Origin of the sequence: Streptomyces sp. NRRL S-340 (genome assembly GCF_000720185.1) — a bacterium.
Taxonomy (GTDB): domain Bacteria; phylum Actinomycetota; class Actinomycetes; order Streptomycetales; family Streptomycetaceae; genus Streptomyces.
Genome location: NZ_JOIY01000021.1, coordinates 1 through 57,044, shown reverse-complemented (window position 1 = coordinate 57,044; position 57,044 = coordinate 1). Strand labels below are relative to the sequence as shown.

Annotated in this window: 53 protein-coding genes and 1 pseudogene (1 of these 54 running past the window's edge); 28 read left to right on the top strand and 26 right to left on the bottom strand. The window is 70.4% G+C overall.

Translation table 11 applies throughout. The annotated features are described in order from the left end of the window. The 11 genes from IG64_RS18150 to IG64_RS18100 all read right to left on the bottom strand — a co-directional run. Positions 1–97 carry the start of an aminoglycoside phosphotransferase gene (locus IG64_RS18150; RefSeq protein WP_037857409.1) on the bottom strand. Its footprint begins 740 nt before the window's first position, so 97 of the gene's 837 nt are visible here — the first part of the coding sequence; it begins with the start codon at positions 95–97; its stop codon lies off the left edge, out of view. Further along, positions 94–750 carry a histidine phosphatase family protein gene (locus IG64_RS18145; RefSeq protein ID WP_037857407.1) on the bottom strand — a complete coding sequence of 219 codons (657 nt, stop codon included), beginning with the start codon at positions 748–750 and terminating at the stop codon, positions 94–96. The genes IG64_RS18150 and IG64_RS18145 overlap by 4 nt, the downstream gene beginning before the upstream one ends. Continuing rightward, a complete protein-coding gene (locus IG64_RS18140; protein WP_037857406.1) occupies positions 747–1,508 on the bottom strand; it encodes a phosphotransferase in 762 nt (253 codons plus the stop codon). The genes IG64_RS18145 and IG64_RS18140 overlap by 4 nt, the downstream gene beginning before the upstream one ends. Then, the gene (locus tag IG64_RS18135) at positions 1,505–2,350 is read right to left on the bottom strand and encodes a class I SAM-dependent methyltransferase (protein ID WP_037857404.1); all 846 of its coding nucleotides are present in this window, start codon (positions 2,348–2,350) and stop codon (positions 1,505–1,507) included. Before IG64_RS18135 ends, IG64_RS18140 begins: the two co-directional genes overlap by 4 nt. Before the next feature lie 31 nt (positions 2,351–2,381). Then, positions 2,382–2,894, bottom strand: a complete 513-nt coding sequence (locus IG64_RS18130) for a topology modulation protein (RefSeq protein WP_037857403.1) — start codon at positions 2,892–2,894, stop codon at positions 2,382–2,384. A 96-nt stretch (positions 2,895–2,990) separates the two neighbouring features. Next, positions 2,991–4,043, bottom strand: coding sequence for a glycosyltransferase family protein (locus IG64_RS18125; RefSeq protein ID WP_037857402.1), 1,053 nt, complete (start codon positions 4,041–4,043; stop codon positions 2,991–2,993). Then, complete coding sequence (locus IG64_RS18120; RefSeq protein ID WP_037857507.1) at positions 4,040–5,758, bottom strand: carbamoyltransferase; 1,719 nt, start codon at positions 5,756–5,758, stop codon at positions 4,040–4,042. The genes IG64_RS18125 and IG64_RS18120 overlap by 4 nt, the downstream gene beginning before the upstream one ends. A gap of 8 nt (positions 5,759–5,766) precedes the next feature. Next, positions 5,767–6,723: a thymidylate synthase gene (locus IG64_RS18115; protein WP_037857401.1), complete on the bottom strand. Its 957-nt coding sequence runs from the start codon at positions 6,721–6,723 to the stop codon at positions 5,767–5,769. Next, a complete protein-coding gene (locus IG64_RS18110) occupies positions 6,720–8,573 on the bottom strand; it encodes a hypothetical protein (protein WP_037857398.1) in 1,854 nt (617 codons plus the stop codon). Before IG64_RS18110 ends, IG64_RS18115 begins: the two co-directional genes overlap by 4 nt. Further along, positions 8,570–9,199, bottom strand: a complete 630-nt coding sequence (locus IG64_RS18105) for an HAD family hydrolase (RefSeq protein WP_234438539.1) — start codon at positions 9,197–9,199, stop codon at positions 8,570–8,572. The genes IG64_RS18110 and IG64_RS18105 overlap by 4 nt, the downstream gene beginning before the upstream one ends. Positions 9,200–9,276: 77 nt before the next feature. Beyond that, positions 9,277–9,789, bottom strand: a complete 513-nt coding sequence (locus tag IG64_RS18100; protein WP_051813026.1) for an ATP-binding protein — start codon at positions 9,787–9,789, stop codon at positions 9,277–9,279. 343 nt (positions 9,790–10,132) lie between these two features. Between IG64_RS18100 and IG64_RS18090 the strand changes: the two genes are divergently transcribed. Beyond that, complete coding sequence (locus tag IG64_RS18090; RefSeq protein WP_037857393.1) at positions 10,133–11,521, top strand: hypothetical protein; 1,389 nt, start codon at positions 10,133–10,135, stop codon at positions 11,519–11,521. 75 nt (positions 11,522–11,596) lie between these two features. Continuing rightward, the gene (locus IG64_RS18085; protein ID WP_037857391.1) at positions 11,597–12,082 is read left to right on the top strand and encodes a TrmO family methyltransferase domain-containing protein; all 486 of its coding nucleotides are present in this window, start codon (positions 11,597–11,599) and stop codon (positions 12,080–12,082) included. Between the two features lie 101 nt (positions 12,083–12,183). Here the strand turns inward: IG64_RS18085 and IG64_RS18080 are convergent, their stop codons facing one another. Then, entirely contained in the window at positions 12,184–12,579 is a 396-nt protein-coding gene (locus tag IG64_RS18080; RefSeq protein WP_051813025.1) for a hypothetical protein, read from the bottom strand. Positions 12,580–12,727: 148 nt separating this feature from the next. On the opposite strand from IG64_RS18080, the gene IG64_RS18075 reads away from it, so the two are divergent. From IG64_RS18075 to IG64_RS18050, 7 genes are all read left to right on the top strand, one after another. After that, positions 12,728–13,834, top strand: coding sequence for a helix-turn-helix domain-containing protein (locus tag IG64_RS18075; protein WP_037857389.1), 1,107 nt, complete (start codon positions 12,728–12,730; stop codon positions 13,832–13,834). A gap of 16 nt (positions 13,835–13,850) precedes the next feature. Then, positions 13,851–14,519: a YdcF family protein gene (locus tag IG64_RS18070; protein ID WP_037857387.1), complete on the top strand. Its 669-nt coding sequence runs from the start codon at positions 13,851–13,853 to the stop codon at positions 14,517–14,519. Beyond that, on the top strand, positions 14,461–15,249 hold the full coding sequence (locus tag IG64_RS18065; protein WP_107474287.1) for a WbqC family protein: 789 nt from the start codon (positions 14,461–14,463) through the stop codon (positions 15,247–15,249). Before IG64_RS18070 ends, IG64_RS18065 begins: the two co-directional genes overlap by 59 nt. Before the next feature lie 728 nt (positions 15,250–15,977). Beyond that, a complete protein-coding gene (locus IG64_RS38910) occupies positions 15,978–16,184 on the top strand; it encodes a helix-turn-helix domain-containing protein (protein ID WP_078884069.1) in 207 nt (68 codons plus the stop codon). 168 nt (positions 16,185–16,352) lie between these two features. After that, complete coding sequence (locus IG64_RS18060) at positions 16,353–17,339, top strand: tyrosine-type recombinase/integrase (protein ID WP_234438538.1); 987 nt, start codon at positions 16,353–16,355, stop codon at positions 17,337–17,339. A 187-nt stretch (positions 17,340–17,526) separates the two neighbouring features. Next, complete coding sequence (locus IG64_RS18055) at positions 17,527–18,243, top strand: DUF4839 domain-containing protein (RefSeq protein WP_037857500.1); 717 nt, start codon at positions 17,527–17,529, stop codon at positions 18,241–18,243. Positions 18,244–18,369: 126 nt separating this feature from the next. Continuing rightward, the gene (locus tag IG64_RS18050) at positions 18,370–18,978 is read left to right on the top strand and encodes a hypothetical protein (protein WP_199811614.1); all 609 of its coding nucleotides are present in this window, start codon (positions 18,370–18,372) and stop codon (positions 18,976–18,978) included. Between the two features lie 66 nt (positions 18,979–19,044). Here the strand turns inward: IG64_RS18050 and IG64_RS18045 are convergent, their stop codons facing one another. Continuing rightward, positions 19,045–20,169, bottom strand: a complete 1,125-nt coding sequence (locus tag IG64_RS18045) for a DUF4062 domain-containing protein (protein ID WP_037857379.1) — start codon at positions 20,167–20,169, stop codon at positions 19,045–19,047. 78 nt (positions 20,170–20,247) lie between these two features. Here IG64_RS18045 and IG64_RS18040 point away from each other — a divergent pair, with 78 nt between their 5' ends. From IG64_RS18040 to IG64_RS18030, 3 genes are all read left to right on the top strand, one after another. After that, the gene (locus IG64_RS18040; protein WP_037857376.1) at positions 20,248–20,700 is read left to right on the top strand and encodes a hypothetical protein; all 453 of its coding nucleotides are present in this window, start codon (positions 20,248–20,250) and stop codon (positions 20,698–20,700) included. Positions 20,701–20,992: 292 nt separating this feature from the next. Continuing rightward, complete coding sequence (locus tag IG64_RS18035) at positions 20,993–21,523, top strand: hypothetical protein (RefSeq protein ID WP_037857375.1); 531 nt, start codon at positions 20,993–20,995, stop codon at positions 21,521–21,523. After that, on the top strand, positions 21,520–22,974 hold the full coding sequence (locus IG64_RS18030) for a hypothetical protein (RefSeq protein WP_037857373.1): 1,455 nt from the start codon (positions 21,520–21,522) through the stop codon (positions 22,972–22,974). Before IG64_RS18035 ends, IG64_RS18030 begins: the two co-directional genes overlap by 4 nt. 776 nt (positions 22,975–23,750) lie before the next feature. Here IG64_RS18030 and IG64_RS18025 read toward each other — a convergent pair. Next, a complete protein-coding gene (locus IG64_RS18025) occupies positions 23,751–24,443 on the bottom strand; it encodes an SDR family oxidoreductase (protein WP_037857370.1) in 693 nt (230 codons plus the stop codon). Positions 24,444–24,558: 115 nt separating this feature from the next. Between IG64_RS18025 and IG64_RS18020 the strand changes: the two genes are divergently transcribed. Continuing rightward, entirely contained in the window at positions 24,559–25,119 is a 561-nt protein-coding gene (locus IG64_RS18020; RefSeq protein ID WP_037857369.1) for a TetR/AcrR family transcriptional regulator, read from the top strand. Positions 25,120–25,564: 445 nt separating this feature from the next. Here the strand turns inward: IG64_RS18020 and IG64_RS18010 are convergent, their stop codons facing one another. Further along, on the bottom strand, positions 25,565–26,902 hold the full coding sequence (locus IG64_RS18010) for a cellulase family glycosylhydrolase (RefSeq protein ID WP_037857365.1): 1,338 nt from the start codon (positions 26,900–26,902) through the stop codon (positions 25,565–25,567). Positions 26,903–28,177: 1,275 nt separating this feature from the next. On the opposite strand from IG64_RS18010, the gene IG64_RS18005 reads away from it, so the two are divergent. The 5 genes from IG64_RS18005 to IG64_RS17985 all read left to right on the top strand — a co-directional run bounded on the left by IG64_RS18005 (position 28,178) and on the right by IG64_RS17985 (position 32,644). After that, positions 28,178–29,143 carry a hypothetical protein gene (locus IG64_RS18005; protein ID WP_037857361.1) on the top strand — a complete coding sequence of 322 codons (966 nt, stop codon included), beginning with the start codon at positions 28,178–28,180 and terminating at the stop codon, positions 29,141–29,143. Then, a complete protein-coding gene (locus tag IG64_RS18000) occupies positions 29,143–29,652 on the top strand; it encodes a MaoC family dehydratase (RefSeq protein ID WP_037857359.1) in 510 nt (169 codons plus the stop codon). Before IG64_RS18005 ends, IG64_RS18000 begins: the two co-directional genes overlap by 1 nt. 31 nt (positions 29,653–29,683) lie before the next feature. Next, a complete protein-coding gene (locus tag IG64_RS17995) occupies positions 29,684–30,346 on the top strand; it encodes a DUF4232 domain-containing protein (RefSeq protein WP_037857357.1) in 663 nt (220 codons plus the stop codon). Positions 30,347–30,460: 114 nt separating this feature from the next. Continuing rightward, positions 30,461–31,078 (top strand): hypothetical protein, encoded by a 618-nt coding sequence (locus tag IG64_RS41185; protein ID WP_158771588.1) that lies wholly within the window; start codon positions 30,461–30,463, stop codon positions 31,076–31,078. 693 nt (positions 31,079–31,771) lie between these two features. Continuing rightward, positions 31,772–32,644: a helix-turn-helix domain-containing protein gene (locus IG64_RS17985; RefSeq protein WP_051813023.1), complete on the top strand. Its 873-nt coding sequence runs from the start codon at positions 31,772–31,774 to the stop codon at positions 32,642–32,644. A gap of 61 nt (positions 32,645–32,705) precedes the next feature. On the opposite strand, the gene IG64_RS41180 is transcribed toward IG64_RS17985, so the two are convergent. Beyond that, entirely contained in the window at positions 32,706–33,686 is a 981-nt protein-coding gene (locus tag IG64_RS41180) for a helix-turn-helix domain-containing protein (RefSeq protein ID WP_158771586.1), read from the bottom strand. 342 nt (positions 33,687–34,028) lie between these two features. Here IG64_RS41180 and IG64_RS17975 point away from each other — a divergent pair, with 342 nt between their 5' ends. Then, entirely contained in the window at positions 34,029–35,006 is a 978-nt protein-coding gene (locus IG64_RS17975) for an alpha/beta hydrolase (protein WP_037857352.1), read from the top strand. Between the two features lie 48 nt (positions 35,007–35,054). Here IG64_RS17975 and IG64_RS17970 read toward each other — a convergent pair whose 3' ends face one another. The 5 genes from IG64_RS17970 to IG64_RS17950 form a co-directional block, all read right to left on the bottom strand. Next, a complete protein-coding gene (locus tag IG64_RS17970; RefSeq protein ID WP_078884068.1) occupies positions 35,055–35,429 on the bottom strand; it encodes an SsgA family sporulation/cell division regulator in 375 nt (124 codons plus the stop codon). Positions 35,430–36,112: 683 nt separating this feature from the next. Continuing rightward, positions 36,113–37,744, bottom strand: a complete 1,632-nt coding sequence (locus IG64_RS17965; protein ID WP_037857348.1) for an ATP-binding cassette domain-containing protein — start codon at positions 37,742–37,744, stop codon at positions 36,113–36,115. After that, positions 37,741–39,456 carry an ABC transporter ATP-binding protein/permease gene (locus tag IG64_RS17960; protein ID WP_037857345.1) on the bottom strand — a complete coding sequence of 572 codons (1,716 nt, stop codon included), beginning with the start codon at positions 39,454–39,456 and terminating at the stop codon, positions 37,741–37,743. The genes IG64_RS17965 and IG64_RS17960 overlap by 4 nt, the downstream gene beginning before the upstream one ends. After that, positions 39,453–40,715 carry a cytochrome d ubiquinol oxidase subunit II gene (locus IG64_RS17955; protein ID WP_037857344.1) on the bottom strand — a complete coding sequence of 421 codons (1,263 nt, stop codon included), beginning with the start codon at positions 40,713–40,715 and terminating at the stop codon, positions 39,453–39,455. The genes IG64_RS17960 and IG64_RS17955 overlap by 4 nt, the downstream gene beginning before the upstream one ends. Then, positions 40,708–42,075, bottom strand: coding sequence for a cytochrome ubiquinol oxidase subunit I (locus tag IG64_RS17950; protein WP_037857342.1), 1,368 nt, complete (start codon positions 42,073–42,075; stop codon positions 40,708–40,710). Before IG64_RS17950 ends, IG64_RS17955 begins: the two co-directional genes overlap by 8 nt. Positions 42,076–42,321: 246 nt before the next feature. Here IG64_RS17950 and IG64_RS17945 point away from each other — a divergent pair, with 246 nt between their 5' ends. The 8 genes from IG64_RS17945 (at position 42,322) to IG64_RS17910 (ending at position 52,074) form a co-directional block, all read left to right on the top strand. Beyond that, positions 42,322–43,407, top strand: coding sequence for an LLM class flavin-dependent oxidoreductase (locus IG64_RS17945; RefSeq protein ID WP_037857337.1), 1,086 nt, complete (start codon positions 42,322–42,324; stop codon positions 43,405–43,407). Beyond that, positions 43,404–44,021, top strand: a complete 618-nt coding sequence (locus IG64_RS17940; RefSeq protein ID WP_037857335.1) for an FMN reductase — start codon at positions 43,404–43,406, stop codon at positions 44,019–44,021. Before IG64_RS17945 ends, IG64_RS17940 begins: the two co-directional genes overlap by 4 nt. Positions 44,022–44,140: 119 nt before the next feature. Then, a complete protein-coding gene (locus tag IG64_RS17935; RefSeq protein ID WP_051813019.1) occupies positions 44,141–45,166 on the top strand; it encodes a helix-turn-helix domain-containing protein in 1,026 nt (341 codons plus the stop codon). Positions 45,167–45,357: 191 nt separating this feature from the next. Continuing rightward, on the top strand, positions 45,358–48,102 hold the full coding sequence (locus IG64_RS17930; protein WP_037857333.1) for an ATP-binding protein: 2,745 nt from the start codon (positions 45,358–45,360) through the stop codon (positions 48,100–48,102). A gap of 107 nt (positions 48,103–48,209) precedes the next feature. Beyond that, positions 48,210–48,971 carry an alpha/beta hydrolase gene (locus IG64_RS17925; RefSeq protein WP_234438537.1) on the top strand — a complete coding sequence of 254 codons (762 nt, stop codon included), beginning with the start codon at positions 48,210–48,212 and terminating at the stop codon, positions 48,969–48,971. Between the two features lie 117 nt (positions 48,972–49,088). Then, complete coding sequence (locus tag IG64_RS17920; protein ID WP_037857332.1) at positions 49,089–50,339, top strand: sugar ABC transporter substrate-binding protein; 1,251 nt, start codon at positions 49,089–49,091, stop codon at positions 50,337–50,339. After that, positions 50,336–51,247 carry a carbohydrate ABC transporter permease gene (locus tag IG64_RS17915; RefSeq protein WP_037857331.1) on the top strand — a complete coding sequence of 304 codons (912 nt, stop codon included), beginning with the start codon at positions 50,336–50,338 and terminating at the stop codon, positions 51,245–51,247. Before IG64_RS17920 ends, IG64_RS17915 begins: the two co-directional genes overlap by 4 nt. After that, positions 51,244–52,074 (top strand): carbohydrate ABC transporter permease, encoded by an 831-nt coding sequence (locus IG64_RS17910; protein ID WP_037857329.1) that lies wholly within the window; start codon positions 51,244–51,246, stop codon positions 52,072–52,074. The genes IG64_RS17915 and IG64_RS17910 overlap by 4 nt, the downstream gene beginning before the upstream one ends. Here the strand turns inward: IG64_RS17910 and IG64_RS17905 are convergent. The 5 genes from IG64_RS17905 to IG64_RS17885 all read right to left on the bottom strand — a co-directional run bounded on the left by IG64_RS17905 (position 52,067) and on the right by IG64_RS17885 (position 56,471). Beyond that, positions 52,067–52,414 carry a GNAT family N-acetyltransferase gene (locus tag IG64_RS17905; RefSeq protein ID WP_037857328.1) on the bottom strand — a complete coding sequence of 116 codons (348 nt, stop codon included), beginning with the start codon at positions 52,412–52,414 and terminating at the stop codon, positions 52,067–52,069. The two genes, IG64_RS17910 and IG64_RS17905, sit on opposite strands and share 8 nt — an antisense overlap. Positions 52,415–52,532: 118 nt before the next feature. Then, entirely contained in the window at positions 52,533–53,270 is a 738-nt protein-coding gene (locus IG64_RS17900) for a YoaK family protein (RefSeq protein WP_037857327.1), read from the bottom strand. Further along, positions 53,251–53,775: a DoxX family protein gene (locus IG64_RS17895; RefSeq protein WP_037857490.1), complete on the bottom strand. Its 525-nt coding sequence runs from the start codon at positions 53,773–53,775 to the stop codon at positions 53,251–53,253. The genes IG64_RS17900 and IG64_RS17895 overlap by 20 nt, the downstream gene beginning before the upstream one ends. A 37-nt stretch (positions 53,776–53,812) precedes the next feature. Then, complete coding sequence (locus tag IG64_RS17890) at positions 53,813–54,475, bottom strand: hydrolase (RefSeq protein WP_037857326.1); 663 nt, start codon at positions 54,473–54,475, stop codon at positions 53,813–53,815. A gap of 103 nt (positions 54,476–54,578) precedes the next feature. Continuing rightward, positions 54,579–56,471, bottom strand: coding sequence for an amidohydrolase (locus IG64_RS17885; RefSeq protein WP_037857323.1), 1,893 nt, complete (start codon positions 56,469–56,471; stop codon positions 54,579–54,581). A gap of 363 nt (positions 56,472–56,834) precedes the next feature. Between IG64_RS17885 and IG64_RS17880 the strand changes: the two are divergent. Beyond that, positions 56,835–57,044: pseudogene (locus tag IG64_RS17880) on the top strand (esterase); the annotation flags it as partial.

Genomic DNA, 57,044 nt, shown 5'->3' with positions numbered 1-57,044 from the left:
GGACTCGGGACGGGAGAGTCGGATCGTGCACGATGCGGACCGCTCCGAGCGCGCCGCGTGCCAGGCTCAGGCGCGGATCATCGGACAGCGTGATCACGCGACAGCCTCCTGCGCTAACGCGGCCAGGTGCTCGGTGTCGTTGTGGCGGTCGAGCATCCACCGTCTCTGCCCAAGCCGGTTGAGGTGGTGTTGCCACCGGGTGATGGACCCGTGAGAGACCGTGAATCCGGCCGGAGATCCGAGCGGGATTCCCAGGAGCAGGGTGTGGGCGACGATCACGGTCTCGCCGTGCGCGGCGAACAGGATGCGCTCACCCTCGTGATGGTCGATGAGCTCCTGTAGGAGGCGGCCGGCCCGCTCCAGATAGCCGTTCCACGTCTCGGATCCAGCAGCCCAGGGCCTGTCCGGGTGGGCGTGCGGCCCACCGTCGGCAGCAGTTTTCACCTCAGCCCAGGGTCTGCCGTCGGCGGCACCGTGGAGCGGACCGTCGAGGCGGTCGTCGGTGGACATGGGGAGGCTGAGGGCCTGGCTGATGATCTCGCCGGTCTGGCGCAGGCGGAGGCGCGGGCCGGCGTACAGCGCTCCGAACGGCTTGTCGCGGTGCTCGGCGGCGAGGCGGAGCGCGACCCGTTCGGTCTGGGCATACCCGCGGTTGGTCAGCCCGGTGCAGGTGCGCGGGCCGCCGACCAGGCCGTCGACGTTGCACTGGGCTTCGCCATGGCGGACGAAGACGAGTTCTGTGGTGATCATGCGGATCCTTGGGGGCAGGGTCGGGGCGACCAGCGGTAGCGGTAGCCGTTGCGCCCGGCGTAAGGAGCGGTCAGCACGGCGTGCAGCGCGAGGAAGTCGTCGAGCCGCTCGCGATCCGTGATGCCAAGCCGGGGGTCGTGGCGTACGGCGGCCTCGTTGTAGGCGCGCAGCGCCGAGTCAATGGTTGGAGCCGGCAAAGGCCCGTACGTCAGGACCAGCGTCGCGATCAGCTTCGCCAGGTCGTAACCCATCGGCGCCAGCGTCAGATCGTCGGTGTCGACCGTGTAGATCTCGCCGGCCTCGGTGATGATGAAGTTTCGCGGGTTGCTGTCCTTATAGAAGGCGGTCGGCCCCTCGGCGGTCTTCTCCAGCAGCGTCAGCAATGCGTGCAAGGCCGCGCGGTCCGGCAGGTACCCGTGTTCCAGCCTTCTTCGCAGGGCAGCCTGCCGGGGACCGATGTAGTCGCCGAACGCGATGCCGTCACGGAAACGGTGGGGCCGGTTGAGCGCGGCCGGCCGGAGATCGGTGGTCCACGCGGCCCCGTGGGCGTCGCCCAGCAAACCAGCCAGGGCCGGCAGGTCCTCGGTCCGGGCAGGACGGCCGTCGATCCGCTCGTATGTCAGGCTCGTCGGCCCCACCACCGTCAGCGCCGGCAGCCGCAACGGCGGTGCATGCTCGGCGAGCCAGGCGTGATGCCGGGCTGCCGAGGCCACCCGGCCCGGGGTCTCGTAGTGCTTGGTGAACTGGCGAACGCTCACAACCGTTCTCCCCCTGACTGGGCCACTACGAAGGTGACGAGGGACTTGGTGGTGAGGGGCCGGTCCGGCAGGAACTCATGCAGTGTTGCCGCGAGCGCGCCCGGACTGCCGTAAAGGCCCGGGGCGAGGTCGTACTTCGGGTTGGTGGCCAGGTACTCCGCCACGTGATCGTGGCCGTCGAAGGTGAACCTGTGTTCCTCGTGCTCCACAGCGAGTACGTCGAGTGACGCGGCGGCCAGGTCGGCGAGGTTGCCGCTGTGCGCCGAGATGTACAGGCTCTCGTGTTGCTCGGCCCGCGGGTCGAGGCCAGCGGCAGCGACCAGCTGGTCCATCTCCCAGTAGCTATCGAGCCCCTTCGTGACGAGCACGGCCAGCCCTCCCGGAGCCAGCACCCGCTTCATCTCCGCGACCACCGTCTGTGGCTGCAGTGAGTGGTAAAGGCAGAAGGCTGCGACGGCAACGTCGAATGACTGGGCAGGCAGCGGCAGCTGGTGAAAGTTGCCCAGGAGGAAGCTAACTGGGACGTCGGGGAGCCGTTGAGCGCGGTGTAGGGCCTGTTCGATCAGGGCAGGAGCCGCGTCGAGACCGAGTACGCGCTGCGGCCGGAGTTGCTGGGCCAGGGCCAGACTGCTCGTACCGCGACCACAGCCGACGTCCAAGACCAAGCCGAGCTTGTCTGCCTGCTGGTGGTGAGCGCGCACCAGGCGCACGATCGTGTCTGGTACCGGGCGTCCGGAGGTTTTCGCCCGCATCAGGGCATTGGACCGGCCGGCCAGCCGAGAGGCGTGCCCGTACAGTTCCGCTTGCCGCGCGGGGTCCAGGAAGGGGTTGGCGCCACTCATGCCGCACCCTCCCCTCGGAGGCGCGGAGCGCTCAGCGGTGCTCTGCGGCGACCTTGCGCAGCCAGCGGTGCGTCTGTCGCCGGTTGCGCAGCAGCACCACGTCGGCACGGCCCGAGGCGAATTCCTCGATCTTGGCCATGACGCGCGGGCGCATCTTGCGGCGGTACGTCGCCACGTACTTGATCACGCCCCAGTGAATGCGGTTGTGCACCCCGTTGCCCTTGTGCCCTGCCCCGTGCCGGATCTGGCGGGAGAAGATCCCGTACAGCGCGGCCACGGTCGAGACGTCCATGAGGACCACCGTGTCGCAGGCTTCGAGCCGGATCTGCAAGGTGGAGTTGTAGTTCCCGTCGATCACCCACTTCGGCTGCGCCACCAGGTCCCGCTGCAGGGCGGCGAATTTTTCCATGGGCAGCGCGTTCCACGCGTCGTCGTAGAACGCGGCGTCCAGGTGCGTGACCGGGGCGTCGAGGATCCTGCCCAGCTCGCGTGCCAGGTAGGACTTGCCGCTGCCTCCGCAGCCGACGATGGCGACCTTCTTCATGGTGCTCCAGAGTAGACGCGCTCGGGTGCCCGGTCGGACCGGCCGGTCGGACACGTTCGGATGATCCAGGTGCCATGGCCTGGGAAGGCAGCTCCATCACGCCGCACCCCATTCCACATCTACGGGGCAGGCGGCCATGTCCAGGACGGCTTCCAGCGCGTCCACCTGCCGACTCAGGCGGAAGAGGTCCAAGCGGTCCAGGCAGGCCGCGATCAGGTCCGCGTGCTGCTGGGTGCCGGCGATCCGCTGGAGGTGGGCGAGCCGCTCGATCACCTCGCTGCCCGAGCTGACGATCAGATCCTTGGGCACGAAGCGGTCCGCGTGCAGGATGTCGGCAGGAGTGAGCGGCAGGCAGCCGGCGAGGACGGCCTCGAAGATCCGCTGCGTCATCTGCCCGACGACGGCGTACCGCTCCGGCAGCATCAGCACGGTTGCCAGAGACCTGCCGTACACGGCGTGGACCGCCTCGAAGGGGAGCCTCCCGAGGAACCGGACGTGCCGCCAGCGATCTGTCTTGGTCCACTTGCCCCCGACAAGGTGATCGAAGCGGGTGGCGGCCGGCGCGAAGAAGCGGTCGAAATGCTCGTCGCGGTCGTACTGGTTCCCGACGTACCCGAGGGCGAGGTCCCGGGGCTTCTTGGCGAGCATGATCGGATCCGCCTCGTCGAGGAGACGGTCGTCGACAGGGAATAGCAGGCGGTGGGCGCCCGGCGTCGGCTCTAGAGCGGCCTCACACACAGTGGTCTTGCGGATGCGCCGCCACACGCTGTCCGGCCGGAGCTGGCGGTCCTTATCCCAGATCACGGTTGGAGTTCCGAGCCGAACCGTGTACCAGGTGACTAGCTGTGTCTGGCGGTGCAGGTCGCAGGTGTGCCCCTCGGTGCCGCACGGGGTGGTGTTGCGCCCGTCGATCGCCCAGCGCCACTCCAGGAAGAGGACGTCGACGTCCGGGGTGCCGTTGTGGAAGGCGTAGGCGTTGCCGAGGTTGTCGCCGGCCTCGATCAGGTCGCGGTCGGCCTGCAGGAAGACGATCTCGTGGCCGCGGCCGAGGAGGGCGTCGATCAGGGGACGTCGGTGGCTGCGGCCCCCGTCCGGGGTGTCAGTGATCCCGTTGCCGAGGAAACCCCAGAAGCTGTATCCGATCTTCACTTAGTGATCCACCTGCCTTCCAGCAGCAGGGCGTCCAGTCCGGAGTTGGCCAGGCAGTCCAGGGCCATCTCCGGCGTCCCGCAGATCGGCTTGCCCTTGACGTTGAGGGAGGTGTTGATCAGCACCGGCACCCCGGTTCGGCGGGCGAAGGCGCTCAGCGCGTCGTGCATGAACGCGTTCTGCGACCGGGTGACGGTCTGGAGGCGGGAGGTGCCGTTGGCGTGCACGATGGCCGGCACGCGCTCGCGCGCCTCGTCGGTCACGCCGGACGCCATCGACATGTACGGCGCCTCTTGGCCGAGAGTGAAGAACTCCGCGGCGCGTTCGGCCAGGACCATGGGGGCGAATGGGCGGAACGGCTCCCGGAACTTCACGGTGGCGTTCAGACGCTCGACGACCCCGGGCTCCAATGGAGAGGCGAGGATCGAGCGATTCCCAAGGGCACGAGGGCCGGCTTCGACTCGTCCCTGGAACAGCCCGACGATCATGCCGTGGGCAAGCTGGTCGGCGAGGAACTCGGCGGACTCCACGCCCAGCGTCTTCTGCTGGAGCCCGGGCCACGGCGTGAGGTCAAGGGTCTTGCGCTGGTACGACGGGCCGAGATAGCAGGCCCGGGCGACGCCGGACACAGGCCGCCGGCTGCGGCTGCCGGTGTGCACGGCGATGGCGGCCCCGATCGCGGTGCCGGCGTCGCCCGGGGCGGGCGGTACGAAGACTTCGTCGAAAATTCCGGCCTCGATGATCCGCCCGACGCTCACGCAGTTCGTGGCGACTCCACCGCCGACACAGAGGCGACGCGATCCGGTGATCGTCCGCGCCCGGTGGGCCAGATGCAGCATCACCTGCTCGGTGCGCTCTTGAAGTGCGGCGGCCATATCCCGGTGGACGTCTTCGATCGGCTCGCTCGGGTGGCGCTCGGGGCACGTCTCGGCGATGAAGCGGCGAGAGGTCCTCGGGTAGCCCGAGGTCAGCACGCGCGGCGGGAAGTAGGCGGGGTCGACCGAGAAGCCCGTGGGTGTGGTTCGCACGGCCCGGGCAAAAAGGTGGCGGAACCGCTCCGGATCGCCGAGGGCGGCGAGCGCCATCACGGTGCCCTCCTCGTCACCACGGCGCCACCCGAGGTGCTCGGTGACCGCGCCGTACACGTAGCCCAGGGAGGCAGGGTCGTTGATCGCCTCCAGGGTGCGCGTGGAGGGGTGGAGCGCGTTGTGTCCACGGGCGATGGTGGTGGTCTGCCGCTCGCCGAGGCTGTCCACGATGAGCACGGCGGACTCGTTCCACCCTGAGGCGGCGAAGGCCGTCAGCTGGTGGGCCCGGTGGTGCAGCACGGGGAAGACACAGGAGGAGGGGAACCGCTGGCCGAGGGCGCGGGTGCGCAGCTGGGTCCGCAGCGCCACCTTGGCGAAGCCGCGCGCCCTCGGCAGCGCCCGGTCGCGCGTCGTCGGTGACAGTGCGAGGCGCAGTGCCGCTGGCGACTCGGCAAGGTAGTGGGCGGGCCGGAAGTTGTAGGCGACGGCGTCGACGTCGGCTGCGGTGAGCCCGGCCTCGCTCAGCAGCCACTCGACGGCGTGGCGGGGGTAGTCCTTGGTGTGCTTGTGCTGAGAGAGGCGCTCCTCCTCCACGAAGCCGAACATCTCCCCGTCTACCAGCAGGGCAGCGGAGGAGTCGTGCGTGAAGGAACACAGCCCGAGGATGACCGAGGGCGCGCGGTCCATGGTGGCCATCACCGCGTCCCCGCCGTCTCGCGCGCGGTCGAGGCACTGGCACGGCGGTTCAGCTCGCCGTACCAGGCGATGAGCGCCTCGCCCAGCGGTCCGTCGATCTTGTCGGCGACCCGCCACGCCTGCTCACGCGCGCCGTCCTTCCACAGGCGGTAGCTGCGCAGTGTCTCAGCCATCGTGTCCCAGCCCGGGTGGCCGGTCACGTCCCGGGCCTCGACCTGGGCGAGCAGATCGTCGAAACCCCGCCACGGTGTGGTGAGGTCCGGCATGCCCGCGCTCGCGGTCACCGCGGTCAGCTCTTCGGCCTGGTCGAGATGGTTCTCGTAGATGTGCAGTGAACCCACGTGGTGGTGGAACTCGCCCAGCTCGGCGCCGAGCCAGCCCGCGACCAGCTCGTGCAGCACGGTGTAGAAGAACAGGTCGTACGGCATGCCGATCCACACGTCCTGACCACGCATCGTCGTCGACATGTGCAGGCGGCCGGCGCGCAGATGGAAGCCGAAGCCCAGCGTGCAGGGCACGTCCTTGTGCCCGGCGGCGTCTTGGGCCGGGTCGTAGAGCTGGATCAGGGCCCGGCGGGAGTCGGGGTCCTCCTTGAGGATCTCGACGACACGGCTCAGCTGATCCACGTTCCCGGCCCACTTCCGCATCCGCGGCCCGTACGCGCCCCGCAGGACACCGTCGTCGGCGTACTGCCGCAGGCGCGCGTTGTAATCGAAAATCCACGGGGCGTCCGAGCCGGAGAGGTGCCACACAGTCTCCGCCACGGCGAATGCGGGGTTGATGACGCGTGCCGGCGGTGCGTACAGCAGGCGGGCCCGCGGCTGGGTCAGCCGCATGTGGACGTCTAGCACCTCACGGGTCGCCACGCCACGAGGGCTGACCCTCTCGCCGCTCTTGGCCAGGGCGACAGCGCCGACGAAGAGTTCGGCGACGCTGTCGGCGGTCAGGTGTGTCATCGGGCAGGTACTCCTTCGCCCTGCGGCAGTCCGGAATCGGCGCTGCGGGCCTCGTGGTTGATGTGGAGGGAGTGCATGACAGGGCCGCCCGAGCGGCGGGTGATGAGGCATGCGACTTGGGCGGCGCTGTCGCCGCGCCACCGGCACACCGCGTCCGTCGCCGCCCGGTCGGCAGGCGGGCGCGGACCGCGCAGTGCGAGGAGGGCGTCGGCGATTTCATTGGCGGTACTGCATCGCCGTGCAAGGCCGTGGTCGGAGAGTCCGAGCGTGCGCTCGCCGGGCGAACCGAATTCGAGCACCGGAACGCCCACCAGCGCGGCCTCGATGCCGCACGTCGAATAGGCGCTCGCCAGAGCGTCGGCACCGGCGAGGCAGCCGCGAGCGCCGACCCGGGGATCGGCCACGGCCACCAGGGGCCGACCGTCCCGTTCGAGCAAGGGGGCGAAGACGTCGATGCTCTGTGCCGGATGCGGCGCGATGACGAGGCCCCAGTCGCTGCCGGCCTGCCACAGACCGTCCAGCAGCAGGTCGGCCTGGGCCTTGAGCCGGTCAGGACCGAAGGGCTGGCAGGCCCACACCGCGATACGGGCAGGACTGCGACGCGGGCCGGGGGCCAGCAGATTTTCCAGGTAGCGCCGCTGGGTATCGCGGCCGAGGCCAGCGAGTACATCGAAGCGGGGCTGGCCCAGGACATGGACTTTGGCGTCAGGGTGGCGCACCCACTCCTTCGCGAGGGGGAGATCCCGCTCACCCATGACCACGATGTCGCGGCTGTGCAGCGCGGGCCATGCGACCGACTCAGCCGTCCAGGCCCCGTGCTGGACGTGCACCGTATTCACCCCATGGCGCTCTGCCACATGTACGGCCAGCGCACCCAGCGGGCTGGTGTCGTTGCTGACCAGGACGGTATGCGGCCGTGCGGCGGCGAGAACGTCGTCCAACCATGTCTCCGCCAGGACCACGGATCGCCAAGACGGCTGGGTGCACCCGCCGCTCGTCTCCAACAGAACGGATACGAGGCGGAGCACTCGCGCCAGTTGAACCTCGTGCTCGTCGACTCGAACGACGTGGCCGTCATCCTGCGGCTTCAGCCCGTCCACGGCGCCGGAGAGGTCGAAGAGACTGGGCGGAGGCGAGCACAGGTTCACCCCCGCGACCCCCGAAGCCGGGCACCGCTCCGCCGGGTCGGTCGCCAAGTCCACCACGAGGCTGGGGCGCCCGTTCCTGGCCAGCTCCTCCAGCACTGGCAGCAGAGTGGCCGCGTGACGGGACGACCACGACAGCGCCACCACCTCGCTCACTGGAAGCTCCGAGGGAGCCGGGCTCGGCACCGATGCGACCGTCGGGGCATGAGGGAGGTTGCGTAACTGCGCGGATCGGAGGGGGTTGTGAGGGGCTGCGGCTCCGAGCAGGTAAGCGATGCCCGACCAGGTGACCGTGTACGCCCGGTACTCGCGGGAGCTGCTCGACCGCAGCCCGACGAGTCCTTCGTAGGGCGCGAGTCTCAGCGGACCTGGGGCCTTGGCGAACGGCTCCCACGCGCTGAGCGCCGCCAGCTTACGTACGACCTGTGCCACCAGGCGCCGCGCCGGCACGTGCTGGACGTACAGCCACCCCGCGCCACCCGGCGTCCTCGCAAGGTCGGCGCCGTACGCTTCGAGGGCCTCCATCACATGGTCGACCCCTGCTTCCGCGTCGCGCGGGTCGAAGGGCAGGGCCTCCAGTTCGGACGTGGTGATCCGGTCGGACTTCATGGTCGCGAGCGCGCCCTCGCCGACCAGCGCCCACAGGGGCTTGCCATCGGAGTCGACGCGGGCGATGCCCAAGGCGCTGCACTTGGTCGGCGTCATACAAGGCTCCCTTCGAGGATCGGCCCGGTGTCCATGAGCCGCAGCAGGTCCTTCGGCGATGCGGCGACGACGGGGGCCGGGGGGCTCGGGGTGCCGTAGCCCCAGCCCGCATGCACGTACGAGACGCCAGCGCGACGGGCTGCCTCCTGGTCGACCGCCATGTCGCCGACGTACAGCGCATCGGCCGGGTCGGCACCCAGGTCGATCAGGGCGAGCAGGATCGGGTCTGGCGCGGGTTTCCCCCGCCCCACCCCGTTCGGCGTGCGCACCGTGCCGAACGGGACGCCGAGCTGAGCCAGGAGAGGGGCGGCTCGCGACAACGGCTTGGACGTGACAATCCCCAGGCGCCAGTCGGCAGCGGCGAAGGCATGCAGGACCTCCATGACGCCGTCGAACTGTCGGGCAAGGTGAGAGGCGGCCGTCGACGCCTTGGAGTAGGTCTGGTGGATCGGCTCGGCGTCAGCGAGCCCGAGCTGCTGCATGATGTCGGCGAAGGGCCGACCCAGGTGACGCTCGTACTCCCCGAACGGCACGTCGAGGCCGTGGTCTTTACGGACCTGACGCCACGCGCGCTCCATGACCGGGCGGGTGTCGACGAGCACGCCGTCCAGGTCCAGCAGCAGCACACGTACGGCATCGGCGTCGAAGCCCCGCCTCGTTCCGCCGGAGGTCGGCGCGGGTGAGGAAGTAGGCCGGGATGACATCAGGGATCTCCAAGGGAAGGGGGTTGGGAGGTGAAGGGCGACTCGGTGCGCCTCACGAGAGCGATCACTCTCTTGCCGCGTCCGTCTTCCTTGGGGCAGGCAGCCCAGGCGTCGGCCGCTGCCGACACGAGGTGTAGGCCCCGTCCGCTGGTGGCATAGAGCGAGGCGATCTGAGGCACTGGGGGCTCAGGGGAGTTGTCTTCGACCTCGATCCCCACAACACCGGCCTGCAGGGCTAACGTCAGCGTGATCTCTTCGACGGGCTCGCCTTCCACCCTGGACGGAAGGCTCAGGCTGACGCCCGGAGTTCGGCCGTGCCGCTCGGCGTTGGTGGTGAGCTCGCTGACGATCAGTACAGCCTGGTCCAGAAGGTCTTCCACCCCCCACGCCGTCAGCGCTTCCCGGGTGAAAGACCGTGCCTTGCCCGGGGCCCTGTCGTTGGCGGCGAGCGTCAGGCTTTTCTTCCGTTCGGGAGTGCTGATCACACTGCCCAGACTTTCGATTCGGTCCATGCTCACCTTCTCACAACTGGTGCTTGAGCCCGCGGAGGACTCGATCGGCGGTCTTGTCGGAGTGGTCGAAGGGGCGGAGGTTCTGCACGAGTACGGCCACCGGCGGCGAGTGGTCGAGGTGCCGTACGCCGGACGTCGGAGCGGGAGCGCGCCCGTCGCCCGACCCAGTCCGGGTATCGGCGCCAGTCGTGTGGCTGGTCTTCACCGGTTTCCTCCCGGACAAAGGCAGTTGGTGGTTTCGTTGACCACGAGCGAACCGTGGATCACATCGCGGCGGTATCTCCCGGCGGCTGCCGGGGCCGTCAAACCCGTCAAAGATCGTTTTGGTGAACCGAGGTAGACGATGGCGCGCGAGCGGAACGTGAAGCTGGCCGACGCGATCGCGGAAACAGGCTGGTCGCAGCAGAAAGTGGCGGCTGCCTTCGTGAGGGTCGCGGCCGAGGTGGGAGCAAAGGAATTGTTGGGCACCAGCCGCTCGCACATCGCCATGTGGGTGGCGGGAACGCAGCCCTCGGGCAGAGCGCCGCTTATCTTGTGCGAGACGTTGTCCCGGCGACTGCAACGCCCCATCACACCAGCTGAGATCGGGTTCTCCGTGCTGGGCGCGGATGCAGTCGCGGCATCGGAGTGGAACGTCGATACGCTGACTGCGCTGGTAGACCTTGGGAGAAGCGACGTGGACCTCGAACGCCGCCGATTGCTGGCCGGCGCCGCCTACTCGGTGGGTGGCCTGGTTCTGCCTGGACCGCAGTGGTGGGATGAGGCTCCCCAACGGGCAAAGTCCCGTCCCGCTGCGACGAGCCGCAGGGTCGGGGCCGCCGAAGTCAGCGCTGTGCGTGAGATGACGGAGTTCTTCTCTCGAAGAGACCAGCGCCACGGCGGCATGGACGGCCGTACGGCTCTCTACCAGTACCTCGTCGACGACGTGGCCAGGTATGTGGGAGGGATATTCACCAGCGACGGCACCCGTCGTGCCCTGCTCGCCGCTGCCTCCGAGGCGGTGTACGTCGCCGGCTGGATGAGCTTCGACGCCTCCCGCCATGAGGCCGCGCGTCGCTACTTCACTCTGGCCCTGAAGCTCGCGGCGGAAGCCGACGACGCTCCCCTCGCCGGCCACATCTTGCGGGCGATGGCTCACCAGGCAACGGACCTCGGCCACCCGAGGGCTGCCGTCGACCTCGCCACGGCTTCCGTGGAGCGTAAGCGGTACACCCTCGCGACCCCTCGCGAGCGGGCACTGCTCGGAGTGGTGCAGGCACGCAGCCTTGCCGCCGACGGACAGAAGCGTGCCGCGATCGCAGCGCTTCTCCGGGCCGAGGACGACCTTGCTGCGGCGGACGTCGGCGACGAGGAACCGAGTCGGGTGTGGTTCTTCCAGCGGGCTTCCCTGGCCCACGAGACCGCCCGCACCCTGTGGACGCTCGGCGATCTCGACGGCGCGCTCCAAGAATTCAACAACAGCGTGCTGACCAGGAAGGCCGACACCTTCAGCCGGACCCACGCGGTGACGTTGGGCTACATGGGCACCGTGCAGGCCCGCAAGGGGAACGTGGAGGCCGCCTGCCACACCTGGGCACAGGCCCTGGACGCGATGGAGGGCGTCCAGTCGGGCAGAGCACGCGAGGCAGCCGTGAACATGCGCCGGGTGCTGTCCCCTTTCCGTAATCGGGGAATCAGCGTGGCGGCGGAGATCGACGAGCGCGCCAAGGCCGTACTCGAACGAGTAGCCTGACGGCGCCATGGTGGTGAAGGCGGGCATGCTGTGGCTGACCGCCTCGCCGTGCCGCGAGCGGAGAAGGGGGAACCCGTGTCCACACAGTCCATCGAGGTGCCGGTGATCGCCGAAGTAGTCGGGGGCCACAAGGGGCGCCTCGACGACTTCAAGGGCGGTGTGGAGTCGATCATTCGGCTGCGCCCGGAGTTCCCCGAGGAGACCCTGCAGGGGATCGAGGAGTTCTCTCACCTCCAGGTCACCTGGTTCTTCAACTTCGGCTCTCCTGAAGACGTTGCCCTCCACGCGCGCAGCCCGCGGGACAACCCGGACTGGCCGGCGACGGGAACCTTCGTGCACCACAACCACCGGCGTCCGGCTCGCCTCGCGACCTCGTTCCCGCGGTTGCTCCGTGTCGACGGACGGGACCTGCACGTCGTCGACCTCGATGCGGACGACGGCACGCTGGTGGTGGACCTGGTGGCGGTCTTCAAGGAGTTCCTGCCGCGCGGCAACGTCACCCAGCCCGCGTGGCCCAGCGAGATGCTGAAGGACTACTGGAGGAACGCCGCCGAGCGCTGACTCGAGGCACCCTCTGCAAGCGATGCTGGCGGCCGGCCGGGACGTAGCCGCCCGAGCAGGCGCCAACCACGGTCGCGCAGGGCTGTACCGGCAGGCACTCATCACTCGGTGCCTCCGGCGGCGAGGGATGGGGCGCCTTCGCCTGGTGGAGCCGCCTGCTCACCACGGATCAGCAGCAGATGGGCGCCGGTTTCGGTCAGCTGACTGCGCCGTTCAGCCGCTATGGCCTTGGGGCCGAGGTGCGACGGGGTGGGAAGTACGACCCCATAGGACCGAGTGGCCGTGAGGGCATCGAGCATGCCCACGAACGCGTACGGCGTGGAAGAGCAACGCTCCATGTAGACACCGGCCAGTGTCAGCTCGTGACGACGGCAGTAGTCGCTGATCGCCATCGTCAGGGCCAGCTGACGAGCACGTGAGACCCGCACCAGGCGCAGGTAGCCGAACACGAGCGGACCGGTGACGTGTCGCTGTTCGGTGAGGGGTTCCAAGATCATGACCGTCCATCAGGCCGTCTTCGGAGGGGCATTTCGAGCCTGATGGCGGCCGAGTGGTCAGGGAATCCACGGCCGTCCCACTTCTGTCCCACTTCCGTCCACCTGACGCGACACAGCGTGCTTCGATGGCAACGGAAAGGAGTGGCACGTGGCGACCGTTCATGAATGGACCGGCCTGGAGGCGCTTGCCCTCCGGAAGGCTCTCCGCTTGAGCGTGCGTGCCTTCGCCGAAAGACTGGGCGTCTCGGTCAATACCGTCAGTAACTGGGAGAAGTTTCTGGCCAAGCGGCGACCCAATACGGAGAGCCAGGCCATCTTGGATACAGCGCTGGCCCAGGCGAACGCGCAGACCCACGTGCGTTTCGAAACAGAGCTCGCCAAACTTGCCGAGGGGTGCACCCCTCCGGAAACGACCGGGCGCGTCACCATTCCCCGCCCACGAGCCTGGGACTACGAGACGTGGGCCGACGACTTGGAGCGCGCAGTGGTGGCCCTTGCCCGCCAGAACTTTCCCTTTGCAGAAGCACTTCTGCACCGCTGGACCTCTCGCTACAAAGCCTCGGAACTGGATGAACGGGGCTTGTCCTTGCTGGCACGTTCCACCGCGCTGCAGGGAGACCTGATGCGAGACCAAGGGGCCGTCGTAGGCCCTCTTTCGGCCCAGCGCGCATACGCCAACGCTCGTTCGCTTTATACACAGTTGGAGATTCCGCGCCGCGTAGCTCAGCTCGATCTCTCCCTAGCCGTCGTCACAGAGATGGTCGGCGAACTTGAGACAGCGGCGCGCCAGTACGAGGACCTGGCAGCCGACGATCGATTGTCCCCTCGTGATCGTGCCCGCGCTCGTTTGTGGGTGGGCACGGCTCTGAGCAAGGACGGCAACCACGACTATGCGGTCAGCGTTATGGAAGCAGCGGTCCACGTCTTCGAGGACCTCGCCGAACAGGAGGATTGGTCGGTCGCGCAACAGAAGCTGGCCCTCGCTCACCGCGGTTCCGGGAACCTCGATGCCGCCCTACGCCTCATCGACCTTGCACGCAGTACAGGCGTCACGGACTCGCCCATGCAGCGGGTACGCCTGGACACCGCATATGGCCACATCCTGCTCTCCGATCCCGCCACCCTGGATGATGGGCTACACGTCCTCGACGACGCTGCCAGGGAGGCAGCCCAGTACAGGCTGAGCCACCAGCTCCGCAGCATCACGGACATCCGGAGGACGGCCGACGGGGCAGCCCGCCCCACACGACGGTGACCAGGGAGACAAGCGAGTGACCGACAACCAGCCGGCCATCACCGAGGAGCAGATCAGCAAGGCCAAGCTGGTCTGGGACTTCCACCAGATGCATCACGACGTGGGCCCCGTCGACGTCGCGATCGGGCTTGGCAGTCACGACCTCGGCGTGGCCGCCTTCAGCGCCGAGCTGTACCGCGCCGGCCTGTTCCCCACTCTCGTGTTCACTGGCGGCAACAGCCCGACCACAGCCAAGGTATTCCCCCGTGGGGAAGCCGTGCACTTCCGCGAGCACGCCCTCGCCCTTGGTGTGCCGGATGGAGCGATCCTCGTGGAGCCGAACGCCGGCAACACTGGCCAGAACATCACCCTGTCCCGCGAGGTCCTCGCGTCTGCCGGTATCACACCGAAGTCCGTGCTGCTCGTCTCCAAGCCCTACATGGAGCGCCGCTCCTTCGCCACCGCCCGCAAACTCTGGCCCCAGGTCGAGGTGACCTGCGCATCGGAGCCCATGGAGTTCGACGACTACCTCAAGAGCATCGGTGACGAGAAGCTCGTCATCGACATGCTCGTCGGCGACCTCCAGCGTCTTATCGAGTACCCGAAGCTCGGGTTCGCCATCGAGCAGCATGTCCCGGAGGACGTACATGCCGCGTACGAGTCCCTTATCCGCGCCGGATTCACCAGCAGACTCATCGCCTCATGACCTCCCCGCGCCCGGCGGGCTGTGCGCGATCCATCAGCCGAACTTCCTGCCGCGACTGAACACCCTGGCCAAGCTGTTCGCGGCGGACTACTGGATCGTGCTCGACGACGTCCAGTTTGCCCGCCGCGACTACCAGCACCGGGCCCGGCTGGCCAGCATGTCCCACCCAAGCCGACGTCAATGGCTCTCGATCCCTACCCACCTTCCTCATGGTCGGTCGACCCTCATCCGGGATGCTCTTCTGGTCGACCCGGAACGCTCGCGTCGACGAGTCATGCACATGCTCGCGCAGCACTACGGCAGCTCCACTGACTGGCCGCTCTTCCGGCAGGAATTGGAGTCCGTGCTCGACGAGTTCTGGCGAACGGACAAGACTGCTGATGTGGCCCAGGCATCCACGCGGATGCTCCTCGGGCTGATGGGCTGGAAGGGCCGCATCCTGTACAGCAGTCGTTTGCCCGCCCGCTCTGAGCGGTCGCAGCGACTCGCCGACCTCGCAGCGGTCACCCAGGCCCGGAGCTACCTCTGCGGTACCGGCGGTGCACGCTACCTCGGTGTGGTTCCCTTCACCGCCCACGGGATAAGCGTGGTTCCCTTCCGTACGCCTGCATCTGGAGTGTGGGATTGCGGGCACGAGCTAAGCGCCGTGCACCCCCTCATGACCTACGGCGTCCGGGCCGTAACCAAGGAAATGCGTGCCGTTGCCTCCCAGTACCGTTTCTCCGATTGACGCGCAAACTGTTTGCATGAGGTCGGTGGCAAAACGGCCTGCGACGGTCCTACTCATTCGGCTGGGTCGATCTACGGCCGGGCGGTCATTTTGCCCGGGCTGGGGAAAACTGTAGCCAGCAGCGAGAACGCCCCAGACAGGGTCCGCAGCCCGCACCTGCTAAGCGTTCCGGGACTTAAAGGGACTTGCGGCTTTCAGTATTCGCTCACGGCAGACGAGAAAGCACGCCCAAAGGCTGGAACGCCACGCGGGGCTATGTCAATCTACAAGACCTTGAAGGCACGTGGGCGGGTGAATGGCCCACCGGTTACAAGGTGCGGCCGCAAGGGTCGTGTTGTTTAGGGAAGGGGCAGCGGCGCTGCGAACACAGCTAGCGGTCAAAGACCAGGAGAACAGGGGTTAAGACGTGCAGTTGGTGCCGTGAGTGTCAGCCGATGGTCGTCTTCTTGCCTGGCGCGACCGGAACATAGACCACGATCGCCGGTTAGCCAAACCGGCGATCGTGGCGACCATTGAGGGTGTTCGCGGTCGGTTGTGCTTGGCGGTGGAGCCGCACCGAACGCAGGACAGCGCTTGAGCCTGAGAGGAGAACGAAAGCGTCGCTGGCCTGCGACCTTCTGGCATCACCAGTACGCCTCCGCCTGGGGGTGGCAATGCCTCTTCCTGCTCAACAGGCCAGCTGAACCGATGCGTCGGCTTCTTTCACATCCCACTCTCAAGGACTCACCATGCCTGCCCGTCTGATGTCCATTCCCGCTGTCGCCGCCGCCTTGGACGTCGATCGCCGCACTGTCTACCGCTTCATTGCAGCCGGGGAACTTCCGGTCGTCGACCTGCGCACCGGAACGGGCCGCTCGCGCGTCCGTGTCCCCGCATCCGGCTTGGAGGAGTTCATTACCAGCAGATCAGTCCCTTTCCCGCCCGCCCGCCGCTGACCTTGGCTGTCAGCATGGTCCTCACCGTCCCCGGAATAAAGGAGTAGTGCCGCGTACCTGCGCAAGTTGAAGTCCGGCAAGTGGCAGGCGACCGTACGCAACCGGACAGGAGACCGGTTCAGTGAGTCATTCCCTCTCAAGGCTCAGGCGCGAGCTTGGGGCATCGAGATGGAAACCCAGTTCGCCCACGGAAGCATGCGCGACCCGAGGGCCGGCGAAATCGCGTTCCGCGAGTGGCACGACCGTTGGTGGAGCGCCCGCGTGGTCGAGCGCCACACCATGCGAGGCGACGCCTCCTGCATCAAGAACCACGTCATGCCCTACTGGGCGGACTGGGAGATGCGCGCCATCACCCGAATGGACGTTCAGAGCTGGGTCCGCTCCCTGGTCGAGAAGGGCACGGGTGCTGCCGCGATCAAGCGGGCCTACAACCTGACGTCCTCGATCATGCGCGCGGCCGTCGGCGACGACGTGATCACGGTGAGTCCTTGCCGCAGCATCGACCTGCCCAAGATCGCAGTTAAACCGCCGCAGTGGTTCACACTCGATCAGGCGCAGAGCATCCTGGACGAACTGCCGTCCCCCTGGAGGACGATGTGCCTGCTCGGCTTCTACACCGGATTGCGCTGGGGTGAACTTTCCGGCCTTCACCGACACCGCATCGACCAGCGTCGCTCGCGACTGTTCGTGGTGGAGGTCAACACTAAGAGCGGCATCAAGGAGTACCCGAAGAGTTCCAAGAGCCGCCGGGAAGTTCCGCTGCCATCCCATGTCCTGGAGGCACTTGAGCGCCACATCTACGGGCTAGACCGTGACGCGGTGGTGTTTACCACCATCACCAAGGGCAGGGCTGGGCGACTCCTCGATGACGGCAACTGGCGGAGGCAGACCTGGTGGCCGGCTGTAGAAGGCGCCTACTACTTTGACGGCGACGGTGAGCAGCAGCTTGTCCCGCACTACCCACCGCACTCCATGCGCCACACGTGCGCCTCGTGGCTGGTGCAGCAGGGAGTCTCGCTCTACGAGGTCCAGCACCTCCTCGGCCATGAAAGCTTTCAGACCACGCAGCGCTACGCCCACCTGCAGCCGGACGCTCACAAGGCAGTCCTGGGAGCCTGGGAGCGAATGGAAGCCCCGCTCACTGTAGCTGCATGAACGTTCCTCCACCCCTGTCCGTGCAGGACAGGGGTGGAGGCGTTTGAAAAGCAGGCCACTGCCCGGATCGCGGCGTGCTGCAAATGCCGGTGGTGAGCGGGCAGTTCCTGATGCCGGGCTACTCGCGGAGTCCTCTATGCTCGCGCCCAGTTGCAATGACCAGTTCGCTTCAGGGGCGGGGAGCCGCATGGCCAATGAGATCAAGTACGAGTACAAGGTCGTGCAGACGGTTCGGGGCACCGACGGTTTGGTCATCTCGAAGATGCAGAAGGACGGCTGGGAGCTCGTGGAACAGCTCCCAGGCAGACTTCGCACCACCCTCAACTTTCGTCGGCCGAAGAGGCCACTACCGTGGCGTCTGATCGGGGCGGGGGCTGCCGTCCTCGTGGTCTTGGCTGCCATCATCGTCACTGGCGTTGCGCTCGGCGACGGAGACAAGGAGAAGAGCGCCTCACCCAGTTCGACGGCCATCGGTGAGAAGCCTTCCACTACACCCCCTGCAGATGAGCCGACCGACGCTGAGGTGATCACGGCGCAAAACAATCGCGAGTTCGCAGCGCTGTTGAAGGCGGACCCGTGCAGCGAAGCGAACGTGAACTTCGCAACCAAGCACGAGGGGCAGTCGATCGCCTTCGACGGGTCAATCAGGCACATGGCGTCCTATGGGGATGATCAGACCCGCTACGACTTCCTTCTCGGCCCAGGCGACAAGGGACCGCAGACAACGGACGGCCCGAACTTCAAGTACGAGGACGTCAACACCGGCGACCTGCACCTGACTGGCCAGCAAACCCCTGCAACCGTTGCAGTTGGCAACAAGTTCCGCTTCGTTGCGGAGGTGATCGGGTTCAACACGGTTCAATGCGTCTTCCGGCTTGCCCCGGTTTCGACGGAGGCCAGATAGCCGAAATGGGAAGCCTTCCCATCATGGAGGGGACTGCGCGATGGAACGGCACCTCCCTCACTCTATCCGTTCCAGAGTTTTGCACTTTCCAACCAGATTGTCAGTCCGCAGCGCCATCATTGGCCCATGCCCACATCCAGCCCTGCCCGGCGGCTCGCCGACCACGTTCAACATCTACTCGGCAGCGGTCCGTTTCCGCAGCCCGGCGGATGGACCCACATGGGTGCTGTCATCTGCGACGTCAGCTTCCAGCCCCGGTGCAAGTACGAGAGGACTCTCCGACCGAGGCTCCTCGATCTGCAGTTGAGCTGGCCTGATGCAAGAACGGTCCGCGGCTTCCAACACCGGCTCGCCACGGAAGACCTCGCCGTGGCCATGAAGTTCAACCACGCCCAGAAGGTCGCGACGGCCCACTCCATCACCGACCTCCTCGCTGCCCATGGGGTCGATACCCGCGAGGACCTCCGCACGTGGCTACATCATCCGGACAATCGCGCCGCTCTGCGCACGGTGAAGGGGGTGGGGCCGAAGAGCGTCGACTACATCGGCAATCTCGTTGGCCGTTCGCACGTGGCCGTTGATGTACATCTGCGCGCCTTCGCCGTCGATGCTGGCGTTCCGGACCTCCCGTACGACCAGTTGCGCGCTGTCTATGAGGAAGCCGCCGTGCTTCTCGGGCACGACAAGGGCGGACTGGAGCACGCCGTTTGGCGGCATAGGTCGAAGGGCGCGTAGCCACCCAGCGCGCCACGTCAAACCGGAGCAGGCGGCGGCCCGTGCCCGTTTGGTGTCGAGGCGGCTTCAGGCAGCGGAGGGGTGGTGCGCGATCAGTGCTCGCGCGAGATGTTCGGCGACTTCATCGGCTCCGGTCTGCAGGGCCGCCAGGGTGACGGACTCGTCTGGTTCGGTACGCAGGGCGAATGACCTGCCGAAGCCGGCGAGACTGGCTGTGCGCCGTGACTGACGTGGGTCGAAGGTATCGATGCTGGTCATGGCGGGCTCCGACACCCCAGCAGCCACCACGATGCGGTCCTGCCTGATGATGTCCAACGCGCCGCTGAACTTGAGCAGTTCGGCGATCTGCTTGGGCAGGGCATTGGGATCGAGGATCGGCCCCATACTGTCCTGGGGGAGCAGAGCCCGGGTGGAGAGCTGGCCCGTCTTGTACAGGCGGACCTCTACGAGCTGGCCCGGACGGGGCGTTTCCCACGAACGGGGGCGACTGGCCGGGATGGAGATGGCCATATGGCCCTGCGACCGGGAAGAGCTGAGGGGGACATCGTCCGAGACCATACCGGTGAGGCGCATACGGCCCGGCAGCGAGTGGCCGAGCGCCTCCAGTTCCCTTGTCGAGTAACCAGCAGAGTCCAGCGGTAGGACGTGCAACTCCAAAAGGGTGGTCACGCCGGCGGTCTGCAGACCGCCTGTACCCTCCTCGAGCGTCCAGTGCAGGGTGGGTGGCTGGGCCAGCTTGGCGTAGGCCAGGGGGGACGGGCCCGACTCCAGCTCGCGGATCTTCCCGGCGACCTTAGGGAGCAGGTCCGCAGCCGTGCGGAAGCTGTCGCGGAATACGCCGGTGGCGTACGCCTCCACTACGCGTACGAACTCGTGCTGACTGGGCTCGAAGGTCACGTCCAGCTTGCGATAGACGAGGCGGGGCATACCTGCTTGCTGGGCTGCTACCCATTCGTCATGGGTTGCTGACTGCCCTGTCTCGGGGAACACGTGGCCGTAGTTCGGGCCTAGGAGGAAGAGGCACGCGTCGGCGGTCGACAGAGCTTTCAGGCAGGCTTCCCGGCTCGGCGTGGTCTGAGCTGAGAAGTCCTCGAACCGGACCGGCGTGTGACCGAGAGCGCGGACCAGCCCGTCAAGGGCGTCACGCTCCTCCTCCAGACCCTTGCGGGCACTGCTGATGAAGATCCTCACGCTACGGTGTCTCCACTGCTGAGGGTTCTGCTGCGAGGCGAACCGGGTGGCTGGTGCCGGCATTCAACTGGGGGTTTGATGGCCGAGACGTCGGAAGAGGCGATACGCGCATATTGGAAGGAGCACCGCGAACAACTGCGGCAGTGTGAGACCCAGCGCTCCACATTGACGAACCTCCTGCTCATCGTCACGGCAGCCCTGAGCGGTCTGATCGTCCAGCAGAAGTTCACGCTGAACGTCCTGCCTTTGTGCCTCTTCGTCGCGACGACTGGAGTCTACGGGGCTGTGGCCGTGGCCAAGTACTACGAGCGCGCCTCCTACCACCTCACCCAGGCACGAGCGTTGACCCGAGACCTGGCGGCCCGGGGCGTACTGGGGTCCGATGAAGAGCTCGCCCGAGCACGCGGGGCGCACTACCGCGAGTTTCCCCGGCTGCACCGCATTCGGCTTCACCGCCTGTGGGTAGGGCTGCACCTCGCTATAGCCCTGTACGGGCTCTCCCTCCTTCTCGTCTGTGTGATCGTCGCCTGACGACTCAGGGAGAAGGAGCACAACACACGTGCGGCGCTCTGGTGCGGTCATTTGCCGCCTGAGCAAAGGCTGTCGCCCTGCCTGCCTGGATCCTGTGGTCCGCTCCGTTCCTTCGCGGCACCGCCAGGTTGTCTGCACAGCACTCCCCTGCTCTGGATCGTGGACCACCCGCTAGTGCGGCCATCAGCCGCCGCCCCTCCGCGGCGCTTAGACTCTCACCGTGGTTGGAGAGGACGCCCACTTAAAGGGAATCACGGGAGCGAAGAGAGCCAAGCTCTACCTCGAGGGCACGATGCGGATCTGTGGGGCCTTCGCGAACACGGACTCGGACGCCTGGGCGAGGAAACTGACACTCGCCTGGCCGGAGGGCGGACAGACCTTCTCCTTCGACCTGGGCGGGTCGATGCGGGGCGCCCCGTACCATGGCGACCAGTTCTGCGCGGAGGTCAAGCACTATCAGGGGCCGGCGGACCAGGGCACTCACTTCGTCGAGTTCCTCGCCAAGTGCTACGTCGCGCACCAGGAGAAGTACCTCTTCGGTGATCACTACATGTGGATCACCTGGGCCCCCTTCAATGTGAACAGTTGGTCGCAACTACACGAGCCGCAAAGGATCGAGTCCGCTGTCGTCCAACACCGGCAACGCATCTTCGGTGACATCTCCGAGGACGAGGCCAGGAAGAGGATCGACGCGAACGCGGTCCAGAGCGTGTCCGAGCGCGTGTGGCGCATCGTCCTGTCAGAGAAGCAGGAGGGTTTGCTGCCCCTCACCGAGTGGCGGGCCATCCTGGCGCACGAGCTGACCCTAAAGGGGGAGTGGTGAACGCCGTCGCATCGTCGATCGCGGAGGCACTCGAGGCGGACGACCCGTACCGCTCGTTCGCCGAGATCAAACGAGTCCTCGAACAGCACCTTCGGCAGATCAATCCGCAGATCCGGACCAGGCGCACCGGATATTACAACCACACCCACATGCCGGACCTGGTCATGCGATGGCCGCACGACGACGACCTCAGCGACCGATACGTCTACCTGCGCAGCACGACGGACGCGGACGAGCTCGAGTTCGACATCAGGCGCCTTGCTCGCCAGGACCGGCCCATTGTTCTGGCGCTCGGCGCTCTCCGCCCGTCCTTCGATGCCCGCGCCCTGGATTCGCTCGCGATCGACCACCACACCCTGGTCTTGGACTTGGCGGCTTTCGCGGAGCTGACCGCTGGCGAATCGGCCGACGCTGCGTTGAGGCGTCTGATCGCGAACACCGTCATTGAAGGGGGCCAGGGCCTCCTTGACGAGCGCTCCGTGTCCCGGCTGGCCCGTGCCATGACGACCGGCGCGCAGGCAGCCCGCCGCGGTGAGCGTGAGGGGACTGAGGACGCGCTTGCGTTTGCCTCGGACACGCTGTCCCCACCGATCGCGCGCCGCCTGACGGCCTTCTTGGGTACCTTATGGCGCGCTAGTGGTGCACCGGTAGCCGCACTCGAACGCGCTCCCAGGTATCCGCAGCAACTGGACGAGTTGTCCCTCGATTACCTCCTCGAAGGCCAGGAGATCCCTGATGGGAACTTCTGGAGCCGTATCGCCAATGAGATCACTCTGACCGATCTGCTGCGGCACGGCAGGATCACCGCCACCGACAATCTCCAGCACCTCATGCGCGCCGCGCTGAGCACATGGAACGCCCGGGTTTGTGGCGTAGCCCCTTCCTCTGTCGCCGCTCGTCGTGACGCCGCCCCCCTGCACTGGACTACGGGTGAGGGAGTCCTCAGTTTCGACGCGCCCGGCTTCGTTGTCACGCTCGCACAGAAGGTCGAGCACCTGACATCGTCGGCGCCACGAGCGGCGTACGAACTGCCGGCCCTCGACGAGGTCGGCAATCGTCTGCCGCTTCTAGGGCTGAGCCTCAAGGCCATCACACTGGTCAACGGTGGTGGGAAGGTGGCGTACGAAGGAGAGGTGGGCGCCTTGCATGGGGACCGTCTCCGCCGCCTCAGTGAATCTCTGGGACCTGGAACCCTGGTCAAGACACTCGAAGCAGCCCTGCCGCCAAGTGGCCTACCGGTGAGGTACAACTTCTCCACCCGGACCGCCTCGGTAAAACCACCCCGCGGCAGTGTCCCCCTACTGGAGCTCGTGAACACGTCCATTCGACTCTTCACGGATCTATCCCAAGCGGAGGAGGAACGCCTCGTCGAGGTGATCCCGTCGGGCGGCCGCACCCTGCATGCTGGAATCGATCACGACATGCAGGGGACAGAGCCCCCCGCCGACTGACGCGCGGCGCGTCCACAGTGGGCGCACCGACACGACTGCACCGCGTCAGGCTCCGTAGTACCGGGGGAGTGCTGCCGTACTGCGGGTAGCCATGCCACGCCACTTGTCCGTGCCGAACCGGCGTACGGCCGTGACGCTCATTTGACGCTCCGGGCGCCCGCTGGCCCTCATTCGGGACCCGAAAGCCCCTCTGACCTGCTGTTTTTACCTCGTGCATTCGGGGCAACATGTTTCCGATGACGCATCATGTGGAGTGCGTGGCTATTTTGGAGCCTGCGGCGAAGAAACTCTGACCTGCTGTTTCTTGCGATTTCCGAGGATCGTCGGTGCTTCCTCGACCTGTTCTCCATGGCCCACCGTGTGGGGCGTGCTGCAGGTTCCCCGATTCGTGTCTCACCTGCGGGTTCGCTGCGGGGAGCGTGGTCGGGGACGCTCTGCCTCGATTCCGCAAGGGACGGGTTCGGGAATTGTCCTGACGCTCGTCCGGCGCTGTCCCTGACGGAGTGTGAGGTGGCCGTCCTGGATCAGACGGAGCGGGTCAGTCGACTTGGCGGGCCCGGTGAGCAGCGCGTTGGCCTCGACGTTTCATGACGGTCCACCGACTCCGCCGGGCCTCGTCGGGCTCGGCGCAGGCGCCCCAGCCGGTGCAGAAGTTCGCGGTGCCGAGCGCGTACTCGGACACGCGCAGTCCGGTCCGGCGGCCGAACGTCGTGCAGCGTATGGGGTGTCCTTTTCCCGCGGAGTGTGAGGGGGGCGGGCCGAGGGTGGGGTGAGCGTCAGACCGCGTTCGGCCGCGGTGCCGCGGACAGGTTCTGCTTGACGTACCGGCTGACCTCGTCGGCGAGGATCTCGGGCAGACCGGTCTCGATGCCGCGCAGGGTCTGGGCCGCGACGTCGGCGGCGGCGACCTTCTGGTCGGCGGGCACGTCGGCGGCCATGTCGGTGTCCATGTAGCCGACGTGCAGGGCCGAGACGGTGATCCCGCGCGGTGCCAGCTCCTCACGGGTCGCGTCGCTCAGCGCCCAGGCGGCGGCCTTGGACGCGGCGTAGGAGCCGAGTCCTGCCGGGTGCAACCAGGACAGCGCGGACAGGACGTTGAGTACGGCGCCGCCGCCGTTGCCCTCGATCACCGGGGCGAAGGCGCGGGTCGCGGCGAGCGGGCCGAAGAAGTTGGTCTCCATCTCCCGGCGCACCTCGGCCACGTCGCCTCCCATCAGCGTCGCGCCGGTGGAGATGCCCGCGTTGTTGATCAGCAGTGTCGCGTCGGACGCCACGCGGGCGGCCTCTCGTATCGACACCTCGTCCGTGACGTCCAGCCGCAGCGGGATGACGCCCGGCACGTCGACCGTCTCGGGGCGCCGGGCCGCGCCGTACACCTTCGCGCCGCGCTCGACCAGCTGGATGGCCAAGTGCCGCCCCAAGCCCCGGTTGGCGCCGGTGACGACTGCGACCGCCTTCTTCAGTTCCATGTTCGCTCCTGGTTCGTGGCGGGCGAGTCGGCCGCCCGCGACCATTTAGATGATGAACATAATCTAAACACGGGTCTAGGATAGATGCCAGTCGACATCCAAATGGGAGGTGGTCATGGGCCGCGTATCGCAGGCGCAGGCGGAGGAGAACCGCAGGCGGGTGGTGGACACCGCGTCCCGGCTGTTCCGGGAGCGGGGTGTGCAGGTCAGCGTCGCCGACCTGATGAAGGCGGCCGGCCTGACCCACGGCGCCTTCTACAAGCAGTTCGCCTCCAAGGACGCCCTGGTCGACGAGGCCACCGCCTACGCCTTCGCCGAGCTCGCGCAACGCCACGGCGCCGGGCTCGAGCGGCACGACGGGCGGCGCGCTGCCGCCCAGCAGGCGCTGATCGACGCCTACCTCTCCGTCGACCATCGCGACGACCCGGCGGACGGCTGTCCGGTCGCCGCGCTCGCGACAGATGTCGCGCGCGACGGCGGTGGGCGCGAGGCCCGTCGCGTCTACGCCGAGGGAGTGGCCGACTTCGCCGATTTCCTGGCCGGTGACGACCAGGACGGCATCGTCCGTCTCTGCACCCTGTTCGGTGCGCTGGTCCTGTCCCGGGCCACCAAGGGCTCCCCGCTCTCCGAGGAGATCCTCGCCGCCGCGCATGCCGCCTTGACTGAAGCAGGCTGATCACGGCGCGACGCGGGTGCACGCACCTCGACCGCGCTAGTGAGTGACGGGGCAGCCTGGGCGGAGGCGGTGCGAGAGGGGCGCTGGCCCCGGGTGCCGCTGCTTCACCGCGTGCGAGTCGGTTCCGGGCCGTCCCTTGCCGACGCACCGAGAGCGTCCTGGCGGAGCGGTCCTGCTCGCTGCTGCTGCGGCTGGCGCGCGACCTCGACGAGGAGATCGCCCTCTACGGCGAGGAGATCGCCCTCTGCAAGGAGTGGTGGAGAGGCCGGATGATCGCCGGCGCCGTCCTGGTCGACTTCGCGCACGGGCGGGCGCCAGGTGCCGACGTCGTCACCGATCCCGCGCGGCTCCACCGCGCCGGCGCCGAAGGCGGGCCCGTCCTGACGACGTCCGAGGGCCGCGTCCCCCGTGGACGCGGCCCTCATCAGGTATGCCGGGGAGCGTGTCAGCTCCTCGCGCAGGTCGCGCCGTTGAGACTGAAGGCGGCCGGGACGCCGTTGGTGCCGTTGGCCGAGGAGCCGTTGAAGCCGAAGCTGACTGTGCCACCGGCCGGTATCGTCTCCGTCCAGGACTCGTCGCTCACCCGGACCTCACTGCCCTGCTGCACGGCTCTGGCGTTCCACACCGAGTTGAGCCGCTGGCCACCGGGGAAGGCGAAGGCGAGCTGCCAGCTCTTGACGGCGGTCGTGCCGGTGTTGCGGATGGTGACGTCCGCGTTGAACCAGTTGCCCCAGTCGCTCAGCCGGTAGTCGACCGCGCAACTGCCGCCGGGGGAACCGGTGTCGGTGAAGACGGTGGCCTCCTTGGCGGTCTGCCGGATGCCGTTGGGGCCGGTGAAGATCCGCTGCCCCCAGGCGGTGAGCCGGGAGGCGTCGAAGCCCGTCGCCATGTCCAGGTATTCGACGCCGCCGCCGTTGCCGCTCCAGGACCAGCCGAGGTAGCCCACGCCCGACTGCTGGGCGGTGGACATGATGGCGTCCTCGTCCGGGTCGCCGTCCGAGTGCATGTTGCCGAATTCCCCGACGACGATGGGAAGATGCTGCGAGGTGAACCGGGAAAGGTAGCTCTGGACCTTCTCGGCGGTGTTGAACACGCCGTACATGTGGATCGAGAAAACGGTGTTGTGTTCGGGATCGGAGGCGAATACCTCCGGTGCGTGGTCGCGCATGGTGAAGGACCAGTCCTGACCCCAGTTGGGGGCGTCCACCATGAGCATGTGGTGGAATCCGGCGGCGCGCATGCGGGCGATGGCGTTCTCGGTGTCGGAAGTCCAGGCCGAGTAACCAGAATTCCCGTACGGCTCGTTGCCGATGTTCAGGATGACGTACTTTTCCTGACCCTGCACCGCGTCCTTGACGCTCGTCCAGTAGTCGACGGCGCGAGAGAGGGAGACGGCCCCGTCCTGTTCCCCGTAGCCGGTGGTGTCGTGTGCCTCCAGGACGCAGACGAGCCGGTTCTGCCTGCACTGAGCGACGACGGCTGAGACGTCGGCGGTGTCGTTCCTGGTCCAGCGGTCACCGGTGGCGAGGACGACGCGCACGGAGTTCGCGCCCAGCGCCTTGATGTCCTTCAACGCCTGCGTCGTCCTGGTGGGGTACCAGGCGTGGGCGTGGTTCACGCCACGCAGGACGAACTCCTTGCCGTTCGCGTCCAGCAGCCGCCCGTCGGTGACGTGGAACCCCGCCGTGGCTCGGGTGTCCGCCTGAGCCGGGGCCGGTGCGGCCAGTATCGAAGCCGCCAAGGCCAGCAACGCTCCCGCCGCGGTGGCCAGTTTTCTTCTCATTCACTGCTCCCAGGAAGATGGTGCGTGCCGTCGGCGCGACCCGCGCCGGCGCGCACAGCACTGCCGTTCAGCGTGTGACCGGACCACCGGCCCGCGCCGGCCCCGGCGGTGCGCCGGAAGAGCGAAATGCGCGAGCCGATATGGCATTCCGCCGTCCGGAGGGTGGTCAGCGGCTCACCGGTCGGCGGGACGTAAATCGCGAATGGAGACCGTTCACCGACCTCGCCAAGGAAAACGGCGGCTCGGTCGGGCCTCACGATCGGCGACTGGGAGAGAGGCTAGGGCGATCGGTCCGCCCGTTCAACCATGGTGACAAAACCGGTTAAGTTTAGTTCGAGTTCAGTCGTGAGCCCGCTGGGCGTCGGCCTTCTGGTCCCCGGTGGTGGCCCGGAAAACCGTTCCCTCGCCCGACACGGCGACCCTTTCCCCGGCAGGCACATAGGCGGACGCACCCCCGGTGAGCGCGACCTCGCGCTGCGGACCGGTGACACGGATCTCGTCGGCGGTGCAGACCAGGACCTGGGGCCGGGATCCGGGCAGCGCCGGACCGTCCGGCTCGCGCGTGCGCTGTTCCCCGAGCCCAGCACCAGGCGGGAGAGCCGGAAGCCTTCGACGGGGGGGGGGAGTCGGCCGTCAGGAGCTTGACCAGGAACGGCAGGCGCGGCCCGAAGCGCTGCCGCGCCGGACGAGGGACTCCGGGTGGCACCCGCTCCATGCCGGCTCGGACTGCGAGCCGGTTCCCGGGGCGACACCGACGGCACCGGCCCGGCTTCGCCGCTGGCGGCCGAACCCGGCGAGCAGCCTGCCCGGTGGCAGCGCGGACCCTCGTAACGAGTGATGATCCGCCAGGTCCCGGCCGGCCTCGTCGTCGAGGCCACGTACGCGATCCCGACGACGGCGAGTCCGCCCTCTGCCGCGTGCGGTGGGTCCTGGAGCCCGGCAACACGCGCACACCACCAGCAGGGGACCGGTCGCTCCGGCCGGCCGGCAGTCCGGGCGGGCGGCCGCCGAACACGGTGCCGGCTTCGGAGTCCGAGGGCTCGGTGCTCGGCGGCACTCCCTCCCGCGCAGGCTCACACTTCGCCGAGACCGGCCGGGATCCGTTCCCCCCAGGCGCGGGGTGCACAAGTCCTGTACCGCCAGTGCACTGAACCCTCGCGGGGCCCCTTCCTGTGACCGGACTGGGCGAGGATCGATCGAAACCGCCGGAACCGGCGCGACGTACCAGCCGAACGTGAACCAGAAGGACGGAAGGGAAACGCATTGCCTGGAAGCATGACCGGGGCGGGAGCCGGCCGCCTGGCCGTGGCCGTGGCCGCGGCCACGGCGCTCGCGCTGACTGCCGGAGGCCCGGCCGCCGCGACCACCACCGCGTCGCCGGACGTGCGTGTCGTGGCGCATCTGGACATGGCCGAGGGGCAACGGCCGGAGAACATCACTCTGGAGCCCGGCGGCGCCGCCGACGTGACCTTCGCCTTCAGCCGCCAGGTCGCCAGGATCAGCCCCGACGGCGAGGTGCGTGTTCTCGCGACCCTGCCGGCGCCGCCGGCCGGGGCCCGCACCCCCGTCCTGTCCGAGCCGTTCCTCGGCGGCATCGTCCGCACCGACGACCGCACCCTGTACTTCCTGTACGCCACCGGCACCAGCGACCTGACCGGCGTATGGCGGCTGCGTCCCGGCGGCACCCCGCAGCGCATCGCCGCGCTCCCGGCCGACAGCCTGCCCAACGGCCTGGCCCTCGACCGGCACAGCGGCCGGCTGTACGTGGCCGACTCGGCCCTGGGCACCCTCTGGCGCGTGCCGGTGGGCGGGGGCACGCCGGTGAAGTGGGCGAGGGCGCCCGAGCTGGAGCCCACCGGGTTCCTCGGCGCCAACGGCATCAAGATCCACGGCGGTGCGGCCTGGGTGTCCAACCTGGACCGGGGCACCGTGCTGCGCATACCGATCGACTGCCACGGCGTCGCCGGCCCCGTCGAGACGCGTGCCACCGGCCTCGCCGATATCGACGACTTCGCCTTCACCGGCACCGGGGACACCCTGCTGGCCGCGATCAACGCGGACAACGAGGTCAGTTCGGTCAGGCCGGACGGCAGTCACACGACGGTGCTGACCGCCGCCGACGGGCTGCAGGGCCCGACCTCCCTCGCCGTGCGGGGGAGCACGGTCTACGTCGCCAGCGGCGCCTACTTCACCGACAACGACCCCAACCTGCTCACCGCCCGCATCGAGAGGGCCGAGTGATGGAGGAGCAGGGCACCGAGTCACCGGCCGGCGCCGCGGTGGCCGGGTTCGACCCCGACGCGTTCCTGGTCGTTCCGGCCCGGACGTTCTGGGACCTGCGCGTCGGTGAGGTCTTCCGGGCCCCCAGCCGCACCCTGACGGACGCCCACGCCGCGGCCTTCCAGACGGTGTCCGCGGACAACCACCCGGTGCACTACGACGCCGAGTGGGCGCGCAGGCGCGGACATCCCGCGCCCGTGGTGCACGGCCTTCAGGTGCTCGCCTTCACCGCGCCGGGGGCCACCCTGTTCCCGCACTTCATCGGCGAGGTCTTCGTCAGCTTCCTGGAGGTCTCCTGCACCTTCCTGGGCGAGGTCCACTCCGGCGACACGCTGTACCCCCAGCTCACCATCACCGGTCTGGAGCCGAAGGGTGACAACGGGATCGTCGTCACCGAGGCCACCATCCACAACCAGCGCGGCGAACTCGTGCTGTCCGGACAGCACAAGTACCTGCTGCGACGTCGGTAGACGCCGGCCGGCGGACCACGGAAGGAAAGACATGACGCATCGCGGAGCCAAGGCCGCCGTCGCCTGCTGCGCCGCGCTCGCAGCCGTACTGACCGGCTGCGGGAGTGCCACGACGGGCGGCGGCCCCGCCACGAACGACGCGGGAAAGCCGCCGGGGGCCACAGACCCGGGCGCCGGGAACGGCGCGACCGCGGACCCCCCGAGCGGATCGACGCCCACCCCGTCCACCGGCGGCACGGCCGCAGAGTCATCCGCTGCCCCGGCTCCGGCAGGACCCCGGTGCCGCAGCACCGAGTTGCGGGCGTCCGTCGGACCGAACCACCCCGGAGCCGGACAGGAGAACTTCGCCGTCGTCCTGACGAACGGCTCCCACCGCACCTGCACGGTGTACGGCTTCCCAGGGCTCGCCTTCGTCGACGACGCCGGCCAGGCCGTCACCCCGGACCCCGAGCGGACCGGCGGGAAGGACGCGCATGTCGTGACGCTCGCCCCCGGAGCGAGCGCCTGGTCGGCGCTGTCCTTCACCAATCCCGCGGTCTCCGGGGTCACCACCGTGACGCCGGCCGCCCTGCTCGTCACCCCGCCCGGCGAGACGGAGTCGAGCAGAGTCCGCTGGAGCGGCGCAGAGGTCTCCGACACGGGCAAGGCATCGGTTCCCCAGGTGAGCCCCCTTCGGCCCGGTGACGGCGGCTGACTCCCACGGCGGCGCCGCAGAGCTCACCGTCTGGTCCGCCGGGCGGCCGACCCGGGGAAACGGCACCGGTGCCACGGCCGCCGGAGGGGCGGGACAGACGAGAACATGAAGGCGGTGACCATGCCCGAGGACCGCGGGGCCGGACACGCCCTGACCGGACGGGACGCGCACATCGCGGTCATCGGCTCGGCGCTGGCGGACATCCGCTCCACCGGCACGTCCGTCCTGCTGCGCGGCGATCCCGGCACGGCCGCGCTGCTGAAGGTGGCCGAGGCGGCGGCTCGGCGCGCGGGCCTGCGCGTGCTGCGCATGACCGGCGCCGAGGCGGAGTCGGGCCTGCCGTTCGCCGCGCCGCACCAGGTGCTCCGGCCGTTGCTCGACGAGACCCGCGGGGACAGGTGCAGGGCGGTGCCGACTTCCTTGTTCGTCAGCCCGGTGGCCACCAGCCGGGCGATACGCAGCTCCTGGGCGGTGAGCGCGTCGGCCCCGGCCGCCGTGGCCTCCGCGACGCCGTCCGCAGCGCCCGGTGCGGCCCGGCACTGCCGTGCCCACGGCGCGGTCCGCAGCCCGCGGAAGGTGCGCAACGCAGCGTGCAGCAGCTCCTCCGTCTCGGCCCGCCGCCCCAGGGGGGGCGCAGCCGGGAACCGTGGGCCACCCGCAGCCGGGCCACATCGAGGACCCACCGGTCGGCGCCCGGCACCGCGTACGCCGTCGTACCCCGCAGCCCGGTGATCCGCCGGTGCAGGAAGAGGAGGACGGCGGTGCTGGAGGAGTCCACCCAGTGCAGGTCGTCCATCGGGATGAGCGCGGGACGCCGGCGCGTCTCCTTCACCGGCAGGGCCGGTGCGGATGCGCCGGCCATGAAACCGCCCGAGCCCAGCCCCTCGCGCGGCCCCGACGCCCGCTCCAGTGCGGCCCGCTGCCGCCGGGGCAGCGCGCGGGTCTTCTCCGGCAGGGGCCGAGTACCTGGTGCAGCGCTCCGAAGGCGATGCCGGTCTCCGCCTCGCCGCCCCGGCCCGCACAACGGTGAAGCCGCTGCGCCCGGCGCGTGCGGCCGTCCGGTCCAGCAGCGCGGTCTTCCCGATGCCGGCGTCGCCGCCCAGCACCGTCGCCGAGCCGCCCGCCGCGGACCGTGCCCTCTCCAGGGATCGCTCCAGCAGCGTGCGCTCGTGCCGCGGCCCGACCAGTGCCGTGTCGCCCGGGCCGCTGTCCACGCATGTTCCCTTCTCGTGCCGCCCGGGCAGCGTGACACCGCCGTGATGCCTCGGCGTGCACGATCCTTGCCCCGGTCCGCGAAGACGGACGAACGCCCTTCTGCTTCCCACCGCGGTCCCCCAGGGTGAGGACCGGGGACCGCGCGGCGTGTGCGATCCCGGCGCCGGACCGCCCCCGGCACCTGTATGAACGCTTCGACCAGGGGGTCCCATGAGCCCGCCGCCCACACCAGCCGCCACCCGCACCGCACTCGGCTTCCTCCAGGTGAGCACGGTCCGGGGAGCGGCACAGCCGTTCGTCTGCGAGGCGGGCGGCGATCCGGCCGAACCGCGCCTGGTGCTGGGCCTGCTGACCTCCGGCACGGCGGCCCTGCTCCGCGGGGAGGCGGCCGAACGCCTCCGGAGCGGGGAACTCTTCGTGCGCGACGCGGCAGAACCCTTCGCCCTCCACCCGTCCGAGAGTTTCGAACTGCACCTGGTGTGGATACCGCGCCGCGCCCTGGCGCTCACCGACGGCCAGGCGCGGGCCCTCGTCCACCGGGCCCCGTTCGCCGGTGGCACTGTGGCGCCGCTGCTCGTTCCGCTGCTGCGGCAACTCGCCGGCGCGGTGCCCGGGTACTCGCCGCGGACGGCACTCCAACTGGCCGGCAGCGTGGCCGAGCTGGTGACCCTGCTGGCCGTCGAGGACGCCGGCTCCGGCCCCCGGGACCGCGGACAGGACCGGCAGAAACTCGTCGGGCAGATCCGTTCCCACGTCGACGCCCGCCTGTGGGACCGGGAGCTGACCCCCGCGACGGTCGCCGCGGCCCAGCACATCTCGATCCGCTACCTCCACAAGCTCTTCGAGGGCCATGGCACCACGATCGGCCGATGGATCCAGCACCGCCGGCTGGAGGAGGCGCGGCGGGAGCTGGGGCGCCCGGGCACGAACGGGACCACGGTGGCCGCGGTCGCCAGACGCTGGGGGTTCGCGAGCGCCACCCACTTCAGCCGCAGCTTCCGTGCGGCGTACGGGGTCGCGCCCAGCGACTGGCGGGACGACCGGGCCCGGCTGTCCGGGGCGCCCGGCAACGCGGACGGCTGAGCGTCGGCGCGCGAGAGTCCCGTCGCCCGGAAGGAGGGCGACGGGACCTGCGCGTGCGGCCTCAGACAGCCGCGCCGGGCCGGACCCCGGCCTCTCGCCGCCACTCCTGCGGCGAACATCCGTAGACGGCCCGCAAGGCGCGGCTGAAGTGGGCGGCGTTGCGGAAGCCCCAGCGGGACGCCACCACGGAGACCGAGCGGCTCACCCGCGCGCGCCGCGCGAGTTCGCGAGCGCACTCCTCGACCCGGCGACGCAGTATCAGCCTGCCCACGGTGACGCCCTCGCCCTCGAAGAGGCGGTGCAGATAGCGGACCGAGATGAAATGCGCGGCGGCGATGCGCTCCGTGGACAGCTCGGGGTCCTCGAGGTGCCGGTCGATGTACTCCCGGATCGTGACGATCAGCTGCCGGCGTCCCGCCAGAGGGGACTCGCCTCCTGCCACGGCGGACTCGGTGCACTCCTGGACCAGGGCGGCCACCAGCTCGGTGACGATGCCCCCGAGCCGCTCTCCCACCGCGGCGGGCATACGGGCGGCCGACTCCTCCAGGCCCAGCAGGAGGGGCGCCAGCAGCGCGGCCACCCCGTCCGCCGGGGCGAGGGCGCGGGCGGTGACGGTCCGCAGGGTGCTCACGGGGAGGTGCAGGGCGTGGGCCGGGAGACGGAAGAACAGCAACCGGGTGCGCTCCCGTTGCTCGACCGAGAAGGCCCGGCGCAGGTCGATCAGCGCGAGCTGTCCGCTCTCCACGAGGGAGCCGCGGCCGTCCTGGACCAGCCGCACGGTCCCGTGCCGCGGAATCATCACGGCGATCGCGTCCCCGGAGTCCGGGGCGATCGAGCCCGCGCCACGCGTGAGGCACAGCGTTCCCGTCTCACAGACGATCAGGCGCAGGTAGCCGAAGTGGTGCAGCGACACCGGGCCCGTCGCGGACCCGTTCTGCCGGGTGTGCCCCAGGACGGGCGCCGGCCACTGTGAAACGGTCGCGACGGTGCTGCCGGACGCCCTGGCGCCCGGGGAGACGGCCGTTGCGGGTAGAGCGCTCAAGAGGAACTCCCTCCAGCCGTCCAGAAGCGATGCGGGGTGCGCGGGAGGGGGACGGTCACTGCCTCTCGCGCACCTGGTGAAGTCTCCGCCGGTGAACCGAGGAGGCGTCAGGTCGTATGACCGCCTTCGCCGCAGGCGGAGCGGAAGGACGGGACGGCCGCCGAAGTGTGCACTCAGCGGCACGGCTGAGTACCGCGACTCCGCCCGTGTCCCGCCGGGGACGCCTAGGGTGGGTTCCGCGTGCCGACGAGCCGCTTCCGGCACTTGGCGCCTGGTCGCCCGGCCGTGCGCGGGCTGCCGCTCCTCGGCCGGTTCGTGCTTCGCACCCACGCAGGAGTTCCATTGGAAGAAGATGTACCGCCCTCGCGGGCGACGCCGGTCCTCGAACGGCCGGCGCGGGCCTTCGCCGAGGCGTACGCCTGCCCCACGTCCTCGACCGGCGACGCGGCCGCGGCCAGGGCACGCATGGCGGCCCTGTGGAGCGGGGGCGGGCGGGACGAGCCGGACATCGAGGAGGAATGGCTCGCCCTGCCGGGAAGCGACGGCAACCGGATCCGGGTGCGGATCCTCCGCCCGGCCGGCAGCGACGAACCCCTCCCGGTGGTGCTGTACCTGCACGGGCTGGGCTGGATGCTGACCGACGCGTACGCGCACCGGCACCTGGTGGGGGACCTGGTGCTGGGTGCGGACGCCGCCGTGGTCGTCCCCGAGTACGACGTGCCGCAGGACGCGCGGCATCCGGGTGCCGTCGAGCGGGCGCACACCGTCGCCCGGTGGATCGCCCGCCACGGCGAGCAGTGCCGGCTGGACGGGAGCAGGATGGCGGTCGTCGGCGCCAGCGCGGGCGCTCACCAGGCCGCCGCGCTGACGATCGCGGCGCTGGAGCGCGGCGGGCCGAGCTTCCGCCAACAGGTGCTGGTCTGCCCGGTGACCGACGCGGCCATGGACACCCCTTCCTACCGGGACTTCGCGGACGGGTACTTCCTGACCCGGGCCGCCATGTCCGAGTACTGGCAGCAGTACGCGCCGGACCCGGAGACCCGGGCGCACGGCACCGTCTCCCCGCTGCGCGCACCGTCGCGCCGGCTGCGCGGCCTGCCGCCGGCCCTCGTCCTCATCGCCGAGGCCGACGTGCTCCGCGACGAGGGCGAGGCGTACGCGGCGCGTCTGCGGGAAGCCGAGGTCCCGGTCGTGTCGATGCGCTACCACGGGACGATCCACGGATTCGTGCTGTTCGACCTGCTTCGCGACACGCACGCCTCCCAGGCGGCCCGGGTGCAGGTGACGGACACCCTGTACACCGTCCTGCACGCGGCCTGACCCCCGCTGTGCCGGTAGGCCCTCACCCGGATCGCGCGGGGCGGCGTCTCACTCGTGGCCGGCCGTGAGCCGGCCGATGACGCGGTCCAGATCGATGTGATGGTGCTCGGTGCCCGGCGGCACCAGCGCCTCGGACCGGCGCAGGAAGTCCCTGACCACGAGGGTGTGGACCGCGAGGAGCGCCGCCCCGGTGCGGGTCCTGACGAGGATGCGGACCGATTCCGGACGGCGGCGGTGCCGCGGGATGACCACCACGTCTCCGATGCCCGTGGGCCGGTGGAGTCCGTCCGCGAGCAGCGACCGGGCGAAGACCCAGTCGACGGAACGGGCCGCGGGGGCGCCCATGGACAGACGCACGGCATACGGGTCGGCCGTGTCGTAACGGAGTGCGGCGGGGAGCGGTACCCACGCCTCGCCGGCCACGCTGACATGGACTGTCGTGGGAAAGAGGATGGAGCACGCATCCGCGGAATCGGAAAGAGGAATTCTCACGCCGCCCCCTGTATCTGACTGTTCGTACGGTTGTGGACGACCGTAAGCCGCGGCTGCTCCGTTGCCTTGTCGACCAGTGCACCGGGGGTTGTCCGAAAAAGCACTTGTGCGGCATGCGTGTTCCCGGGGTGCACGGATTCCGCTCGCCCCTCGCCCTCTCCGCTACACGCCGGTGACCACGTCTGCACGTCCACGCCCCGCCGAACCCGCTGCGCGGTGCCGCCCAGGACGCCGAGATCCCACGGCGGGGGACCACCGACGCCGGGTGAAGAGCCGGGGCCCGGGCAATTGAGGACGACGCCGGGCTACTGGACGCGTCCGACACGCTGGACCACTCGCGGACGACCAGGCTCTGGACGGGGGCTGCTCGCCCACGGAGGGGCCCTGGGCGGGGGAACCACCGGCGTCCGCGCCGGAGTCCGTGGCGAGGGGCGGCCCTCGGATCCGACCGGTTCGCCTTCGACCGGGGACGGGCGGCGCCGGGGTATCGCCCCAGGACGCGGCGACGCGTCCGATCCCGGACCGTGGAACCGGCTGACGCGACGACAGCAAGGGGCCGGGCCGGACACGGCCTCGGCCCCTTGCGCGCGCCGCCGGCCCAGCCCCGTACGGGACTACGCGCACGCCCCCTCAACGGCCCGTCCGAGTCGTACGACGGCGTCCGCAGCGCCCTCCAGCAGGCCGAGGTCCTGTTCCTGGAGGGCGATCACCAGCGCGGTCCGCGGCAACGCCCGGGGCAGCGCGGCCAGGAGCGCCTCGGCGGTGGCGCGGTCCAGGCCCGCCACCGGCTCGTCGAGCAGCAGGATCCGAGGACGCCTCAGCACGGCGCGGGCCGTGGCGAGGCGCCTTCGCTGCCCTTGGGACAGCAGACGGCCGCCGGGCCCCACCGGCGTCCGCAGCGGAAGCGCCGACAGGCCGACCACGGCCAGAGCGGCCCGCAGCGCGGCGGTGCCGGCTGACGGCGCCGCCTGGCGGAGGTTGGCCGCGACCGTGTCGTCGGCCAGCCAGTCGTCGGCCTCGACGAGGGTGAGCGCCTCGGCAGTGGCCTCGGCGGACAGGTCGTGCAAGGGAGTGCCGTCGAGGAGGACGGTGCCGGCGGGCACCGGTTCGCGGCCGGCGAGCCGGCCGAGCAGGGTCGACTTCCCGCTGCCGTTGGGGCCCGTGACCAGGACGAGGGCGGGACCCGCGGCGGTCAGGGTCAGTGCCGTGGGGGAGCCGGCGAGCGGAAGGCCGGCCACGTCCAGGACGCCGTCGGTCACCTGCTGCCGGCCCGCCGGACGCGCCTCGGTGGCGAGGGGGGCCAGCCGCCCGGCCGCGTCCTTGGCCTGAGTCAGGTGCTGCGCCAGTCGCGGGAACCGTTCCAGCAGCTCCCATCCGGCGGCTACGAGCAGCACCTCGCCGACTGCCACCGCGATCGGCTGGGCCGGGGCGGCGCGCAGGGCGATGACCAGGACCGCCGCCTGGCCGAGCGCGGCAAGGAGACGCAGTGCCAGGCGGCCCTGCCGCTCCGCCCGGGCCGCGGCCCACTCGGCGGACTCGACCGCCGCCGTGGCGCTCGTGGCCGTTCGCCGTGCCGACGGCACCGCGTCCAGGCACCGCAGCTCGTTGAAGGCCGTCCGGCTGCCCAGCAGCACGGTACGCAGCGCGGCCCTGGCTGCGGCGGCGTCGCCGAGGTGGGTGCACGCGCGGAGGTGGAAGCGGCGGACGCAGGCGAGGCCGGCCGCCCAGACGGCCAGTTCGGCCAGGCCCAGGACCGGCATCGCCCCCAGCAGCAGGACCTCGACCAGGCCCGCGGTCGTGAGCGCGGCCGTCAGCGGGGCGAGGGCGTTCGCCGGCAGGCCCGCGACGGTCTCCACATCGTCCGTGAGCCGGGTGAGCAGCGTTCCGTCGCGCTCGGCGCGCAACCGGCGGGGCGTCAGGCCGCTCGCGCCGCGTGCCAGCAGGGCCCGCAGGGCCACCTGGGTGTCCAGCAGGGTCCGGTGGTTGACCAGGCGTTCCAGGTAGCGCAGACCGGTGCGGGCGAGGGCCAGGGACCGGACCGCACCCGAGGGGTACATCCAGGACCACGTGGAGTTGGCCTGGAGGGTGACCACAGCGCATGTCGTCAGGAACCAGCCGGACACCCCGAGCAGCGCGGCCCCGCTGACCTCCGCGGCGGCGGCGCACAGCACGCCGGTCAGCAGGGCGCGGCGGGAAGCCGCCGTCCGCAGCAGCCGCCAGGCGCTGGTCCCGTTCGCCGGCTTCACCGGGTTCCCCCGTGGTCCAGCCTGACGACCTGGTCCGCGAGCGTCAGCAGCGCGGGGCTGTGGGTGGCGAGCAGGACCGTACGGTCGCGGGCCAGCGTGCGCAGCGCCGACAGGACGCGCCGCTCCGCCTCCGGGTCCAGGTGCGCGGTGGGTTCGTCCAGGCACAGCAGCGGCGCGTCTCGCAGCAGCGCCCGTACCAGGGCGAGCCGTTGGGACTGGCCGGAGGACAGGCCGAAGCCGCGTTCACCGAGCGGGGTGTCCAGTCCCCGCGGCAGCGCGGCGAGGAGGTCCTCGAAACCGAGGGCGGCGATGGCGTCCAGCAGCTCGTCGTCGTTCGCGGTGGGCCTCGCCAGCAGCAGGTTCTCTCGCAGGGTGCCCGGCAGCAGGTGCGCGGGCTGGCCCACCCAGGCGACCCGGCTGGGGTCGGCGGGGACGGGCCGGCCGTCCAGCACATGGAACGCGCCTGCGCCGCGCGGCGTGTACAGCCCGGCCGCGACGGCGAGCAGCGTGGACTTCCCGGCCCCGCTGGGACCGGTCACCGCGAGGCACCGCCCCGGCGCGAGGCGCAGCTCGATCCCCTCCAGCGCCGGTGTTCTCTGCGCCTGCTGCTGATCCGTCCCCATCACCAGGTGCAGTCCGGGCGGCGCGGTGGCACGTTGCGGAGCCGGTGGCACCGCGGTGACCTCACCCCCCGCGTCCAGCACCTGGCCCAGCAGGCCCGCCGCGGCACCCGCCCGCGCGCGGGCGTGGTACCCGGCGGCCAGTTCCCGGGCCGGCGCGAAGTAGGCGGGCACCAGGACCAGCACGAACAGGGCGGCGGACAGGCTCATGCGGTCCGGTACGACGGGCAGGTCCAGATAGTCGAGCAGCACCAGTCCGCAGTAGGTCGCCACCACGGCGAGGGTGCCGGTGATGAGCAGTTCGACCCACGCGGTCGACAGGAAGGCGATGCGCAGTACCTTCTCCGTGCGCCCGGCGACCTCCCGGTCGTGCCGGGCCAGCTCATCGGCCGCCCGGTCGTGCGCCCCGAGCCCGACCAGGGTGGGCAGGCCGCGCAGATGGTCCAGCAGCCGGGCGCGGTGGCCGCGGATCGCGGCCAGCTGGGCGCGCACGACGGTCTGCGTGCCGAGGCCGATGACCTTCAGGTTGGCGGGCAGCAGGGGAGTGGCGGCCAGCACGAGCAGGGCGACGAACCAGCTGCGGGCGGCGATCGCCGCCAGGACGAGGCCGCTGCCGAGCAGCATCGTGGTCCGCGCGGGCAGGTAGTCGGTGAGCCAGTCGGTCAGCTCGTCCACCTCGCCGTCGACGGCCTGGACCACAGCCGCGTCCCCGGCCGCGGCGGGGGCCGGGCCGTGTGCGGGCAGCGCCGTCTCGACGAGCCTCCCGCGCAGGGCCTCCCGCACGGTACGGGCGCCGCGCCCGGCCGCGGCGTCGCCCGCGGCCAGCAGGACGGCGCGCAGGGCGAGGCCGCCCGCGATCAGCGACACGGGCGGCAGCACGGCGGTCGCCGGGTTGCCGTGGAGTGCGGACAGGCCGCGCTCGGCGCCCCAGGACAGCCCGCCCGCCCACAGGACCGTCCCGAGCTGGGCCGCGCCGCGCAGCAGCCCCGCCCCGCACAGCTGCGCCCGGCCGGCGTCCGCCCACTCCTTCAGCCGGGCGGCAGGCGCCGTGTCCCCGGCCAGCTCGTCCAGGAGCAGGTCCGAAGTGGTCATGAGGTGCTCTCCGCCTCGGCGTCCGCGTCGAAGTACCCGGCGCGCCGGTCCCGGCGGTCCCCCGCGATCCAGGCCGCCAGTGCCGTACCGCCCAGGACGGTGACGCCGACGGGGCCGATCCAGTCCGCCACACCGCCGAAGACGTCCTGCGACAGAGCGGTCGCCAGAATGCCGAGCACCACCAGCAGGATCCGTCGTACGACCGTCCGCGCGCCGCCCTCGGACACGGCGGGGGCCGCCAAGGGGTGGGTGCGGGCGGGCGGCGGCGGGAGCGGACGCTCCACCGGACCGGTGTACTTGCCGCGGAAACTCCGCCAGGCGTAAAGGTTGTAGGCCAGCACGAACGGCATGCACAGCCCGACGCCCAGGACCAGGAAGAGCTGCGAGGAGTGCGGGCTCGCGGCCTGGTGCACGGTGAGCGCGGACGGTACGACGACCGGTGCGGTGAGCGCCACCAGGCCCAGCAGCCCGCAGACCGTCATCGTGGCCACGGCGGCGAACGGCCGCCAGTCGGGGCGCCGCCCGAAGCCGTACCAGGCGACCGCACAGGCCACCGCGGCGGCGCCGACCGCGAGCCAGAACAGTACGGCCCGCAGGGGCTGGCCGAGAGCGAACCGCTGCGGGTCGGCGCCCGGCAGCAGGAGGCCGAGAACGACCGCCGTCAGCCCCGTGGCGACCAGCAACCTCCGCCCGGCGCGCCGGACTTGCGGCCTCGGCCATCCCTCGGTCTTGTCCTGCAGCCAGGCGGCTCCGGCCAGCAGATACACGGCGACCAGGCCCAGCGCGCACAGCACGCCGTAGCGGCTGAGCCAGTCGAACGCCCCGCCCTGGAAGACGCCGTCGCGCTGGTGCGGGCCGGTGAGCACGGTCCCGAGGACGAGCCCCTGGCACACGGTCGCGGCGAGCGACGCCCAGCCGAACAGCAACGCCCAGCCCCGCCGGTAGCCGCCGGCCGCGCTGTGCATCTCCAGGCCGAGGCCGCGCAGGATGACGGCGATCAGCATGCCGGTCAACGGCAGGTAGACGGCGGGCAGGACGACGGCGTAGACCCCGGGCAGTCCGGCCCACAGGACGACCCCGGCCAGAATGAGCCAGCTCTCGTTGGCGTCCCAGGCGGTGGCGACGATCTCGCCGTACTCCCGTCGGCGCTCCGGCCGCGCGGCCAGGCTGAGCATCCCCACCCCGAGGTCGTAGCCGTCGAGGACGACGTACATGGCGAGGGAGAAGAGGACGAGCGCGTAACTCGCGTACTCAAGCAACGGGGGCCTCCGATGCGTCGGGCGCGGCGGGCCCCGTGGGCAGGGGCTCGGGGCCGGCCTTGACCGTGCGGACGATGTAGCGGGCCCAGACGGCCAGCAGGGTGAGATAGAGCAGGACGAAGCCGGCCAGACTGGCGCAGACTTCGAGGACACTGAGGTGGGAGACCGCGTCGGCGGTGCGCAGTTGGCCGTACACCACCCAGGGCTGGCGGCCCGTCTCGGCGACGATCCAGCCGCCGGTGATGGCGATGATCCCGGCCGGGGTCATCCACACCAGCCACTTGAGGAAGCGCCGCGAGTCGAACAGGCGGCCCCGCACGCGCAGGACCACGCCCGCGAAGGCCGTGCCGAACATGAGCAGCGCGGTGAAGTACATCGCGCGGAAACCGTAGAAGGTGGTCCACATGTTGGGGCGTTCAGCGGGCGGGGTCAGCAGCAGACCGGGCGTGTCCGTCCTGCCGCTGAGGTCCTGGGCGATGGCCGAGCCGAGGTAGGGGACCTCGACGTGCAGCCGGTTCTCGCCCCTGCCGGTGTCGGGGACGACGAGCAGGTTGTAGCCGTTGTTGTCGCTCTTCCAGTTCCCCTCGAACGCCTCCAGCTTGGGCAACTGGTGCTGACCCATGAAGACCGCTGTGCCGTCTCCCACGTACAGCTGGACCGGCATCAGCACGCCCAGCACGCCGAGCGCGACGGACAGACAGCGGCGGGCCATGGGCCGGGCGTGCACCCGGTTCTTCACCAGATACCAGGCGGAGATGCCGCCGACGAACCAGGCGGCGCTGATCAGCACGGCCAGCAGCATGTGCGGGAAACGGTGGGCGAAGGCGGGATTGAGCAGGATGTCGATCCAGTCCCCGGCGTGGAACTGGCCGTCGGTCTTCTCGTAGCCGACGGGGTCCTGCATCCAGCTGTTGGCCGACAGGATCCAGGTGGTGGACAGCAGCGTGCCGAGGGCGACCATCCAGCTCGCCAGGGCCATGGTGCGCGGGCGGATCCGTCCGTCGCCGTACAGCATCAGGCCGATGAACCCCGCCTCCAGGAAGAAGGCGGTGATCACCTCCATGCCGATCGTGACCCCGATGACCGGACCCACCGCGTGGGCGTAGACGCCCCAGTTGAGCCCGAACTCGAACGTCATCACCGTGCCGGCGACGACGCCCAGGCCGAAGCCGACGGCGAAGATCTTCTTCCAGAACCGGAAGATCTGCAGATAAAGGGGGTCGCCCGTGCGCACGTGGACCGTGTACACGACCGCGAGGAGCACGGACAGGCCGACGGTGAGCGCGGGGAAGGTCATATGGAAGATCGCGGTGATCGCGAACTGCCACCGGGACAGTTCGACGACGGTTGCGGAAGCCATGGGTACTCCGGGGAGACAGAAGGGGACTGCCACGCTAGGCAGCCGACCGGGTACGGCGGTTGCCTCTCAGCGCCCGTGCAGTGGCCCCACGCTGCACAGCCGCGGACGGAAGGGCGGCAGCTCACCCCGCGGGCCGCAGGAGGGCACTGAGGGACCAGCACCGCTGCACGCACGGACCAGGCGCGTCGCCCGAACCCTGCCTACATTTCCGGCGTCCACACAGCTCGCCGGAACGAAGAGGCGCCCATGCAGTTCGGAATCTTCTCGGTGGGGGACGTCACCCCCGACCCGACCAACGGCCGTACCCCCTCGGAGCACGAGCGCATCAAGGCGATGGTCGCCATCGCGCTCAAGGCGGAGGAGGTCGGCCTGGACGTCTTCGCGACCGGTGAGCACCACAACCCGCCGTTCGTGCCGTCGTCGCCGACCACGATGCTCGGCCACATCGCGGCCCGCACCGAGAGGCTGATCCTCTCCACGGCCACGACACTGATCACCACCAACGACCCGGTGAAGATCGCCGAGGACTACGCGATGCTCCAGCACCTGGCCGACGGCCGGGTGGACCTGATGATGGGGCGGGGCAACACCGGCCCGGTCTACCCCTGGTTCGGTCAGGACATCCGCCAGGGCCTCAACCTCGCCAAGGAGAACTACGCGCTGCTGCGCCGGCTGTGGCGGGAGGACGTCGTCGACTGGGAGGGCACGTTCCGCACCCCCCTGCAGGGCTTCACGTCGACGCCCCGCCCGCTGGACGGCGTACCGCCGTTCGTGTGGCACGGCTCGATCCGCTCGCCCGAGATCGCCGAACAGGCCGCCTTCTACGGCGACGGCTTCTTCCACAACAACATCTTCTGGCCCGCCGACCACACGCGACGGATGGTCCAGCTGTACCGGCGCAGGTACGCCCACCACGGTCACGGCCGGCCCGAGGAGGCCATCGTCGGCCTCGGCGGCCAGGTGTTCATGCGGAAGAACTCCCAGGACGCCGTACGGGAGTTCCGCCCGTACTTCGACAACGCGCCCGTCTACGGCCACGGGCCGTCCCTGGAGGACTTCACCGAGCAGACCCCGCTGACCGTGGGCTCCCCGCAGCAGGTCATCGAGCGGACGCTGTCCTTCCGCGAGACCGTCGGCGACTACCAGCGGCAGCTGTTCCTGATGGACCACGCGGGCCTGCCGCTGAAGACCGTGCTGGAACAGCTCGACATCCTCGGCGAGGAGGTCGTACCCGTGCTGCGCAAGGAGTTCGCGACCGGCCGCCCCGCCGGCGTGCCGGACGCGCCCACCCACGAGTCCCTGCGGAGCGCGCGGGAGGTGGCCGCCGCGTGAAGCTCGTCGCCGTCTCGGCGGGGCTGAGCACCCCGTCGTCCACCCGCCTGCTCGCCGACCGGCTCGCCGAGTCGGCCCGGGCCGGCCTGGCCGCCGCGGGCCACGACGTACAGACCGAGGTCATCGAGCTGCGCGAACTGGCCGTCGCCGTCGCCAACCACCTCGTGACCGGTTTCCCGCCGCCCCAGCTGGCGTCCGCGATCGACGCGGTGACGGGCGCGGACGGCCTGATCGCCGTGACGCCCGTGTTCACCGCCTCCTACAGCGGGCTGTTCAAGTCCTTCTTCGACCTCATCGACCCCGACGCCCTCACCGGCACGCCGGTCCTGATCGCGGCGACGGGAGGGACGGCCCGCCACTCCCTGGTCCTGGAGCACGCGCTGCGCCCGCTCTTCGCCTACCTGCGCGCCGGTGCCGTCCCCACCGCGGTGTACGCGGCGTCCGAGGACTGGGGGTCCGGCGGCGACGACTACACCGAGGGCCTGCCCGCCCGCATCCAACGGGCGGGCGGCGAACTGGCCGCCGCCATGGCGGCCCGCCCGGCGTCGGGGACGACGCCCGACGACGAGGTCACCGCCCTCGAACGGCAGCTGTCCGACCTGCGCTTCGACTGAGGCCCCGCGGCCGCCCGCATCTGCGCCCCGCACCCGGATCTAGTGCGTTCACTCGATGTGCCACACCGTGCCCCGCTGGCACGGTGTCCGCAGCGCACACCGGCTGAAGGGCGGAGACCATGGCGGACGTATCGGTGAAGGGGGCGGGGGAGCGGCCCGCGGGCATCTTCTACAGCACGGACGGGGTGCCCAGGGAGCGAAGACGGACCTACTGGCGCGACGCCGTGGCCCACACCTTCGGAGCCGTGGACGTCAAGCTGGCCGAGGAGGTGTTCTCCGGCACGATCCACGCGTCGCCGACGGGCCGGACACGGTGCGTCAGGGTGGACAGCGAAGCCCTGCAGACCGTGCGCACACCGCGCCTCATCGCGGGGTCCACCGGCGACGACCACGTGGTCGTGATGCTGCTGAGCAGAGGGCTCGCCCGGGTCGAGCAGGACGCGCGCGACGCGTACGTCGAGCCCGGGCAGCTCTTCGTCTACGACCGTGCGCGTCCCATGCGGCTGACCTTCCCCGACACCTTCCAGACGAAGGCCCTCGTCCTGCCCCGGCGCCTCCTGAGTCTGAGGGAGCCGGACCTGTGCCGGATCACGGCGTCTCCCCTCGACCCCGCGACGCCCCTCGGCGGGCTGCTGTCCCCCTTCCTGTCCCGGCTCGTGGACACCGCGGGCGCTTATCCGCAGCACGTCGGCGACCTGATCACCCGCAACGTTCTCGACCTGCTCACGGTGCTGGCCGACGAGCGACGCGGCGGCGACACCACGGGCACACCGAGCGCCGCCCGCGTGCTGCTGATGCGGGTCCAGGCGTACATCGACCGTCACCTGGCGGACCCCGGCCTGACCCCGGAGACCATCGCCCGGTCCAACCAGATCTCCCTGCGCTACCTGTACCACCTCTTCCAGAACGAGGGCACCACCGTCCGCCGGTGGATCCAGGGCCGCCGGCTGGAGCAGTGCCGGCGCGAGCTGGCCCGCCGGGACGCGGCGGCCCGGACCATCGCCGCGGTGGGCCGGCGATGGGGCTTCGTCAGCGCCGCCCACTTCAGCCGGGCGTTCCGCACCGCCTACGGGATGTCCCCCGTCGAGTGGCGGGACCACGCGGCACTCGAGCGCCGTACGCACACGGCGCCGGCGGGCGTCTAGCGGCGCACGGCCCTGGACGCACCCCCGGGGTACGTACCGAGCTGCGGTCCTTGCGATAGTGGACACGCGGAGCGCCGTCCGTGCCCCGGCCGCCCCCCCATCCGGACCGGCGGGCGAGGGCGAAGGGCGACATCGCCGCTCCGCATGGCCCGGACCGGAGGCGGCCGGCGAGTGCGGACAGAGGTGCTTGAGTGGAGCGGTCGGACGGGTCGCTGTCCCGGCGCGGTCTGCGCGGCCGGGAGGCGGAACTCGAACAGCTGCGGACCGTGCTCGCATCCGTGCTCGGCACCGGAAGCGGCGCGCTGGTCCTGCTCCGGGGGGAGCCGGGCATCGGCAAGACCGCGCTGCTCGGCGAGGTCGTCACCACGGCCGGTGCGGCGGGCTTCTCGGTCGGCCTGGGCAAGGCCGACGAACTGCACCACATCGTCCCGCTCTCGTCGCTGGCGGCCTGCCTCCTGTACGGAGACCGGCCGCTGCTGTCCAGTGACGCGTTCGCCGACCTCACCCGCCACCACGACCAGCGGATCTGGCTGGTCGAGCGCGTGGCGGAAGCGATCGAGGCCAGGGCCGCCGAGATGCCCGTGCTGATCGCCCTGGACGACGTGCAGTGGGCCGACTCACTGAGCAGGTTCGCCCTCAGACAGCTCCCGACACGCCTGCGGACATCGCCGGTTCTGTGGGTGCTCACCGGGCGGCAGGATCCCGCCGGCCCGGCGCAGGAGATCGTCGCGGCGGCCCAGGGCGGGCTCCCGTCGATCACCGTGCCCCTGGGACCGCTCTCCGGCACGGCGATCGGCCAGCTCGCCGACGACACCCTGGGCGCGGCCGCCGACGAGCGGGTGCGGCAGCTGCTCGACGGAGCCGGCGGGAACCCGTTCCTGGCGGTCGAGATGCTGACGGGACTGCGGACCCCCGGCCCGCCGGGAGAGCCCGTGCCCGAGGGGCTCGTGGTGGGCGTGCGCGGCAGGCTCAGGTCACTTGAGCCCAGCACCCTGCGCTTCCTGCAGATGGGAGCGGTGCTGGGACGCAGGTTCGGCTTCTCCGACGCCGCCGCGCTCTACGGCCGGCCGTCCGCCGGCCTGCTCGCGGAGCTGGAGGAGGCGGTGCGCGCCGGACTCCTGGACGACGACGGCGACCAGCTGGTCTTCCGGCACGACCTGCTGCGCCAGGCCGTCTACGTCGACATCCCGCCCTCGGCCCGCAAGGCGCTGCACCGGGAGGCCGCGGGACACCTGGTGGCGGCCGGGCACCGGCCCATCGACGCGGTGTCGCACATCCTCCGGGGCGCCCAGCCCGGAGACGACGAAGCGGTGGCGCTGCTGCGGCAGGCCGCCGACGACGTCCTGTCGGTCACGCCGGGCCTCGCGGCCGACCTGATGACGCGCGCCCTGGAACTGGTGCCTCCCGGACGGCCCTCGTGGTACGGCGTCGGTGTGCAGGCGATCGTCTGTCTGACCCGGGCCGGCCGGAACCGCGAGGCGCTGGAGACCGGCGACCGGCTGCTGGCCGCCCGGCCGCCGCTGGACACGTTCGGCCGGATCCAGGCCGCCCTCGGCGGGACCCTGTGGAACCTGGACGTCGCCGAGGAGCTGCGCCGCCGCGCCGAGACAGCCCTCGCGCTCGGCGGCGCCGCCCCGGAGGTCGAGGCGCGGCTCACCGCCCTGCGCGCGCTGGCCCTCTCCCGGGGCGAGGACCTCGGCGCGGCACTGGAGGCCGGCGAGAACGCCCTGCGTGCGGCCATCGAGACCGGTGACCGGGAGGCACACGTGCTGGCCCTGTTCGGTCTGGGGGAGAGCGCTCTGAACGCCGGTGCGAACGCCGTCGCGCTGGAACGCTTCACCGCGCTCAGCGCCGTCGACCCCGCCTTCCTTCCCGAGGAGATCGTCGCGCACCAGCACATGGACGACTTCGAGGCCGGCCGGCGGCTGCTGCTGCGGGCGGCGGACGGCGGCGGCTCGGTGCCGCAGACCATGCTGCTGTGGGCACAGGCCTCGCAGCATCTGGGGCTGGGCGGCCTGGACGACGCGGAGGCCGACCTGGTCACCATGGAACGCCTGGAGAACGACGTGCACCTGTGCGTCCAGCAGGTGAACGCCCGGGTGATCCGCTCCTGGATCGCCCTGCTGCGCGGCGACCGGGAAGCGGCGCGGCACCAGCTGACCGCCGCGCGGGAACGGCACGCGACCAAACCGAACCCCGGCAACACGGCGGCGGTGCGCTTCCTGGAGGCGCTCATCGCCGACGACGAGGGGAACACCGCGCTCGCCCTCGACAGGATCCGGCAGGTGCAGCGGGAAGGTCCCTTCATGCGCTGGCGGCTGCTGCGCACCTGGGTCGACTCCGCGATACGCATGGCCCTCGGCGGCGCGGACCACGCGCTGGCGGAGGATCTGGCCGCACAGGCCGGGGCCCACGGCGCGCGCAACCCGGCCGTGCCCACCGCCACGGGCATCGCCGCGCAGGCCGCGGGCCTGGTGCGGGGCGACCTCGCCATGCTGGAACGCGCGGTGACACTCCTCGGGGAGAGCCCGCGCCCGCTGGTCCGGGCCGCGGCCCACGCCGACCTCGGCCGGGCACTGCTGACGGCAGGCCGGGGAGCGGAGGCCAAGGCCGCCCTGACCCGCGCCCACGGCCTGTTCGCCGAGACGGGTGCCCGTGCCGCGGCGGCAGGCGTGCAGCGCGATCTGCACCGTGCCGGGGCGGGCGGCCGCGGGGCGGCCGCACCGCGCCCGGTCCAGGGCTGGGAGGCGCTCACGGCCTCGGAGAAGAAGATCGCGCGCCTGGTCGCCGCGGGCCACACCAACCGGTCGGCCGCCGACCTGCTCGTCGTCTCCCCGCACACGGTCAACACGCACCTGACCTCCGCCTTCCGCAAGCTGTCGGTCAACTCGAGGGTCCAGCTGGCCCGTGTTGTCATGGCCTTGCCCGAGGACTGAGCGGACCCGCCGGCACGCGCGGCACGTCTTGGTACGTTCACGCGATGCCCGCGGTAACCCGATGCGCTTGGCTGGAAACACCAGGACTCATCGGAGGTCATCGGAACGTGAACGGACCCGCCCCCCACCCACCGACCGTCGTGCTCGTGCACGGGGCGTTCACCGACGCCTCCTCCTGGGCCGGGGTCATCACCCTCCTGCAGGCCGCCGGCCTGACCGGACTCGCCCCGGCGAACCCGCTGCGCGGACTGGCGCAGGACGCCGCCTACATCCGGAGCGTGGTGCGTCAGATCGACTCTCCGGTCGTCCTGGTCGGGCACGGCTACGGCGGCGCGGTCATCACCCATGCCGCCGGCGACTGCGACCAGATCGTGGCCATGTGCTACGTCGCGGCGTTCGGCCTGGACGCCGGAGAGTCCGTCCTGGACATCGTGAGCCGGTTCGCCCCCGCGCCGGTGACCGACACCACCATCACGGCAGCGCTGCCCGCCCGGTTCTCCGGCGGCCCGGGGGACGAGATGTACCTCATCGAGGAACAGTTCGGGCCGACGTTCGCCGCCGACCTGTCGCCGCACGTCACCGATGTCCTCGCCGTGACCCAACGCCCCATCGCACGACGCGCGCTGACCGGTACGTCGGGGCCGCCGGGCTGGGCCTGCAAGCCGTCGTGGTACGCCATCGCGGCCGCCGACCGGATGCTCGCTCCCACGGCCCAGCGCTTCATGGCCCAGCGCATGGCGGCCACCGAGTACCCGGTGGCCGGTTCGCACGGCGTCGTCCTGTCACAGCCCGGCGCCGTGGCGGCGATGATCCGGGAAGCCGCCGCACAGGGCACGGACCGCGGCGGCTACGGGCTCCCGCGCGGCTGATGCGCAGGTCAGTCGGCTAGCATCCCTGTTCGGCCGGTAAGACGCCGGTGTCGGAGCCTCTCCTCGACGACGCGGACGCCTGGCCTCGACCACAGGCTCGCTCGGGAAGGCACCACCTTGAACTCACCGGCCGGACCGTCGGCGCGACGGATCACCGCCCTCCTCGGAACCGTCGCCCTCGCCCTGGCCGCCACCGGCTGCGGCGGGGGAAGCGGCGCCGCATCGGCCCCGGGCAAGGTGACCTCCATCACCGCGCTCGACTACTACACCGACGCGACCGAGCACGCCCAGTGGAGCAAGCGGCTCACCGACTGCGGCAGGACCGCCGGCGTCAGGGTCGAGCACACCAGTGTCCCGTTGCCGTCGCTCATCCCCAAGGTCCTGCGGCAGGCCTCGTCACGCACCCTGCCCGACCTGCTGATGCTCGACAACCCCGATCTCCAGCAGATCGCGAGCACCGGCGCCCTGACGCCGCTGGACCGCTACCGCGTCGACACCACCGGCATCGCCAGGGGCATCCTGTCCGCGGGCACCTACCGCGGGAAGGTGTACGGGCTGGCGCCCACCGTCAACACGGTCGCCCTCTTCTACAACAAGGACATGCTCGCCGAGGCCGGTGTCGCCGTGCCACGGACCTGGGACGAGCTGAAGACGGCGGCCGCCCGCCTGACCCGCCCGGGACGCTACGGCATGGCCGTCTCCGCCGACGCCACCGCCGAGAGCACCTGGCAGTTCCTGCCCTTCCTGTGGTCCAACGGCGGAGACGAGAAGCACCTGGACACCCCGCAGGCCGCGCAGGCCCTCCGGCTGTGGACCGATCTGGTGAAGAGCGGATCCATGTCGAGGTCGGTACTGAACTGGACCCAGGCCGACCTCCACGACCAGTTCGCCGCCGGAAAGACCGCCATGATGGTCAACGGCCCCTGGCGGATCCCCGCGCTGAACAAGGACCATGACCTGCACTGGGCAGTGGCCCCCCTGCCCGTCCGCCAGAAGGGGCAGACACTCGTCACGCCCCTCGGCGGCGAGGTGTGGACCGTACCGCAGAACTCTTCCCCGTCCCGGCAGGAGAAGGCCGCCCAGGTCCTGGCCTGCCTGAACGGCCCCACGACCATGCTGGCCTCGGCGAAGGAGCACTTCACCGTGCCCTCGCGCACCGCGGTGGCGGCCCGGTACGCCGAGCAGGTCCCGTCGATGGCCGGTTTCGTCACCAGCGTGGAGCGGGCCAGGTCCCGTACCGCCGAACTCGGCGTCAAGTGGCCCGGGACGGCGACCGCGATATCCACGGCGATCCAGTCCGCGCTGACCGGCGGGCAGACGCCGGAGGAAGCACTCGCACGCGCGCAACGGCTCGCGACCGCCTCATGACCTGTCCGCCGGCCCCCACCCGGACCCGCTTGCGGGCACTGCTCGCCCAGTGGGGGTTCGCCGTGCCCGCCGTGGTCTACCTGCTGCTGTTCTTCGGCTACCCGATCGCCGAGAACGTGGTGATGAGCTTCCAGCAGTACACGCCCGCCACCTTCTACACCGGGGCCGCGCCTTTCGTCGGGCTGCGGAACTACACGGAGATCCTGACGTCGGGCCTGTTCTCCCAGGCACTGCTGACCACGGTCTGGTTCACCGCGGGCTCGGTCGCCGGACAGTTCCTGCTCGGTCTCGCCCTGGCCCTGTTCTTCCGCCGCAGCTTCCCGCTCGGCGGCCTGCTGCGGTCGCTCCTGCTGCTGCCGTGGCTGCTGCCGCTGGTCGTCTCGGCCACGACGTGGAAGTGGATGCTCGACGCCGACGACGGAGTCGTCAACAACGCACTGCGCGCCCTCCACCTCGTGCCGTCCGGCATCCCCTGGCTCACCGGCACCGCACAGGCACTCGTGTCGGTGACCCTCGTCAACATCTGGGTGGGAATCCCCTTCAACGCCGCGATCCTGTACAGCGGCCTGCAGAACATCCCGGAGCGGCTGTACGAGGCGGCGGAGCTGGACGGCGCCGGTCCGGTGGCGTCGTTCCGGCACATCACCTGGCCGCTGCTGCGGCCCGCCGTGAGCGTCGTGCTGGTGCTGGGCGTGGTCTACACCCTCAAGGTGCTGGACATCATCCTCGTCGTGACGGGCGGAGGGCCGGCCGACGCCACGCAGACCCTCGCCACCCGGTCCTACGAGTTGTCCTTCCAGCGGTTCGAGTTCGGGCGCGGCGCCGCCATGAGCAACGTACTCATCGTCCTCTCGCTCGTCCTCGCCCTCGTCTTCCTGCGCGCCGGCCGGCGCGCCGCGCACGCATGAGGGGCGCCCCGGTGCCGCGGGGACGCCGCCGTGGCCGGCTCTCCACCGTCGTCGGGACAGTCCTGCTCGCGGTGATGCTGTTTCCCGTCTACTGGATGGTGAACGCCTCTCTGCAGCCGACGGGCACCACACTGCGGGCGGGCTGGTTCCCGTCCCACCCGGACTTCAGCGGCTACGCCACGGCACTGCGCGATCAGGGACCCGACCTGGTCACCAGCCTCGTCGTGGCCCTCGGCAGCGTCGCGCTCAGCCTCGGGCTCGCCGCCCCGGCCGCCTACGCCCTGGCCCGGTTCTCCCTGCGGGGAACCCGCCTCGTACTCTTCGGGATCCTGACCACGCAGATGGTGCCGGGCATCGCCGTGGCGAACGCGCTCTACGGCGCCTACGACGACCTGGGACTGCTGAACTCCCGCCTGGGACTCGTCCTCGCGGACTCCACCGCCGGGGTCCCGTTCGCCGTCATCATCCTGCACGCGTTCATGCGGGGCATTCCCGGGGAGATCATCGAAGCCGCGCGCATGGACGGCGCCGGGAGGCTGCGCACCTTCTGCGCCGTGGTGCTGCCGCTGAGCCGCAACGCACTGATCACCGCCGCTCTCTTCACCTTCCTCTTCGCCTGGAGCGACCTCCTCTTCGGCCTCACTCTGACCACCGCGGACACGGTCCGGCCGATCACCCTGGGCATCTACGAGTACATCGGTGCTCACACGACCCAGTGGAACGCGGTGATGGCCACCGCGGTCCTGGCGTCGGTGCCGGCGGCGGTGCTGCTGGTCCTCGCCCAGCGCTTCCTCACCGCCGACGCCACCAGCGGCTCGATCAGGTGAGGGTCCCCAGCTCCGTCCTGAGCCAGTGCAGGATCTCCGGAGTCACCGGGTCGGTGATGTCCGCGAACTCCTCGTGCTTCTTCAGGTACTTGGCCACATAAGGGCAGACCGGCACGACGCGCATGCCTGAGCGGCGTACGTCGGTGAGGGCCTCCTGGACCAGGTGCGCGGCCAGCCCCTGTCCGGCGAAGGCGTCGTCGACCTCCGTGTGGTAGAAGACCCGCTGCTCGGCATGGTCGCGATAGGCGGTCAGACCGGCGAGCCGGGCGCCGACCAGAATCTCGTAGCGGTGCCTGTCGTCCGCCCGTTCGACGGTCGGGGCGGGGGAGGGCCGGTTCATCGGGTTCCTTCCGGTGGGTGCGGGTCGGCGGTGTGCAGGCCCCCCGGGGACGAGGGGTCCCGAGGAGGCGCCGAAGGTCCGGCTCCGGCGTCCGGGCCGGGGGTGGTCACCGCCGCGTTCATGGCCGTGGCCGCAGCCAGGGGGCGTCGGCGGCGGAGACGCGATGGGTGATCACGGAGGTGACCGCCAGCAGGACCAGGGTGAGGCTCAGGACGAGGACCAGGTGGCCGTGCAGCAGGAGCGCGGCTCCGGCCAGGGCGCCGAGGAACATGGCGAGCACGGACAGGATCCGGCGGCCTGGGCGCGGCGCCTCGCCGCCGGCCGGGGCGGAGTCGGCGGCCAGGCCCGTCAGCGTCAGGGTCAGCACGGTGGTGGTGAGGTCCGGGACGCCGAGGCGCCGGGCGACCGCGTTCTGCAGGCCCATGGCGAGCCCCAGGAACACGATCAGCGTGTACTGGACGGAGGTGGTGACCCGGCCGTCGGTCACCGCGGCGACCACCACGGTGACCGCGACCAGCACCGTCTGCACCGCCGTCGCCGCCCTCAGCAGGTGCCCGCGGTGCGTGGCGAACCGGGTGCCGAGCCTGCCGCCCGCCAGCGCGCCCAGGAGGAACGCGGCCATCGAGACGACGGACGCGCGCGCGGACAGGCTCGCGGCGCCTCCCAGGGCGAACCCCAGAAAGACCACGTTGCCGGTCATGTTGGCGACGAAGACGTGTCCGAGGGCCAGATAACTCACCGAGTCCACCAGACCGGTGACCACCGTCATGGTCAGCAGCAGCGGAGGCAGCGGACCGTGACGTTCCTCGCCGCGGGGAAGGAGCGTGCGGACCGCGTCAGTCAGCAACGTGCGCATGCCGCACCCCTTCCGTCCCGGCGTCCGGCCGGTGCAGCACCACGCGGGTGAGCAGTCCGCTCGCCGGACCCAGCACGATCGCGGCGACGGCGACCCACACCGGCCAGGAGCTGATGCCCAGCGCGTGGTCCACGGACCACCGTCCGGGCCCGGTGAGGGCCAGGACGGCGGAGACGGCGACGAGGAACAGGGGATATTCGTAGCCGTCGTTCTGCACCCACAGCCCCTTGTGCCACTTGACCGAGCCCGCGACCGTCATCACGCCCATCGCGGCCATCGCGGCCAGGGGCGTGAGCAGTCCGAGGGCCAGGAACAGGCCGGAACCGATCTGACTGGCTCCCGCGACGAGCGCGGTCAGCACGCCGCCGCGGAATCCGTCGCGGCGGAATTCCTCGGTTCCGCCCGCCAAGCCGTTGCCTCCGAGCCGGAAGCTCACCTTCTGCACCCCGTGACCGGCGATGAGCAAGCCCGCCACCAGCCGGAGGACCAGTAGTCCAGCGTTCATCGTGTTCCTGCCTGTTCCTCGATCAGATCCGGGGCGGTCAGCCGGCGGCGTGCGCGCCGATGACGGCCTGCGCGTAGACGACCCCGAGGCCGTAGGCGCCGGCGTGCTCCTTGACGACCTCGGTGACCGGGACGTACGTCTCCGTGCGCGCCCAGTCCCGCTGCAGCTCCAGGAGCACCTGCACCCACGTCACGGGGACCGCGCCGGCCTGGACCATGCGCTGGACGGCGTGCTCGTGCGCCTGCGGGCTGACGCCGCCGGACGCGTCCGTGACGACGTAGACCTCGTAGCCCTGGGCGAGGGCGGACAGCGTCGGCAGGACGACACAGACCTCGGTCCACAGGCCGGCGATGACCAGCTTCTTGCGGCCGGTCGCCTTGACGGCCTCGACGAAGGGCACGTCCTCCCAGGCGTTCATCGAGGTGCGGTCGATGATCTCCTGGCCCGGGAAGACCGCGGCCAGCTGCGGCATGATCGGGCCGGAGAAGGACTCGGCGGCCACGGTGCTGAGCACGGTCGGCACGTCGAAGACCTTGGCGGCCTTCGCCAGGCCCACGGTGGCGTTCATGATCGAGGTGCGGTCGCCGCTGGCGGCGGCGAAGAACATCTGCGGCTGGTGGTCCACGAAGAGCACGGCGCAGTTGTCGGGGGTGAGCAGGTCGGGGCTGGGGGCCGCGCTGACGTCGCCGATGTTGACCATGGGGATGAGCCTTTCTCGTTATGGCAGAGCCGCCCGTGTGCGGACGGAGTGTGGTGGGCCGGCCCGGCAGGGACCGGTTCAAGATCCGGCGCCTGCCGGGAGTTCAGAGGTCGAAGCAGGGATCGAAGGGCGTGCTGGCGGTCGCCGGGACGAGCCCGCGGGCGATGCGCCACTGGCGGTGCTGCTCCGACTCGGCGACGGCCTCGCCGACCGACTCCGCCTGGCGTACGCCGAGCACGGCCGCCCCGCGGGACGCCTGGTAGCCGCCGAAGTGGGCCACCGGGCTCCAGGCAGGGTTCACGGGCGGAAGTTCCTCGTCGAGCCCCTCGTACGAGCCGGCCGCGTAGACGATCCGGCCGCCGGTCACCGTCAGCAGCGACTCGATGTGCGGAATCTGCGTCTCGGGCACGGTGAAGTAGTCCTCGGACAGCATCGCGAGGTCCGCGTAACATCCGGGCCGCAGCACGCCCTTGGCCTCCTCCTCGCCGGTCAGCACGGCACCGGCGCGGGTGAACAGCGTCAGCGCGGTCTGCCGGTCGAGGCGGTTCGCCGGCGGGCGCATCGCCAGATCGCCGACGGTACGGCCGCTGACCAGCCAGTGCAGGGCCACCCACGGGTTGTAGGTGGAGACCCGGGTGGCGTCGGTGCCGGCGGCGACGGTCAGGCCGCGGTCCAGCATGGCCCGGATCGGCGGGGCGTCCGCGGCGGCGCCGGGACCGTAGCGGCGCAGGAACGCCTCACCCTGGAAGGACAGGCGGTTCTGCACGGACATCGCGCCCCCGAGGGCGGCGACGCGGTCCAGACTGTCCGTCGAGACGGTCTCCGCGTGATCGAACAGCCAGCGGTTCCCGGCCGGGAAAAGCCCCTCCGCGGCGAGTTTCTCGAACACCGCCAGATCCCGGCGGATCGTTTCGTCGTAGGTGGCGTGCAGCCGGAACCCCCACCCGTTCTCCATGAGGAGACGAACCGCCTTCTCGAACTCGACCTCGTAGTCCGACGTGAGTTGCGGACGCGGCTCGGCGAAGTTCTCGAAGTCCGCGGCGGCCCAGGTGAGATTTTCGCCCGCGCCGTTCAGGCGCAGCCATTCGTCCCCGTCCTCGGGGCGGGCCATCTCGATCCAGCGGGCGAGATCGTCGACCTCCTGGCCCGGAGTCTGCGGGAAGAGATGGTAGGCGATCCGCATCGAGAGCTGGCCGGCCTTGGCCAGTTCGACGACGGTGGCGTAGTTGTCGGGGAAGTTCTGGAATCCGCCGGCGGCGTCGATCGCCGAGGTCAGTCCGAACCTGTTCAGCTCCCGCAGGAAATGACGGGTGGAGGTCTTCTTGTCCTCCTCGCTCTCCAGGACCGGCGCCTTGGCGAGGGTCGAGTAGAGGATGAGGGCGCTGGGCGCGGCCAGCAGCATGCCGGTCGGTTCCCCGTCCCGGCCGCGCATGATCTGGCCGCCCTTGGGGTCGGGCGTGTCCTTGGTGAAGCCGGCGGCCTTGAGCGCCGCACGGTTCAGCACGGCCGAGTGGTACAGGTGCAGCACGAACACCGGGGTGTCCGGGGCGGCCGCGTTCAGTTCGGCGACGGTCGGCAGCCGGCGCTCGGCGAACTGCTCGACGGACCAGCCGCCCACCACCCGCACCCACTGGCCCTTCGGGGTACGCGCGGCCTGCTCACGCAGCATCGCCAGTCCCTGCCGCAGGCTGCGCACCCCGTCCCAGCGCAGCTCCAGTACGTAGTTCAGGCCCCCGCGGATCACGTGCAGGTGGGCGTCGTTGAGACCGGGGACGACCCGGCGGCCGCACGCGTCGACCACCTTGGTGCCCGTACCGATGTGCGGGGCCACGTCGTTGTCGTCGCCGATGATGGTGATGACGCCGTCCCGGACCGCGATGGCCTCGGCCTGCGGGCGTCTCGGGTCGCCTGTGTGGATCTTCGCGTTGCGGACGACGAGGTCTGCGGCATCGTCGGCGGCATGCGGAACGAGTCCGCCGACCGGCATTGTCGACATCTCTTGAAGTCCTTTCCGGGACTGGGAAGTTCGGTTGCGCCCACTCGCGGCGCGCCAGGGCGAGGCCCGGGACACGCGCCGCGCCGGTGGGATGGAGGGCGGACGCGGCAAGAGGCCGCGGTCTCGCTCGGACCCTCACGATAGATACGGCCGACCTGCGGCAATGTCTCCGCAGTGCACCGGACTTGGTCCCACAGTGCACTGCGTCGCTCCGTGCTCCGCACGCTCGCGAGACGGCCGGAAGCCCGCAGTGCGGTGGGGGAACAGCGGTGGTGCGCTCACGGAGAACGCAGGCCCGGCGACGCTCACTAGCGTGACCGGCGCACCACACGAAACAGTCCTTTGGAACATCGGGAGAGGCACATGTCCCACACCGTCGAGCCGGTTCAGCCGGTACTGGAACCCGCGGCGGCCGCGTTCGCGGAGGCGACCGCCAACCCGCCCTATCTCTTCGACCTGCCTCCGGCGGAGGGGCGCAAGGCCGTGGACGACGTGCAGTCGGGTGAGATCGCCAAGCCGGCGGTGGACGAGGAGTGGGTCACCGTCTCCGGCGGCCCCACCGGCAGTGTCCGG

Coding starts and splice junctions, on each gene's coding strand:
- IG64_RS18145 (WP_037857407.1), bottom strand. CDS start 750: ATGATCACCACAGAACTCGTCTTCGTCCGCCATGGCGAAGCCCAGTGC.
- IG64_RS18135 (WP_037857404.1), bottom strand. CDS start 2,350: ATGAGTGGCGCCAACCCCTTCCTGGACCCCGCGCGGCAAGCGGAACTG.
- IG64_RS18130 (WP_037857403.1), bottom strand. CDS start 2,894: ATGAAGAAGGTCGCCATCGTCGGCTGCGGAGGCAGCGGCAAGTCCTAC.
- IG64_RS18120 (WP_037857507.1), bottom strand. CDS start 5,758: ATGGACCGCGCGCCCTCGGTCATCCTCGGGCTGTGTTCCTTCACGCAC.
- IG64_RS18115 (WP_037857401.1), bottom strand. CDS start 6,723: ATGACACACCTGACCGCCGACAGCGTCGCCGAACTCTTCGTCGGCGCT.
- IG64_RS18110 (WP_037857398.1), bottom strand. CDS start 8,573: ATGACGCCGACCAAGTGCAGCGCCTTGGGCATCGCCCGCGTCGACTCC.
- IG64_RS18100 (WP_051813026.1), bottom strand. CDS start 9,789: ATGGACCGAATCGAAAGTCTGGGCAGTGTGATCAGCACTCCCGAACGG.
- IG64_RS18090 (WP_037857393.1), top strand. CDS start 10,133: ATGGCGCGCGAGCGGAACGTGAAGCTGGCCGACGCGATCGCGGAAACA.
- IG64_RS18080 (WP_051813025.1), bottom strand. CDS start 12,579: ATGATCTTGGAACCCCTCACCGAACAGCGACACGTCACCGGTCCGCTC.
- IG64_RS18065 (WP_107474287.1), top strand. CDS start 14,461: ATGCCGCGTACGAGTCCCTTATCCGCGCCGGATTCACCAGCAGACTCA.
- IG64_RS38910 (WP_078884069.1), top strand. CDS start 15,978: ATGCCTGCCCGTCTGATGTCCATTCCCGCTGTCGCCGCCGCCTTGGAC.
- IG64_RS18060 (WP_234438538.1), top strand. CDS start 16,353: ATGGAAACCCAGTTCGCCCACGGAAGCATGCGCGACCCGAGGGCCGGC.
- IG64_RS18055 (WP_037857500.1), top strand. CDS start 17,527: ATGGCCAATGAGATCAAGTACGAGTACAAGGTCGTGCAGACGGTTCGG.
- IG64_RS18050 (WP_199811614.1), top strand. CDS start 18,370: ATGCCCACATCCAGCCCTGCCCGGCGGCTCGCCGACCACGTTCAACAT.
- IG64_RS18040 (WP_037857376.1), top strand. CDS start 20,248: ATGGCCGAGACGTCGGAAGAGGCGATACGCGCATATTGGAAGGAGCAC.
- IG64_RS18035 (WP_037857375.1), top strand. CDS start 20,993: ATGCGGATCTGTGGGGCCTTCGCGAACACGGACTCGGACGCCTGGGCG.
- IG64_RS18025 (WP_037857370.1), bottom strand. CDS start 24,443: ATGGAACTGAAGAAGGCGGTCGCAGTCGTCACCGGCGCCAACCGGGGC.
- IG64_RS18020 (WP_037857369.1), top strand. CDS start 24,559: ATGGGCCGCGTATCGCAGGCGCAGGCGGAGGAGAACCGCAGGCGGGTG.
- IG64_RS18010 (WP_037857365.1), bottom strand. CDS start 26,902: ATGAGAAGAAAACTGGCCACCGCGGCGGGAGCGTTGCTGGCCTTGGCG.
- IG64_RS18005 (WP_037857361.1), top strand. CDS start 28,178: ATGACCGGGGCGGGAGCCGGCCGCCTGGCCGTGGCCGTGGCCGCGGCC.
- IG64_RS18000 (WP_037857359.1), top strand. CDS start 29,143: ATGGAGGAGCAGGGCACCGAGTCACCGGCCGGCGCCGCGGTGGCCGGG.
- IG64_RS17995 (WP_037857357.1), top strand. CDS start 29,684: ATGACGCATCGCGGAGCCAAGGCCGCCGTCGCCTGCTGCGCCGCGCTC.
- IG64_RS17985 (WP_051813023.1), top strand. CDS start 31,772: ATGAGCCCGCCGCCCACACCAGCCGCCACCCGCACCGCACTCGGCTTC.
- IG64_RS17960 (WP_037857345.1), bottom strand. CDS start 39,456: ATGACCACTTCGGACCTGCTCCTGGACGAGCTGGCCGGGGACACGGCG.
- IG64_RS17950 (WP_037857342.1), bottom strand. CDS start 42,075: ATGGCTTCCGCAACCGTCGTCGAACTGTCCCGGTGGCAGTTCGCGATC.
- IG64_RS17945 (WP_037857337.1), top strand. CDS start 42,322: ATGCAGTTCGGAATCTTCTCGGTGGGGGACGTCACCCCCGACCCGACC.
- IG64_RS17935 (WP_051813019.1), top strand. CDS start 44,141: ATGGCGGACGTATCGGTGAAGGGGGCGGGGGAGCGGCCCGCGGGCATC.
- IG64_RS17915 (WP_037857331.1), top strand. CDS start 50,336: ATGACCTGTCCGCCGGCCCCCACCCGGACCCGCTTGCGGGCACTGCTC.
- IG64_RS17910 (WP_037857329.1), top strand. CDS start 51,244: ATGAGGGGCGCCCCGGTGCCGCGGGGACGCCGCCGTGGCCGGCTCTCC.
- IG64_RS17905 (WP_037857328.1), bottom strand. CDS start 52,414: ATGAACCGGCCCTCCCCCGCCCCGACCGTCGAACGGGCGGACGACAGG.
- IG64_RS17900 (WP_037857327.1), bottom strand. CDS start 53,270: ATGCGCACGTTGCTGACTGACGCGGTCCGCACGCTCCTTCCCCGCGGC.
- IG64_RS17895 (WP_037857490.1), bottom strand. CDS start 53,775: ATGAACGCTGGACTACTGGTCCTCCGGCTGGTGGCGGGCTTGCTCATC.
- IG64_RS17890 (WP_037857326.1), bottom strand. CDS start 54,475: ATGGTCAACATCGGCGACGTCAGCGCGGCCCCCAGCCCCGACCTGCTC.
- IG64_RS17885 (WP_037857323.1), bottom strand. CDS start 56,471: ATGTCGACAATGCCGGTCGGCGGACTCGTTCCGCATGCCGCCGACGAT.